Consider the following 40,399-nt stretch of genomic DNA (forward strand, 5'->3'; position numbering starts at 1 on the left):
TGTTCCTCTGTTCCTCTGTTCCTCTGTTCCTCTGTTCCTCTGTTCCTCTGTTCCTCTGTTCCTCTGTTCCTCTGTTCTCAAAAGCCCTTACAACAGCCGCTTCAGTTCCTCAGCGGCCTTGCGGGTCATGCCTGGCACGGCGGCCAACTCTTCGATACTGGCCTTGCGGATGCCCGCGAGTGAGCCGAAGACACGGAGCAGCGCCTTTTTGCGTTTGGGACCAATGCCGGGGATGGTTTCGAGGTTGGAACTGAAGCTGTTTTTGCTGCGTAGCTTGCGGTGGTAGGTGATGGCAAAGCGGTGCGCCTCTTCGTCTATGCGCTGGACGAGGTTCAAGGCGGGGCTGGTGCGTTCTAGCACAATTGCGTCGGGCTGGTTGGGGCGTACAAGATCGAAGCGGTTGCGGTCGGGGCCTTTGGCCACCCCCGCGATCGGAATGTGGCTGAAGCCAAGGGCTTGGAGCGCCGCAACAGCCGCATTGACCTGGGCGCGGCCCCCGTCCACCAGCAGCAGGTCGGGCATAACGGCCCAGGCTTCGCGGGCCTGCTGGCGCTTGGCCTCGGCTGCCTCCGGCTCGCGCTCCTCGGCGCTGGTACTTGCTACATCAGGAGCGACGGGTTGCTCTTCGCTGGCCAGCGCCTCGGCGGCACGCTTGAAGCGCCGGGTGAGCACTTCGTGCAGTGAGGCGACATCATTAGCCCCTTCCACCCCCTTGAGCTTGAAGCGTCGGTAGGCGCTGCTTTTGGGTTCGCCCTGTTCAAAGACCACCATGCTGGCGACGCTGTGTTGGCCTTGCAGGTTGGAGATGTCGTAGCACTCGATGCGCTGCGGCAAGCCGGGCAGTTCCAGATGATCGCGCAACTCGCTTAGGCCCGCAATGGCGCGTTGCTCGCTGTTGAGCCACTGCTGGCGTAGTTCGTCCAGTTTTTGACGGGCATTGTTGGTGGCCAATTGCACCAATTGCTGCTTCTCGCCGCGACGCGGTACGCTGATCTCGATACGCTGGCCCACTTTCTTTTCGAGCCAGGCCGCGATCATCAGCGGCTCTTCAACATGCTCGGCCAAGAGCAGGGTCGGCGGCACGTTGGGCGCTTGATCGTAAAATTGGGTAATAAAGGAAGTCAACAGCGCTTGGTCGCTCTCATCTTCGGTGCCTTGCAGTGTAAATGGCTCAGTATTGACCAGCTTACCGCCGCGTACAAAGAGTACCTGCACCACCGCGCTACCCTCCTCACGGGCAAAGGCAATCACGTCCTGATCTTCGTCTACACTACGCAACACCTGTTGGCGCTGCGAAATCTTCTCAATCGCCACAATCCGGTCACGCAGCAGCGCAGCCCGTTCAAAGTTCAGCTCATCGCTGGCCGCCTCCATCTCTTGGCGCAGCGAGCGCGTCACCTGTTCTGTCTTGCCCTCAAGGAAACGACAGACCGCCTCAATCGTAGCGCGATACTCCGCCTGGCTGACGAGGCCGGGCACACATGGGCCGAGGCAGCGCTTCATCTGGTGGTAGAGGCAAGGGCGACCCAGCCGCCGATAGCGCGTAAATTTGTCGTCTTTGCACTCGTAGGGCGGACGAAAGGCAAAGAGCCGATTGAGCAGATCGAGCGCCTTATAGACTGAGCCAGCACTAGCATAGGGGCCAAAATAGCGCGCCCCATCAGGCTGCACCTGGCGCGTCGAAAAGACGCGGGGCCACTCCTCTTGGAGCGTCACCTTGATATAAGGGTAGGATTTATCATCCTTGAGCAGAATGTTATAACGTGGGCGATGCTGCTTAATCAAATTCATCTCAAGCAACAGCGCCTCAAGCTCACTCTGGGTAATAATCGTATCAAAATCGGCAATATGGCTCACCAAACGGCGCGTCTTAGCACTCAAGCTCCGGGGCGAACCAAAGTAGGAGCGCATGCGTTCACGCAGCTTTTTACCCTTACCCACATAGAGCAGCGTCCCCTGGGCATCTTTCCAGAGATAGACCCCCGGCGTATCGGGCACACAGCGCAGACGCTCGGCAAAAGCTTCAGGATCGGGAATAGATGTGTGGGAAAAGTCTGGCATAAGAGCACAGCGCCGCTTGAGCTAACCCTGTTCCCCAAAGAGTACCTCAGTCGGTGTGGCCCACCCTGGAAGCACAGTGCTAGGAATAATCGCCTGGCCACGGTAGACATGTTCGGCGCGGTAGATATTGCCCTCCAAGGTCAGCAACTCAACACTATGGCTAGCGGGATCAGCGATCCAATACTCGCGCACCCCTGCTGCTGCGTAGCGATCACGCTTCTCACGGCGGTCGTAGCTTGCCGTGCTGGGCGAGGTAATCTCGACAATCAGGTCGGGCGGGCCGACGATGCGCTGTTCGGTGAGGCTTGCCGCGCCGTCGCGTAGCACCACCACAATGTCGGGCTGAACAATGGTTGCGCCATCGAGTTGCACATCAACCGGCGCAGCAAAGACGCGCCCTGTGCCGCTGAATTGTACCGCTTGGAGCAGATGGTAGAAGATAAGGCCACTCATCGTCTGATGGGCAAGGTTCGGGGCCGGAGTCATGCGGAGATCTCCATTGATCAACTCATAGCGCATGCCATCGTCGGGCAATTGCTCATAATCGGCAACTGTCCAGCATTCGTGCGCCGACGGAGTCATGTGGTACACAGAGCTCGTGACGAGGAGAATATCGTTTGACATAGGAGCCTCCTGATGGTTTAAGGAGGTAATACCATTTACGATTGTAGATTGTAGATTGTAGATTGTAGATTGTAGATTGTAGATTGTAGATTGTAGATTGTAGATTGTAGATTGTAGAACCATCCACATGTTGGGGCGACAGCCCCCAAAGCCTGTTTTTTGTTCCGTGTTGGCGGCTTCGCCGCCAACACGGAACAAAAAGCGTTTTTTTGGGGGCGGCGAAGCCGCTCCCAAAGCCCCGCCGAGGGCACTTGCTGCTTACCCGCGCCCCAAGCCCTTCAACTCATGCCCCGCCGCTATGCCCGCTGCGAGCGCACGTTCGTTGAGTTCCTTGAAGCGTGCCGGTACGCTCTTGATCGTGGAGGCGTGGATGGCCTCTTCCGAGACGACGCCGGTGATGGCCGTTACGGCACCGAGCATGACGATGTTGGCGACGACGGTGTTGCCCAGGTTCTCAGCAATGCGGGTGGCCGGAATGGGATAGGCCCGCTCCGGCAGATCGGGGATGACAACCAGATCAGGGTCAATGATGATCGTCCCGTCGGGTTTGACGTCACGTCCGTAGCGAGTGAAGGCTTCGATTGACATGGCGATCAGGATGTCGGCCACATGCACGCCGGGGCAGCCAATCGGCTTGTCGTCAATGATCACCTCGGCACGCGCCGCGCCGCCACGCGCCTCCGGGCCGTAGGATTGGCTCTGGCAGGCAATCAGGTTGTCGTAGACTGCCGCCGCTTTGCCGAGGATCACTGAGGCGGTGATCACGCCTTGCCCCCCAAAGCCGCAGATACGAATTTCTTGTCTCATAGTTTCACCTGCTCGACAAGCTTGGCCCAGCGCTCTTCAAAACTCTCGCGCTCAGTGTCCCGCAAGACGCCAACCTTGAGCTTGTGCTTGATCTCTTCCTGCTCTTCGAGCGTACCAAACTCCATAATGTGTTCAAAGTCATCGAGCAGGACGGTATTCTCACGGTACCACTGCCAAATCGCCTCAACCCCTTTGAGGCCATTTCTGCCGCCGTAGGCGGTCGGGCAGGGCACGAGCATCTCGATCAGGGCGAAGCCACGCTTGGCAATGCCTTGGGCAATGGACTTAATCGGCGGATAGGGCTGGTTGACGGTCCAGCGGGCGACGTAGGGCGCCTCAAGCGCCAACGCCAGCGCACAGATGTCCATCGGGTACTCGACGTTGCCGTAGGGCGTCGTGGTACTCAGGCCGCCAATCGGTGTTGTCGGCGCCGATTGGCCACCCGTCATCCCGTAGATATAGTTATTCACCAGAATGACCGTCATGTCCATGTTGCGCCGAATCGTGTGGAGCAGGTGATTGCCCCCAATCCCCGCGCCGTCACCGTCGCCGGTAAAGACGATCACCTTGAGGTTGGGGTTGGCGGCTTTGATGCCCGAAGCGAACGAGAGGGCGCGTCCATGGGTGGTGTGCATGCCATCGGCATTGACATAGCCCGAAAGGCGCGACGAGCAGCCGATGCCCGAAACAAAGACCACCTGATCGAGATCGACCTGAAGTTCGTCCAGCGCCCAGAGGGTATAGTTGAGTACATTGCCCAAGCCGCAGCCATCACAAAAGATCGTGGGCATCATCTCTTGGCGCAGGTAGACATCGCGCAATTCGGCGGCAGTCTTTGGTTTTAGCAGAGTTGACATTGAAGCTCCTCCAGGGCCGTTAGGATCTCAACCGGGGTGTGGATTTCGCCGCCGATGCGGAAGAGCGGCGCGACCTTGCAGCGTCCGGCGACCGCTTCGCGGATGGGGTGGATCATCTGGCCCAAGTTCATTTCGGGTACCAGAATGGCCTGCACGCACTCGGACCAACGGGCCACGGTGTCATCGGGGAAGGGCCAGATGGTGATCAGGCGCAACATGCCCACCTTGATGCCCTTGCTGCGCGCCTGTTCTACCACATCGCGACAGGTGCGGGCCGTAATACCATAGGTGATAATTGCGATGTCGCAGTCATCGGCGTAGAACTCTTCGTAGCGAATGATCTGGTCGCGGTGGTTGTTGATCTTATCGGCCAGTCGGCGCACCAGTTTATCGTGAATCTCGGCACTGGAGCTACGCGGCAAACCTTGCTCATTATGGGTCAGGCCGGTGACATAGGTGCGATGGCCGGAGCCAAAGGGGGCAAAGGTTGGCACCAAGCTCGCATCGGTAGCGAAGGGCAGATATTTGCCCTGGCCATTGAACATAGGCCGTTCGACCAACTCCAACTCGTCCTCATCAGGAATAACGAGGCGCTCGCGCATATGGCCCAATTCGCCATCAATAAAGAGCAAAACCGGCGTGCGGAACTGCTCAGAGAGATTGAAGGCCACAATAGTCAGATCGAGCGACTCCTGGATCGAGGCGGGGCAGAGCATAATAATCTCATGGTCACCGTGGGTACCCCAACGGGCCTGCATCATATCGCCATAGGCGCCCATGGTTGGCTGGCCGGTCGAGGGGCCGGAGCGCTGCACATTGACCACCACGCAGGGCGTTTCGGTCATAATGGCATAGCCCAAATTCTCCTGCATCAGTGAAAAGCCCGGGCCAGAGGTGGAGGTCATCGTCTTCGCGCCGGTCCAACTGGCACCCACCAGCGCACCCATACTCGCGATCTCGTCCTCCATCTGGATGTAGCAGCCGCCGACAAGAGGTAGGAGGATCGACATCTGCTCGGCCACTTCAGTTGCGGGCGTAATCGGATAGCCCGCAAAGAAATTGCAGCCCGCCAAAAGAGCCCCATAGGCACACGCATCATCGCCCTGAATAAACTGAACCTTATCGCCCAGGGCGCGGCGGATCAATGCTCTATCCATGCAGCGCCACCTCTTCCTCTTCAGTCACCGTAATCGCAAAATCGGGACAGAGCAACTCACAGAGCCGACAGCCGTTACAACGCGCCACCAACGCCAACTCAGGCGGATGGATACCACGCGGCGAAAAGCGCTCGGCAATGCGGAGCGCCTGCGTTGGGCAATGGATGTAGCAGAGTTTACACCCCTTGCACCAACGTTCATCTATCAGGATGTTGTATGTTTGTTCCATAGTTTTGCACTTTCGCCTAGCGGCGGGGGTTTTGTGGCGGCTGCGCCGCCCCCAAAAGCCTCGTTCTGTTCTATTGTGACGGCTGCGCCGTCACAATAGAACAGAACGAGGCTACAACGGAATATCCAAATACCGCTCCAATGCCTCTTTGCCGCGATAGTCTGGGAGGATGCGCGGGGCGGTACGGGTGGTCTTGATGCCGGCGTCGCGCATGTGGCGTTCGTAGGTGGCGACATGCTCAAGGCTGAGGCGTGTGGGCTGGGCCTGTTCGCGCACGTAGTTGGCCGCAGCGATGCCAGCCCGGCGCCCAAAGACGTTGAAGTCGAGCAGCGAGTTGCCCATGAGCCGGTTTTTGCCATGCACGCCGCCCATCACTTCGCCCGCTGCATAGAGCCCCGGCACGGTTGTGGCACCATCTGGGTTGGTGATAATGCCGCCATTCTGGTAGTGTAGCGTAGGGAAGACCAGAATGGGGTCGCGGGTCATGTCAATGCCGAAGCGCGTGTACATACGGAACATTGCGGGCAACGCCGAGCGAATCGTGCCCGGCCCGTGGATGATGTCCACCATGGGGGCATCGAGCCAGACACCTTGGATGCCGTGGGGCGTTGGGATGCCTAGTCCAAGGCTGCACTCGCGGATAAAGGCCGAAGCCTCAACATCACGCGGCTCTAGTGGGTAGACAAACTGTTCGCCTTTGCAATTCACCGGCTGGGCACCCATACCGCGTACCTTCTCGGTAATCAGCAGGCCCGCCATTTGTGCCGGGAAGGCCGCGCCGGTCGGGTGGTACTGGATAGCATCCAAATCTACCAACTCCGCCCCGGCCCGGTAGGCCAAAATCAGCCCATCAGCCGTCGCGCCGTAGTGGTTCGTGGTCGGGTACTGCTGCATATGCAAGCGCCCCAAGCCCCCCGTCGTGACAATCGTCGCCTTGGCGCGCACAATGTGGTAGCGTTTGGTCTCTAGGTTCACCAAGACGGCCCCCGCAACATGGCCACGCTCGTCGCAGAGCAGTTCAATCGCAGGCGAGAATTCAACCACAGGGATGTGCAGGTTGCGTGCCTCATCGCGCAGCACGCGCATAATCTCGAGGCCGGTATAGTCACGCGCCGAGTGCATGCGGTTGCGCGAGGTGCCACCGCCCGGATGCATCACAAAATTGCCCTGCTCGTCTTTGTCATACATCACACCCAACTGCTCGTGCCAATGGATAATCAGCGGTGCATCGCTCACCAGCGCCTCAACCAGTTCGGGGCGATTGGTAAAATGACCACCGCCCATCGCATCAAGAAAGTGCTGGGCAGGCGAATCATGGGGCCGGTCGGCGGACTGAATGCCGCCCTGGGCCATGGTTGAGTTGGAGTCACCATGGCGCAGCTTGGTGGCAATCAGTACGCGGCTGGGATCAAGCCCCGCCTGTACCGCCCAGATTGCCGCCACTGTCCCAGCCCCACCGCCACCAATGATCAAAAGGTCAACATCGCTATCAACATCGTTCAGATCAAGGCTGGCACTCACCAACGGGCGCGCCTCGAAGAGATCGGCCAACTCATGGTTGAGCAGCATGCCCTTATTCGGCCCAAAGAGCAACGGGCGCTTCGCGCCATCTTTATAGTCGGGGTGGTGACCAAGCAGCAACTCTCGCCGCTGCTCTGGCGTCATGGCCGGAAAGGTGCGCCCCAAGCGTGTGGGGCGCGTCTGCTCAACGAGGGCGATACTCTCGCGCATCGCAGCAGGGTAACCATCAATCAATTCCATAGAAGCTTTGCTCCCTATCTGGGGGGCTTGCGCCCCGGGTTGTGAACGTATGTGGCCTGCGGCCCCTGATACAAAATCCGATAGCCGATAGCCGATAGCTGAAAGCCGGACATGGCGTCTCAATGCGCTTGAATGTCATGGAGCGAAGAAAGCACTGTTTTTATCAACCTTTCGGCTATGGGATTTTCGGATTTTTATCACACTTCAATCTCATCCTTATAGTCCACCGGATCCATCGGCGAATTGTAGTGTTGGATGGCACTAAAGGGTTCCTTGTTTTCCTCCGAGGTCTCAAAGGTGCGCTGCTCATAGCGGGCGCGCAGTTCCTCTTGCGAGAGCGCCATGAGGGCGTTGAGGTCGGCAATCAGGTTGCCCGTCTGCAATTCTGCGACGCGTGCGGCCAGTTGGGGCGAGTCGGGGGTGACGTATTTGCCGTAGAGCCGCCGTGCTAACAGGCCCACCGCGTAGTGTTTGATGTCGGCAGGGCAGCGGCTGGAGCAGATACCACAGGCAATGCAGTCGAACGAGAGCATTGCGGCCCGTTCGATGTCGCCGCGCAAACTGGCTTGCACATAGTCCATCACCTGAAGCCCCTGCGGACAGGCGCGGGTACATGTGTTACAGGCGACACAACCGGCAATCTCTGGGAAGTGTTGGAGCAGCGTGTTGGGCTTGGCGGCAATTTGGTGCAGATCGTAGCGGCGGCTTACCACCGGCACAAACGGCATCTGTACGAGGCACATCCCATCTTCCACCAGGGTCTGACAGGCAAGCGCCGTAAAGATACGGTGGTTGTCGCTGCGCCGGTAGAGCGTTGGGCATGCACCGCAGAAGCCGCCGCGACACCCCGCGCCCCGCACGAGTTTGTAGCCTGCATATTCAATGGCGGCCATAATCGTCAGCCCAGTGGGCACTTGGTAGTTTTTGCCCATCAACTGCATGGTGATCATTCCGGTCTGCTCGCTCATGCTTTTGCTCCTTATGTGTTGGGCTTGCGCCCTTGTCGCATGGGGTTCGGGGGCCAGGCCCCCGAAAAATTCTTTTTCTTTCGTGTTGGCGGCGTAGCCGCCAACACGAAAGAAAAAAGCAGGTTTGGGGCGCAGCCCCACATCCCGGCGGACGGAGGGTGTTCACATGAACCTAGTTCACCTGAACACCCTCTGGTACCAATTCGTGCTCTAGCAGCACCGGCAATAAGGCGACACGATGGGCGTCGAGGCCCAGTTCTTCTGGTTCTAGGCCGAAGGCGATGCCCATCAGTTGGGTGTAGTAGAAGATCGGTAGGGCTGCGTGGTTGCTGCCCTGGAAGCTGTCGAAGTTGTAGTGGCAGAGTGGGCATGAGAGTACCAATGCCTCTGCGCCGCGCTCACGTGCCTCGTCGGTAGTCGCGGCGACCCGGTTGGTCACCAGTTGTTCGCGGTCAACGACGTGGTAACTGCCGCAACATTGGGTCTGCAATGGCCCTTCAGCCACCGTGGCTCCCAATGCCAGCATCAGATCGTGGAGTACCCGTGGGGTCTCGGGGTCGTCCATTGCCACCTCGGAGGGCCGCAAGAGCTTGCAGCCATAGTAGGGGTAGATGGTCAGGCCGCGCAACGGACGGCGCACCCGCGCCTTGATTGCCGCCAGGCCCACCCGGTCGCGCAGCAGTTGCAAGAGGTGCAGAATCTGCGCTCTGCCGTCGTAGTCCAACTCGCCGCCACTGGTTGAGTTGATCGCCCTGATGCGTTCGGGGCGCTCTTTGGCCCACGTATTGGCCTGGGCCAGTGTGTTGAAACACATATCACAGAGGGTGGTCATCTCATGTGCCCCCTGCTCCTCTAGGCGCGCAAACATCCGTATCGGGGCCATATGGCGGATGAGGTTGTCGTCGGTGAGCGAGTGCAACACGCCGCAACAGTTCCACTCAGGCAACTCACACAGTTCTATGTTCAAAGCACGCAACACCGCCAGCGCCGCCCGTTCATGGTGCTGCGCCGAGACTTTGATGGTGCATCCGGGATAGTAGGCTACTTGCATGTCTCTTCATTCCTTGAATGGAGGGTTGATGGGAGAACATGGTTCTCCCATCAACCCTCATTCCAGCGCTTTGCTGCTGGGGGTTGCGGGAACCAAGTTCCCGCGCCCTTCGGGGGTTGATGCGGGAACCAAGTTCCCGCGCCCTTCGGGGGTTGATGCGGGAACCAAGTTCCCGCAGACGACCCTAGCCAAACCTTCAACCGTTGCGCGAGCCATCCTCGCGTCCTCGCGTCCTCGCGTCCCCGCGTCCCCGCGTCCCCGCGTCCCCGCCTCCTCGCGTCCCCTACGACGTACTGCGCCGCATGCTTGCCACGAGTGCAATGGGGGGCAGTTCGCCCAATTGGGTGTCGGTGAGGTGCGCGAGGGCGGGTGGTTCGCTGCGTTCGCGTAGGTGAATCTGGCGGAGCGCCTCCATGATGCGGGCTACATCAATGCCGCGTGGACAGCGATCTACGCAGGTGTCGCAGCCTACACAGACCCAGAAGGTTTGTCGTTCCAGTACACCGGGTAGCCCAACGCTGAGATGGCGGATGAGCATGTCGGGTAGCAGATCCATTGCGCCTACAAGTGGGCAGCCGCCGCTACAGGTGCCGCACTGGTAGCAGTTGGCGAGCCGCTGAGCACTCAGGGCTTCGACCTTACGCAGCAGTTCGTCAGGGCCGCCATTGGCACGAATGTTCATACTCATTGTTGCCCCCGATCTAGCTCCAATTTTTCAGTGATCAAACTGAGCGGAATATCCTCAGGGCAGACGCGCTCACACTCGTCGCAGCCGGTGCAGCGTTCGGCCAAATGGTAAGCACGCATCATGTGGAAGGTGAAGATGCTCCCCATGTCGCGGGCCTGCCGCCGGGGATCGTCGCGCTCGAGGCTCAAGGCGCAACGCTTGCAGAAGCAGAGCGGGCAGACGGTCTGGCAGGCGTAACAGAGCGTGCAGTTGCTCAGTTGGGCTTGCCAAAAGGCGCGGCGCGTCGGCGCATCCATCGCCTCAAGTTTGCGTACATCGGTGATACGCGCATCCTCCACTGCTGCCGGGGCGCTCACCACCGTGCCCAACAACTCATCGTAGAGATCGGGCACCGGCTTGGGACAGGAGGCACACTTTTCGAGCAAGCGTTCCGGCCCCACCGTGGGACGCTCGCTGGCGGGATCCCACCAAGCAATGGGCGTCTCATCGCCCACCTCAACCAGTTCTGGGTCGGCCATGCCGTGGCAGACCACCCCGATCACATGCAGGTTCTCGCGTTTGACCTGGTTAAAGCGCAGCAGTTCAATCACACTGCGCGCATCACACATCTTGAGCGCAATCCCGACGCGCTGGTCGGCATACTTATGCAGTGCTCCTGCGAGGTTGGGCACACAAACGGCGTTCCAAACCAGGCGTTCCGCCTCAGAGGATGAGCGGGCTGCAAAGGGGGCCACCCGCAGCGCCCGCGAACCCTGGCGGTAGCCCAGAAAGAGATCAATGCTACCAGCGTCAAGCAGCGCCGTTGCTCGCTCACGTAGTTGCTGTTCAATCAAGCTTGACATTAGGATACCTTCATCTTGAGCGGCCCGAGCGCCCGCAACTCTTCGGTCATCTCGCTGACAATCGTCGCAAAACGGGCACCCTCAGCCCCAGAGACCCAATCGAGGCGGAAGCGGCGTTCATCAATCCCAAAGAAGTCGAGGATGCGCGCGAAGGTTGCAAAGCGATCTTGGGCGAAATGGTTGCCCGAAACATAATGGCAATCGCCCGGATGGCAACCAGCCACCAGCACCCCATCGGCCCCATGCTCAAAGGCGCGGGCCACAAAGATCGGATCGATGCGCCCGCTGCACATCACGCGCACAATGCGGATGTTGGCCGGATACTGGGCACGACTCACGCCCGCCGTATCGGCCCCAGTATAGGCGCACCAGCTACAGAGCAGTCCTAAAATGTTTGGCTCAAAACGCTCACTCATTGGTGGCCCCCTCCCAGGCCGTCTCAATCATCGCCAGCAACTGCGGATCGGTGAAGCCGCGCTGCTGCAACGCCCCGGAGGGGCATGCCGCCACGCAGGTGCCACAGCCTTTACACAGTACCTCTTCAATCAGCACCAGATTCTGGAGCGCATCCATGCTCATTGCGCCATACGCGCATGAGTCGAGGCAGAGCCCACAGCCCGAACAGAGTTCCGGTTGCACTTCGGCCACAATCGCTTCAACACTAACCTCGCCGCGCAGCAGTGGTATCGCCGCCCGCGAGGCCGCCCCCGCCGCTTGAGCCATCGTGTCGGCGATCGTGCGCGGATAGTGATCCGAGCCGCACAGGTAGATGCCTTCGGTGTTGAAATCGAGCGGGCGGATCTTGGCATGGGCCTCGTTGTAGAAGTCCTGGCCGTTGGCCGCCACCTTGAGCATCTGCTTCAAACGGCTCGTCTCGCTATCGCCACGCAGCGCCGCCGTCAGCACCACCAGATCGGCCTCCAGGGTGAGCTCATCGCGCAACAGCGTATCATAGACCGTCACCTCAAGCCCACTCTGCGTTGCCGCAACCGTCGGCGGACGCGCCGTATCATAGCGCACCCGCAGCGGCTCCACCTCACGCAGCATCTGGGTGAAATGCTCCTCCTGGCCCTTGCCATAGACGCGCAGATCATGGTAGAGCAGGCTCAACTTGGCGGTGGGCGCGGCCTCGCGCAGCCGCCGCAGGTTCTTCACCGCAATGCCACAACCAATGCGGCAGCAGTTGGGATTCTCAGCTTCAAGCGAACCAGCGCAGTTGATCATCACCACCGAACGGGGCTGGCCCAAGGTGCCTTCGCGCAGGTGGCGCTCCAACTCAAGCTGAGTGATCACCCGTGGCTCATTGCCATAGCCATAACGCCCGTGCAGATTGGCCTCACGGAAACCCGTGGCCACAATCATCGTCCCGACGCGCACCTCATTGATCTCGCCGCCAATGCCCTCATCGAGGGTCACGCGGAAATCACCGACGTGCCCACTGATCTCCCGCACCTCCGTGCCCAAAAAGAGCTTGATGCGCGGGCGCTGCTGCACCGCATGAACCATCTGTTCGCGCAGTTCACTTGCCGCAACATCCCCCGGCGCAAGGGTAGCCAAGGTATTGAGCTTACCGCCCAAGATCGGCTCGCGCTCCACCAGGTAGGTATTGATACCCATATCGGCCAGGGTCAACGCCGCATTCATTCCGGCCACCCCGCCGCCAATCACCAGACAATCGGGATGCACCGGCAACATCTGGGCAGTCAGCGGGCGCATCTGGTCGGCCCGCGCCACCGCCATGCGTACCAGATCAATTGACTTGGTTGTCGCCGCGCCCGGCGCGCCAGAGTGAACCCAGGAGCACTGATTCCGAATATTGGCCATCTCAAAGAGGCCCGCGTTCAAACCCACCTCAGCGCAGGTCTGTTGAAAGACCGGCCCGTGGGTAATGGGCGAACAGGCCGCGACAACGACCCGATTGAGCCCATTGGCATCAATCGCGGCACGGATGCGCCGCTGTGCATCCTCAGAGCAGGCGAAGGTCGAACTCTCGACAAAACTAACCCCGGGCAGCGTCTGAGCCGCCTCAGTCACCGCCGCAACATCCACAAAGCCACCAATATTCTTGCCGCAACTACAGACAAAGACGCCGGTGCGGGTTGGCTCATCGCTCACCTCACGCTCAGCGGGCGGCTCAGGCGGCTTAGCGCGCGTCCGCGTCGCCAGCGGAATGGCGGCACGCCCGGCGGCACCACAGGCCTGGGCCACACTATCAGGAATATCGTTGGGCCCCTGAGCCCCACCCGCCAAAAAGATCCCCTCGCGCGTCGCGTGCAACGGCTCCCGCAGGGGATCGCGGGGCACAAAAAAGCCGTGGTCGTCCACCGCAATATCGAGCGCCTGCGCCAAGCGCCGATTATCGGGCGAAGGCACCACCGCAGTTGAAAGCACCAGCATGTCGAAGCTTTCATGGTGCATCGTGCCAGTAAGCGTATCGGCATAGGTAAGCGTAACACTCTGATCGGAATTCTCACTCACCATTGCCGGGCGGCTACGGACATAGCGCACCCCATGTGCAGCGGCGCGCTCATAATACTGCTGGAAATCTTTCCCATAGGCGCGCAGATCCATATAAAAAATAGTCGCCTCAGTGTCTGGAGCGTGTTCCCGCGTAATCAACGCCTCCTTGGTCGCATACATACAGCAGATCTTCGAGCAATAGGGATAACCGCCCTGCTCGCTGCGCGAACCGACACACTGGATCCACGCGATACGCTGCGGCACCTTACCATCGGAGGGGCGGGTGATGTGGCCATCGCTCGGCCCAGAAGCGGAGAGAATACGCTCATACTGAAGCGCAGTCAACACATTGGCAAAACGCCCAAAGCCATACTCCTTGCGCAACTCCGTTGGTTCCAGCAACTCAAAGCCGGTCGCCACAATCACACTGGCCGCCGTCACCCGCAGCGGACGGGAGCGGCGCAGGAAAGAGATCGCCCGCGGGCCACAGGCGCGGTCACAAGCCCCACAGCCAGTACAATGGGCATAATCAATCGTATAGATCGCCGGCACCGCCTGGGGAAACTGCAAATAGATCGCCTTACGCTGCGAAAGGCGACCATTAAAGGTATCGTCAACATCCACAGGACAAGCGCGGGCACAATCGCCACAACCCGTACACAACTCCGGGTCAACATAGGTCGTTTGGCGCCAGATCGTCACCTCAAAATTACCCACCGAACCCTTAACTTGCTCAACGCGAGCGGAAGTAAGCAGCGTAATATTGGGATGGCGCGCCAACTCAACCATTTTTGGTGCAGCGATACAAATGGCACAATCGTTGGTTGGAAACGTCTTATCCAACTTAACCATCGTGCCACCAATACTCGCCTGGCGCTCAACCACCAAAACGCGGTAGCCCTTCTCAGCCAAATCGAGGGCCGCCTGCATGCCACTAATGCCAGCGCCAATCACAAGGGTATCGTAGCTTTGTGTTTGCATAGTAAGCCTTAGGGGTAGGGGATAGGAAATAGGGGATAGGGGATAGGAAATAGGTTTGCGGCATTAGGAAGGGCTGTATGCCTCCAAGTAGTAACGTGGACTGAAACCACTTTGCGCCGTAGGTAGTGCCGACTTTAGTCGGCTGCCCATCGTTGCCAAAGACCTCAGCCGACTAAAGTCGGCACTACGATGTCCGCGAACCATGGACTATTCAGCATGACAGGCTGCTGGGATACGTAGCAATTTCTGCTTGCCTTTACACAAAAAAAGACGCAAGGACACGACCTGCGTCATTGCGGCGTACACTTGCATCGTTGCAAGTACCAAAACAAAAACATATGCTAACTATCGGATACGGCTCACTGTACCACACAGCCCCTAGCTCTGTCTGTGGTAATTTCGCTACCTGAATTGGAGAGAAGTCAATACTTCGTGAAAAGAGGTGCTAGTACCATGTTCAGCAATCTGCAATCTACAATCTACAATCTACAATCGTAAATGGTATTACCCCTCAGCCGTGAGGCGCAAGAAGAGTTCTTCGAGGTTTTCGGCCTGGGGTCGGAATTCACTGATCACGAGCCCTGCGGCAATGAGGTGGCTAAGTAGTGCGGCCTGCTGCTCTTCGTCGGAGCTGTCAAACTCAACGATCAGAGCCTGGCTGTCACTATAGTCCGGGCGCACAAGCTGGGGGTGCGGCAGCCCATCAGTTGGATGTGCCGCCAGTTGCTGCAGCAGTTCCTGTGCCCGCTCAAGTTCGCGCAGCAGGCGGATGCGTAGCCGCGCTCCACCCTGCAATTGGCGGCGCACCGTGTCAACCGGGCCGCTCACAATCAGGGTGCCACTCTCGATGATCCCAATTTCGGTGCAGATCTCCGCCAATTCGCTCAGGATGTGCGAACTGAGCAGAATGGTTTTGCCCATTTCGCGCAGGGTGCGCAGCAGTTCGCGTAACTCCACCCGCGCCCGTGGGTCTAGCCCACTGGCCGGTTCGTCGAGCAGCAGCACCGGCGGATTATGCACCAACGCATGGGCGAGGCAGAGGCGCTGCTGCATGCCCCGTGAGAGCTGTTGAACATAGGCGTCGCGTTTGTGGCTCAGATCAACCAAGCTCAACAATTCGTCCACGGTGCGCTTACGCTGCTGCGCCTCAAGCCCATAGCAGCGCGCAAAAAAATCGAGATACTCCCAAACGCGCAGATCGTCATAGACCCCAAAGAAGTCGGGCATATACCCAACCATGCGTTGGCCCCCACCGGGCTGGAGCTTCTGGCCAAGCATGCGAATCTCGCCACTACTCGGCTCCAACAGACCCGCCAACAGCCGCAATGTCGTGGTCTTGCCCGCCCCATTTGGCCCAATGAAGCCATAGATGCTGCCCCGCTCGACCTGGAGGTTGAGCTGATCAAGCGCCACCATCCGCCCATAGCGGCGTGTCAGGTTGATGGTTTCAATCGCGTAAGCTTGTTCCATGATTTTACCTTATACTGGATATTGGATACAGTGGGGTTTGGAGCTACGCCCCAACATAACTAGCTATCGGCCATTGGGCATAGTATAAAGGACAACACATGGAACTTGGCATGATCGGCTTGGGGCGCATGGGGGCCAATATGGCCATTCGGCTCTTGCGCGGCGGACATCGGGTGGTGGTACACAATCGCAATGCCGCCAAGGCGCATGAGTTGGCAGCAACGCATGGGGCGGTAGCGGCGGAGCGCCTTGAGGCGTTGGTGGCGGCCCTTACGCCCCCACGGGTTGTCTGGCTGATGCTGCCCGCTGGGGCGGCTACGGCAGAGCATATTGCCCGGCTGAGCCCGCTGCTGCAAGCGGGCGATCTATTGATTGATGGTGCCAATAATAACTACAAGGTGAGCATTGCCCACGGCGAACAACTCGCGGCTCAGGGTATCAAGTTCATGGATGCCGGGGTGAGTGGCGGCGTCTGGGGGCTTGAGCTAGGCTACTGTACCATGGTTGGCGGCGAAGCCGAGAGCTTTGCACAGATTGAACCACTGCTGCAAACCCTGGCCCCCCCCGACGGCTACCTGCACTGCGGCCCTTGGGGGGCTGGTCATTTTGTCAAGATGATCCACAATGGCATCGAGTATGGCATGATGCAAGCCTATGCCGAAGGCTTCGAGATTCTGGCCAAATCGCGCTACGACTTCGATCTCCAGCAGATCAGCCACCTCTGGAACCAAGGCAGCGTCGTGCGCTCGTGGCTGCTCGAGTTGGCCGAACGGGCCTTCGCAGCCGACCAGGAGTTGGCCGGGTTGCGTGGCTATGTCGAAGATAGCGGCGAAGGACGTTGGACCGTGCAGGAGGCCATCGATCTTGATGTGCCCGCCCCTGTGATCACTTTAGCACTCCAGACCCGCTTCCGTTCACGGCAGGACGACAGCTTTGGGGCTAAGGTCTTGGCCGCGTTGCGCCAGCAGTTCGGGGGCCATGCGGTACGTACAATCGAGGAGTAGACAATGCCTTCTAGTTTGCTACTGGCTGGTTATTTTCCACTGTTCTTCCTTGTCATTGCGACCCTGATGAAGGCCACGGTCTTCTTCCAGTTGAAATGGGAGAGTTTCAAGCAATCGCTGCGCGACGCCGTCCTAGCCAATCTCGCCTCGGCCTTCGTGATCCTGCTATTGAGCCAACTGCTCTTGGGGCTTGGCAATGTCTTTACGACCCTCTTTGCAGCAATGGTGGTATCGGTGATTGTTGAGGGCTTTGTGCTCTTTATGCTGCGTAAGCGCAGCCTCAAGGTGAGCTACCGGGCGGCGCTGCTTGGCAACGCGGTAGCCTTCTTGTTTGCCTATTTCTATCTCTTCAGTTTTCTGACGATCTTCTAGTGCTTGCTGCGGGCTGGTGCCCGCAAGACCCGCTCTTGGGGCGTAGCCCATAGATAGTACGTTTAGGGCTGCCGCCCTAAAACCCGCTCTTGGGGCGTAGCCCCAAACCCTCTTTTTCGTTCGTGTTGGCGGCTTCGCCGCCAACACGAACGAAAAAGAACTGTTAGCGCGAAGAAGTTCTGGGCCGCGCCGCTTGGCTTCGACAGGCTGGTTTCGGCAGGCTCAACCACCGAGCCAGCGGCGCGGTGGTTGCTAGCCCAAGGCTTCTTCGCGCTAACAAAGAACTCTTCGGGGGAGGCTTTGCCTCCCCCGAACCCCCACCGGGAGGCTTAACGTAATGCGTATGTGCCGCCGTGCCCCTACCATATTCGCCACCAACGCACAAGTGAACATGTTCTACGAATCTGCAAGGCGATACTGGGTTTTGGGGCCTTTGCCCTGCTTGATGATCATGCCACGCTTGATGAGGGGTTGCAGTTCGCGCAGGGTTTGTTCTTTCGAGAGCCCTAAGAGTTGGGCGCACTCTTGGCTGGTGAGTGCGCCATAGGCTTGGAGGCCCGCAAGAATCTGTTGCGTGCGCGTGGTTAGATCGCTGCCCTGCAGCACGAGAAAGCGGGACGCTAGTTCTTGAAATGCGGCGCGATAACGTTCGCCCTCCAGGGTTTGCGTAAGCGCAATGCCCTCTTGGTAGTAGCGCCGCGCCTGCTCCCATAGCCCCAATTCGCTCCATGCCTCGGCGAGATCGTAACAGATGCCGGTGAGCCAGAGTTGGTTATGCATAGCGGCGAAGATGGCATAGGCTGCGGTGTAGTAATTGACCGCCTCTTGGTAGTCGCCGAGCCAGTAATAATATTCGCCGAGCCCCTTGTTGCAACGCCCCTCGCGGTTGCGGTCGCCCACGCGGACAGCAAGGGTACGCCCCTCTTGCAGGTAGCCCAACGCTTCGGGAAAGCGGCCTAGGGCGGCGTAGCATGTCCCTAGGTTGTAGACCACATTGAGTTGGAGTTCGACATCTTGCGACTCGAGGGCGGCCAAGCGCGCTTGAAGAAAGGCAGCGAGTGCAGCTTGATACTGTTGCTGAAGGTGGTGCCATTCGCCCTGTGCATTGTGCCATTTTGCCACCAGCACGGCATGGCTCTCTGGTAGATGGACTTCCGCTCGTTGTAGATGCTCTGCAGCCCGAGCAAAATCGCGGTAGTCCTCCATGTAGACCCACGCAGCATCCACGGAGGCCGCGACCAGTTGGGCATGCAGATGGGCGTCGGCTGAGAGTTGGATGCAGGTTTCGTAGTGGGCCAGCGCCTCAGCGACATTCCGCATCTTGAAGACGCGCCCACGTTTGTGGTAGGCCCGAGCCTTCAGTTGAAGGTCGGATGTCGCCAGTGCTTGAGCATACTCTGCGAGGGCACTATCCATATCTTGCAACGCCTCGGCCAGATCGCCGCTCAAGAGCTTGAGTTTGGCCCAGGTTGTTGGTTGCACCTCAGTTGGCCCAAATTGGCGCAACAGATCGCGCAGCGCCTCGCGGTGATGGGCTTGTAGCCATGCCTGTTGGGCAATCAGGGTAGTGGCGGCCCGTTCAAAGGCACCACCCTGGCGGAAGTGAAACGCAGCTTCAAGGTAATCGCCACACGTTTGGTAGTGCAGGCCAGCAGTATGGTGCCACTCACCGCGCTCGTGGGGATCGAGCAGGGTAAGCAGGTAAGGGCGCAGTTCGGGATGGGCCAAGAGGGTGGTATGTTCAGCATCGCCGAGCAACAAACGGGCAGCGAGCAGATTACCCCATGCGGTGGCAACCTCCAATTGGGTGAGGCGGTTCACCAAGGCCACGGGCACCGGCTGGCGAATCAGGCTTCCATCACGCTCATGATTAGTCAGACGTCGGGCAGTAGTGCCAATACCGACTATACCGCGATTCTGAGTAGTGAGCGTTTGGCGCGTACCTATGCTTCGCTGATGTTGACCCGCCCGATCCTGGAAGAGGTGATTGCGCGTTTGGAGTTGCCAACAACGCCGGAGGCCTTGGAAAAGCGGATTACCACCACACCGATGCGTGATACGCAGCTCATCACGGTGCAGGTGCAGGGGCATAATCCTGCTGAAGCGGCGGCAATTGCCAATACGTTGGTTGCGGTCTTTGCGGCTCACAATGAGCTGCGCCAGAGTGAACGCTTTGTGGCAACGCGCGAGAAGCTTGAGCGCGAGTTGGATGCGTTGCAGCAACAGATTGATGCGACCCAGGTGCAACTCGAAGCGGCGCAAGGCCCGGCTCAGGCGCGAGAACGCAATCGTTTAGCAGAACTTTTGGTGCTGTACCGCAATAGTACCGCTTCGTTGCTCAAAAGCAGCGAAGACCTGCGAATGACCGAGCTACAGCACACCAATAGCGTGCATACCGTTGAACAAGCGCTGATCCCAATGCATCCGGTGCGCCCAAACATTGCGCTCAACACCGCCGCTGCGCTGCTGTTGGGACTTGTTGTTATGGTCATTGCCGTCCTGCTGCTGGAGGTATTGAATGATCGCATCACTTCCAGCGAGCAAGCGGCGGAAGTCCTCAAGACCAATGTGCTTGCCGCGATCACAGAGATTGATGGGCAACGTCCCACAGATAGATTGGTCACCATGACCTCTGCGTATGCCAAAGCCTCTGAAGCCTACCAGATGCTGCGTGTGCGCCTTGAGGTTGCGCGCTATGGCCATGGATCCAAGACGATCCTGGTCACCAGTGGCAACCAAGGGGAGGGGAAGAGTCTCACGGCGGCCAATTTGGCGGTCGTGCTGGCCCGTGCCGGTAAGCGCGTCCTGCTGATTGATACCGACCTGCGCCGCCCCACGCTGCACACCTACTTTGGCCACCACAATCTGCGCGGCGTGACCACGGCGCTGATCCGGGAGGGCGCCACGCCAGTTGACTTCCATCTCCATTCCACCAAGTTGGATAATCTGTTGCTCATGGCTAGTGGCCCATTGCCCACCGATCCAACGGCGATCCTCAGTTTCACCCCAGTTTATGCAACTCATTGATGAGTTGAAGGCGCATGTTGATGTGCTGGTCTTTGACAGCCCACCGCTCTTGCAGGTGGCTGATGCCACCCTATTGACCCAACTCTGCGACACGGTGGTGCTGGTGGCAACCGATGGCAAGACGCGCACGAGCGCCCTGCGCCAATCAGCAAACCTGTTGGCACAGTCGGGGGTGGCGTTGGCTGGGGTCGTAGTCAATCGGGCACGCAAAAGCGGCCATGGCTATGGCTATGGCTATGGCTATGAACCCGAGCCAGAGCAACTGCGCTGGCATCAGCGGATCGGGCGCCTCTGGGCGCGCTGGCGAGGCCGTAACGCAAACGCCGCGCCCGCGCCCGCGCCCGCACCTGAGCCGATGAGTCGCAATGGGCATGTGGTGGTTGTTCATGGCACCAATGGCGGCACCTCGCCAACCCAGCCGCCCAGCAATGGGCTGCAAAAGTCCTCACGTTCCCGTAAGTAATGACGGGATACCAGTTATGTTTGAATTCGTCTTCTATTTTTCTGAGTTTTTATGTCATTACACACGACGTAACACGCGTTGGAGTGCCGGCTTTAGCCGGCTAAAGCCGGCACTCCAGCGTGTGCCCCCGGGCTTTTCAGACAACCTCTAACACCAAGGAGCAAACAATGCACACGCGCACCATGTGGCTTATTGGCGGCCTCCTGTTGATCATGCTCGCGTTCGTCGCGCTGATTGACATGCCTGTGGTTTATGGGCAGGATCGTGCTGTGTGCGAAGATGGTATGCCTGAACCTCCCATGGGATGTGCGGAAGATAGCCTCACTGCGATCTATATTCTACAATTCGATGGCTATATCACAAGTACCGTCTATTTAGATACCTACTACCACGAGACCATGCAAGCGCTTGTGGATGCGTCGCTGGGGCAGCCGGCGAAGAGCGCGATTCTCTTGGTCGATCGTAGTGGCACTACGCCCGATGCGATCTACAAGATCCAAGATGGCGTGCAGACCAATATTACCGCGCAATGGCCGGAGATGACGCCAGAGGTGGATGCGACCGATGGGGTCTTTTTGGGCAATTTTGTCTGGTGGGCGCGGACGCAGTTTCCCGCTACTCGCACTACCCTCTCGGTTGTAGGCCATGGCCTCTATGTCGCGCCAGAGATGGGCATCGTGCCGCCCTTCTTTGCCTCACCCTCTGCCCTTAGCGAGATGGTGGGAACGGGAACATCCGCCCAGGGTTTGTCGCCGCTCCCTTTGCGGATCGGGGGCAGCCCCGATTGGAGCGATGTCAACCCTGAGCCGAGTTTCTTCTCCATCCATGCAGCGAGCGAAATGGCGCGGATTGGCTCCGGGAATGGCGCGTATCCACTGGATGTGATTGACTTCTCGCAATGCTACGGCGCTTCGTTTGAGCAGTTCTATGCGCTACGCAACTATGTCCACATGCTCACTGGCGCACCCAACTATACCTTCTACGCGCCAGAGTTGCTGGGCGCGGGCCTAGCCGCGCTTGCACCGAGGCAGAGTCCGCCGGAGATGGCGGAAGCGCTGATTGACGCCTATCATACGACGCTGCCCGATGATGAGCATCCCCATGTGCTGGTGGCGGTGGAGACGCGCCACCTTACTGCGCTCAAGGCGCGCTTTGATCATTTGGCCTCGCTGTTGTACCAAGGCTTGAGCGATGCCGAGCGCACCAATACCTACCGGCAATTGATGCAGGCGGCGTATGCGGCCAGTCTGCACTACGATACGACCGCCTGCCCACCGCAAGATTGGGAACTCTGCCCGCCCGATGCGCTGGTTGATCTCGCCACCTTTCTACAGCAGCTCCAAGCGCACTTTGGAGCACATACCCCTGTCGGTGGCGCTGCCGAGGAGAGTATCGCGGCGCTGCAGGCGGCACTACATGCCAAACGCGAACAGCATGGCACGCCCTGGTTCGGTGATCACGCCTGGGACTTCAGCGCAGGCGCGGGCCTAAGCCTCTACGCCGATCTTGGCGCATGGAGCGACGCATCGGGTCAGGTTGTGCTCAACGGCATCGCCGACTGGTACACCAGCACAGTGAGCGTAGAGAACCCGCATCCCTATGCATTCATCAATCCGGCCCTGGCCAGTGATGGCATCACCTGGGCCGATGTGTTGCACACCTTCTGGGCCGATCGGGTAGACAGCACCGAACTCTGTATTCCTGCCTTCCCAAATACCCAACAGGTAGGGGATGTTGTGGCCATCGCTGTAGCAGACCCCTTGCCTGGAACAAGCCAACTCAACACGCTCATCACCCCCACCGTTGTCTTCAGCACCGCTGCCTCCATCCACAACCCCACCCTGCTGATCACCATCACCCAACACAGCGCGGTCGTCTTTAGCGAAACGATCTACCTGGGCTATCGTGAAGCAGGCACGCATACTGTTACGGCAACCCATGCCTGGCATCCTAGCCGCAGCGGGCCATTTGCGCTCACCTTCACATGTGGATGGCCGCAATCAGATTGTCGAGCAGAACAAAGAGGATAACCTCTTTACCCTAGCGGATGAGATTGTGCCGCCCATTGAGCCAGGGCTGGTTCAGATTGAGGCAGGGGGCAGTCACACCTGTGTGATCAACGCGGCGGGGCAGTTGTACTGTTGGGGAGCTTGGAGTACGGTACCGGATGATCTTGGGACTGTCATTCAAGTAAGTGCTAATAATACGAATACCTGTGTCCTTCTTGCGGATGGCAGTATACGCTGTTGGGGCAACTCGTATCACAATTTAAGAATACAACCACCAAGTCATCTCAATAGAGCCACCCAAATTAGCATGGGTTTTGATCACGCTTGTGCAGTTAACGAAGCTGGACGGGTGTATTGTTGGGGATTGCATACCGATGGACGGACAAATGTACCAGCTAATCTTGGGTCTGCTATTCAAGTTAGCGCTGGTGGTTTTCATACCTGTGCGCTCCTTGAAAATGGTCGCATACGCTGTTGGGGTTGGCTCTCGTCTCTGACAACTGATTTATTAAATAATCTCGACCAAGCTATCCAAATCAGTGCTGGCGGATCTCATACCTGTGCCCTTTTTGCGGATGATAGTGTACAGTGTTGGGGAGTAGGCGGTCAGATTGATCCTAACGTACCAGACGATCTTAGTCAGGTTATCCAGATCAGTGCTGGTGCAGGCCACACATGTGTCCTTCTTGCCGATGGCAGTATACGCTGTTGGGGTGCAAACGGATCCGGACAAACGAGCATACCAAATGATCTTGGTCATGTAACACAAGTCAGTGCCGGTTCAAGTCATACCTGTGTAGTTATTGAGAATAGCAGCTTGCGTTGTTGGGGATATAATTTGCACGGACAGATCGATGTACATGATAATATCGAACCCGTTTTCTATGTGAAAGCTTTTCTCGATCAAACATGCACTCTTGGTAAGTACGGTACTCTGCGTTGTTGGGGATGGAATGGATATAGAAATAACGACGTACCTGATGATCTTGGAGTTGTCACTCAATTCAGTATGCACCATGCTAATACCTGTGCGCTACGTGCAGATGGTAGCGTACGTTGTTGGGGATGGAATGAATGTGGACAGAGTACAGTACCCGATGACGTAAATCACGTTGTCCAAATTAGCACAGGAGCCGATTATACCTGTGCGCTGCGTGAGGACGGCAATGTACGCTGTTGGGGTGTGGATTCGAATGGACAGATCACAGTCCCCGATGACCTAAACCACGTTGCCCAAATTAGCACAGGAGCCTATCATACCTGTGCGCTGCGTGAGGACGGCAATGTACGCTGTTGGGGTGATAATTGGAGTGGACTGAGTACGGTACCCGATGATGTAAACCACGTTGTCCAAATTCAGATTAGCGCAGGAGGCAATTACAACTGTGCGCTGCGTGAAGACGGCAATGTACGCTGTTGGGGTGTTGATGGCGGGGTACTACAACATTTTCCAGACGATCTTGGATTTGTAACTCAGCTCAGTTTAGGTAGTCACGCATGTGCATTACGTGAAGACGGTAGCATACATTGTTGGGGTTCGGATACACATGGGCAGAGTTCTGTACCTGATGACCTAGATCGTGTAACCCAAATTAGTGTTGGTAGAAACCATACCTGCGCACTGCAAGAGGATGGGAGTGTGCGCTGTTGGGGCCAAGATTCTCATCTCTTTCGACAGCTTAACGTACCAAGCAATCTTGGTTATGTTACCCAAATTACCACAGGAAGCAATCACACCTGTGCATTGCAAGAGGATGGCAATGCGCGTTGTTGGGGGTCAAATCACGAAGGTCAGTCCACCGTCCCCCGCGATCCCCTCGCCATCCAGACGTCCACGATCCGTGGGCACGTCACCGACATGGCGGGCGCGCGCCTGGCCGGGGTGACGCTGGTGGCCCGTGGTCAGACGGCGCTCAGTGATGCGACTGGTGCCTATACGCTGACCAATGTGCCCCAGGGATCGGTGACGCTACGCGCCTTGTTGCCCGGCTATAACGCAGTACCAGAGCAGCACACGTTTGTCCTGAGGGGTGATGAGATCCTTGATCTCCCCATGCACTTCACTCCGCTGGAGGACGCCTCCATCCCAACGCTCAACTTCAGCCAAGCGAGCTACACGGTGGCCCAGGGTAGCAGCAGTATCACCGTGGAGGTGCAGTTGAGCACCGCCGCCAGCGGCCCGGTGACGGTGCAGTACCACGCTACGGGTGATCGTGCGATCGCGCTGGCTGGCAATCTGCACTTTGCTGCGGGCGAGACCCGTCAGTTGATCACTATTCCACTGAACGATGCCATATTCGCTGATCACGAGCGGAGCTTTTGGCTCACTTTGAGCTATGCGGTAGGGGCGCAGTTGGGTGATCAGGCATGCTCCATGATTACCATTGCAGCGCATGCTACCCCCACCGCCACCGTGACGCCCACCGCGACCCCGCTACCACCCACCGCCACGGTGATGCCGCCCACCGCCACCGTGACACCGACGGCGACCCCGCTGCCGCCCACCGCTACCGTGGCACCGACGGCGACCCCGCTGCCGCCCACCGCCACCGTGACACCGACGGCGACCCCGCTGCCGCCCACCGCCACCGTGACACCGACGGCGACCCCGCTGCCGCCCACCACCACCGTGACACCGACGGCGACCCCGCTGCCGCCCACCGCCACCGTGGCACCGACGGCGACCCCGCTGCCGCCCACTGCGACGGTGACCGAGATCCCGCTACCACCCACTGCCACCACCACGCCCGCCGCGATCTCACTGCCACCCACTGCTACGCCAGTGCCAGCGCATTACAGCATCTCCGGGCGCATCACCACCAGTGATGGCCATAGTCTCGCTGGGGTCACACTTTCCGACGAGACGCACAAGGTGGTAATACCAATTACCCTTGAACATGCCGCATTATCAAGAACGCGAAAGCCCATTGGGACGCCATGTTCTGCAATCTGCAATCTGCAATCTACAATCGTAAATGGTATAAGTGGGGCCGATGGCAACTACACGCTCACTGGCCTCACCTCTGGTCAGGTGCTCACCCTGACGCCTCAGTTAGCAGGCTTTAGCTTTACGCCAGCAACCCGCACGATCAGGCTCACGGGTGATCTGCGTGGCCAGGATTTTGTGGCGACTGCTACCCATGCCTTAAGCCTGCAAACGCCTCTGGAGGGTACCCGCAGCACCGTGAACCCGCCTACCTTCCAGGGCAGTGCCCCGCCACACGCCTTGATTCGCATCTCCATGCTGACTGATGCGCCCCCCACCCAACGCCAAACATTGGCCACTGCGGAGCAGTTGATCTGTCAAACCAGTGCAGCAGAGCAGACCGGAGCCTGGCGCTGCACCCCGGCAGAGCCCTTGCCCCACGGAGCGACCCGCATCCGCATTGTCGCTCAACACGCCGACGGAACCATCCTGGAGACCTATGAGCTCAATTTCACCATTGGTAGCGTGGTCTTTTTACCATTGGTGCAGCGTTGATCGGGAGGTACGGTAGGGGCACGGTGCGCTGTTGCAAATCTGTTTGGTTGCCCCACAGGGTACGCCTCATGTATAATGGCTGGTAGGAAGGTAAGCCCCCGCAAAACCTCTAGGGCTGCCGCCCTACAACCCGTGGTTGGGGCTACGCCTCAAATCCTCTTTTTTGTTGCGCTGTGGCCGCTTTGCGGCCACAGCGCAACAAAAAGGAGCTTTTTGAGTGAGGCGCAAGCCCCTACATAAGCTTGGATTACGCACTTCAGCGAACGGAGTTCGCAATGCTCAATTGGCTCAAAAAGCTGGTGGGCGATACCAACGATAAGGCGGTACGCCAGATTCAGCCTAAGGTTGACGCAATTAATGCGCTTGAAGCGGAGTATCAGGCGCTCAGTGATGCGGCCCTGGCCGCAAAGACGGAAACTTTCAAGGCGCGCCTCGCTGAGGGTGAGAGTCTCGATGACATCTTGCCCGAAGCGTTTGCAACGGTGCGCGAGACGGCCCGCCGCACGGTTGGTATGCGCCACTATGATGTGCAGCTTATCGGTGGGATTGTGCTCCACGAGGGCAAGATTGCCGAGATGAAGACGGGTGAAGGGAAGACGCTCGTGGCCACTTTGCCGCTCTACCTCAATGCCCTTGAGGGTAAGGGTGCCCATTTGGTGACGGTCAATGATTATCTGGCTAAGGTTGGTGCCGGTTGGATGGCTCCGATCTACCACTTCTTGGGGCTCCAAGTTGGCTTTATTGCCCACGACCAGAGTGCGGTCTTTGATCCGACCTATATTGATGAGAAGGCTAATCCCGAAGATCAACGCCTTGTCCATTGGCGTCCGGTGAAACGCCATGAGGCGTATGCCGCAGATATTACCTACGGAACCAACAATGAGTTTGGCTTCGATTATCTACGCGATAATATGGCCTACGAGAAGGCTCAAATGGCCCAGCGGCAACTCCATTTCGCCATTGTTGACGAGGTGGATAATATTCTGATTGATGAGGCTCGCACGCCTCTGATTATCTCTGGCCCGGCCCAGAAGTCCTCTGATCTCTATGGCCAAATGGCTGGCTTGGTCAAGGGGTTGCGCCGCTGTACGGTGACCCCGAAGCAGGTTAAGGACGAGGGGATTGAACCTGATGGCCACTTCTTTATCGAAGAACGTACCAAGAGTATTACCCTCACTGAGCAGGGCATTGAGGAGATGGAACGGCGCCTGCGTATTCCGCCAGGTGAGAGCCTCTATGATGCCGAACACTATGAAAAGACCCACTATGTAGAAAATGCGCTCAAGGCGCAGTTTATCTTTCAAAAAGATAAAGACTACATGATCTCAGATCAGGGTGAAATCGTTATTGTAGACGAATTCACTGGCCGCGCCATGCCCGGACGCCGTTGGTCCGATGGGTTGCATCAGGCGGTTGAGGCGAAAGAGGGTGTGCTGGTTAAGAATGAAAATGTGACCCTCGCAACGATCACGTTTCAAAATTATTTCCGCATGTACCAAAAGCTTTCGGGTATGACCGGCACGGCCTATACCGAGCGTGAGGAGTTTGCGAAGATCTACAACCTCGATGTGGTCATTATTCCTACCAACAAGCCTTCGGTACGCGAAGATCTGGTTGACCAGATCTATCGCAGTGAAGACGGGAAGTTTAATGCGGTGGTGCGCGAGGTTCAGGAGATGCACGAACTGGGCCGCCCGGTGCTGATTGGTACCACCTCGGTGGAAACCTCCGAGCGGGTCAGTACCCTCTTGAACCGTGCTGGTGTCAAGCACCACGTTCTCAATGCGAAGTTCCACGAACGCGAGGCGACGATTGTGGCCCAGGCCGGGCGCAAAGGTGCCGTGACGGTCGCCACCAACATGGCCGGTCGTGGTACCGACATTCTGCTCGGTGGCAACCCCGATGGCTTAGTTGATGATCTGCTGGCCGCGCAGAAGGTTAAGTTTGAAGAGGCTACCCCTGAGCAGATCGCTGCAGCTCGCGCCGAGGCGCTCCGCCTCACCGCGCAGGAGGGGGTTGATGTGCGTGACTTTGGTGGCTTGCACATCATTGGTACCGAGCGCCACGAGTCGCGCCGGATTGACAACCAGTTGCGTGGTCGTGCCGGACGCCAAGGCGATCCCGGTTCGTCGCGCTTTTTCATTTCGCTCGAAGATGAACTGATGCGCCGTTTCGGCCCGGTTGATAAGATCAAGGGGCTGATGGATCGTTTCTTGGACGATGATGTACCAATTGAGGCTAGTATCCTCGACCGTACCATCGAGAGTGCCCAGACGCGGGTTGAGGGCTATAACTTTGATCTGCGTAAGCATACCGTTGAGTTTGACGATGTGATGAACAAGCAGCGCCAGATTATCTATAAAGATCGGCGCGAAATTCTTGATGGTAAAGATGTCAACGAGCAGATCCGTGAGATGATCGGCGAGGAGATTGCTGCCCTTGTAGACGAAGAGTTGCCCGCTGAGGCTGATGCCTATGAGTGGAATCTAGATGAATTGCTGCGGCGCTACCGCCAGATCAACCCGAGCCTTGAGGCGAGCCACACCAGTGCCAGCCTAGAGGGCAAGAGCCGTGAGGCAATTGAGGATTGGTTGATCAGTGAGTTGGAACGAGTCTACGAAGAGCGCGAAGCGGCAATTACCCATGAGCAGATGCGCGAGTTTGAACGGCGGCTCATGCTGAGCGCGATTGACCGCCAGTGGATCGAGTATCTGACCGCAATGGACGAGTTGCGCCAGACGATTCTGCTGCAAGCGTATGCCCAGAAAGACCCGCTGGTTGAGTTCCGCCGCCAATCCTTTGGCATGTTTGAACAGTTGAAGGAGAACATCACCCGCGAGGTGGTCTACCAGTTCATTCCGCAATCCTTCGGCTACGAGCGCTATATCCGCCAGATGGAGGCGGAGCAGCAGGCCCGTTTGGCTTCAGCGCGGGCGATGGGTGGCAGTAGCGAAATGGCCAATCTTGCAGGCAAACCCCTGCGCCGTGTCATCAATCTGCCTGGCCGCAACGATCCCTGTCCATGCGGCAGTGGCAAGAAGTTCAAGAATTGCCACAGCAACGACATAGACGCCATCAGGCCGCTCCTATTGGCCCAAAGCAGCCCACAGGCTCAGGTCAATCCCGCCATTGCCGCCGAGGCAGCCAAAATTCGCCAAGCGGCCACCAGTAGCGCCGCTGCTGCCGGTGCAGGCGCTGCCGCTCCCGCCGTACCTCGCGGCAAGGTCAAGCACAACCAACCCGTACCCCGGGGGAAGAAGAAGTAGTGGGAAGGAAATGAGGAAGTAGCAAATAGGAAATAGGAACCCCATGCCAATCACGATTGCCCTCCAGCGTACTGCCAGTGACCGCGCCGCTGCCCGCTTGGGCGATCAACTCCTTGCTACTTTTGAGCCCGCTGCGCTCTTGGTGGACCAGCCGCTCCCTTCGCAACGCCCCGTGCCCGCCGATCCGGTCGCCTATGGCCAACGGCTCTTTGCTGCCCTCGGCGGGCCGGCTTTCTTTGCACTCCGCCCTCGCGGCGCTGCCCCGTGCGCCCCAACTGGCCAGCCTGCTCAGCCTCCAGAGCGCCGATCCGGAACTGGCCGCCATTCCCTGGGAGTATCTGCACGATGGTAGCGATTTCCTGATCTTCAACTATCTCGTTGTGCGTGAGGTGCCCAATGCGCCGCTGCCGGAGCCACCCGCGCCGAGTTTGCCCTGGCGGCTGGTGGCGATGGGCAGTGATCCGCTCGTTGCCGAGGTGCGCGACCCGCAGACGGGCCTCTTTAGCGGCTACCAGCCCTTGCCACCGCTCAAGGTGGTGCAGGAGCTAGATCTGCTGCGTGACGATCTGCTGCGCCAGCAGCCGCCTGCGCCCATCCGCTGGCAGCGCATCGCGCCGACGCGCCAGGCGCTGATTGACGACCTAGCGACCAGTGATCCGCTGCTCTTCCACTATACCGGCCACGGCGATGTGCTCAATGGCAAGCCGCTGCTCTGCTTCGATGACGGCACCGGCTGCATGGACGCCCGCCCGGTGGCCGACCTCGCCGCCGACCTGCGCGGCTTGACCGCCTTCGCCTTTCTCAATGCCTGCCGCACCGCCGACAGCCGCGAGCCGGAGGCGAATCTGGCCCTGGCCCTGGTGCAGCACGGCATCCCGGCGGTACTCGGCACGCAGTACCAGGTACTCGATGAAGCGGCGGCCCATTTCGCCCGTACCTTCTATCGCTTCCTGGCCGCCGGCCACCATCCGGCCCAGGCGCTCTACCGCGCACGGCTGCAACTCAAGAACCAGTTTCGCGGCACCGCGCAGGAGTGGGCCATCCCCGTGCTCTACCTCGCCCATGGCCATAGTTGGCAGGTGCAGCGCCCTACCCTGAGCGCACCGCTGCCGCCCCTAGAGCCGCCGCCGCCGCGCACGGCCCAACTGCGGGCGCCCGAGCAGTTGATTGGCCGCGACCGCGAACTGCTCGACCTAGCGCGCCTCTTTCTCATCGAACGGCAGCAGATCGTGACCATCCGTGGCCCAGGCGGCATGGGCAAGACCGCCCTGGTCAATGCGTTGGCCCAACGGCTGCGCTTCGCCTTCAGTGACGGCATCATCGCCCTCAGCCTCTTCCTCCCCGGCGAACACGCGCTGCTCAGTGCGGCAACGGTGCGCCGCACCCTGGCGGAACTGCTGGGCCTCCAGCACCCGGCCTTTGAGCAGCCCGAGGCTGCCGAGGCGCAGGAACTAGCCCTAGTCGAGGCGCTGCGCAGGCGTCCCCGCACCTTGCTGATCTGGGACAACTACGAGACCGTGCTCTGGCGGCTGGGGCGCAACGAGGCGGGCGCGCCCCACGAGGCCGCGTTTGACCAGGCGCAACAGCGCGAGGCTGCCGCCCTCCAGCGCCTCGTGCGCCTCTTAGCCGACCAGGGTGTCCACCTGCTCTTCACGACCCGCCAGGCACCAGTCGGGCTACCACACGAATACTTCTACCCATCCGCCGCGCAGGGCCACCAGTTGGGCGGGCTACAGCCTGATGATAGCGTGCGGCTGCTGCGCGGGCGGGTGGGCCAGCGCATCCCCAGCCAAGCCTTTCTCAAATCCAGGGCATTAGGCTAACGGTCGACGGCAGCCACGCACCGGCAGGCGTGATGAGCGCCTTTGGCTATAGGTATAGCACCACCGCTAAAAGTCGAGCCTAGCCAGGGCCACACCAGCGGCGTCAGTGCGCAAGGCACTGTTCGATTGCCTATTCTACCCAGTTATATTGGCTATTGACATCTTTGATATGATATTAGAGGCAAAGCTTGTCTTATAAAAGGGAGATTCACATGTCTAATAAGCAAAGAGCCCCTCGCGACCCTAAATTACCTAAACTCCCAAAACTATTAGACCGGAAAATTTACAAAACTGGTCAAACTCGCGGTGCCGATGATGATGAGATATTCCAAAACCGCGTAGCCCGAAATAGTACTGTATTGATTCCTTATGAATATTGGAAAAGCGCTTCGATTTATCCAGAAGGAGAAACTACATTTGAAAGAGGTTTTATCGCCCTTTTTTCGCCGGAAACATATTTTGAAACCCCCGATATTGAACAGAAGATGGCTGTAAATGGTTTGAAGTTAGGAGAAAACGCTCTAGTATTTTATGAAACTCGTTCAGACTGGCGTAATTACAATCCAGACAATTTAGGTTGGACTTATGCTAATCGTCGTTCTGCACCTCTTGACGGACAATATGTGGCGCGAGTGTCTGCAACCACAGCTATTGACGGAGGCGAAAAGATCATCAGAGGGTACACCTCTAAACCAACCAAGGGTGCTGGCATCCGAGTCTATGAATATGCAAGTTCGGTCATTATCAAGAAATGCAGATTACAGCTAGAGGCACTATTTTGGTTGTGCAAAGACGCCCTAGAGGTAGTAACTGCACAAGGAATGACCGTATCTGGTGCCACAAAGCGGAAAGAACACAACAAAAATGAGTGCATGAAGTCAACATTACTTGATATGAACCAGTTACAAGATAAGAGGCTTGTCAGTAAAAACGGTACAACTATGTGTCCATTGTGTTTGGAGGAAATCTCAGCCGATGGTTTTTTTAATCGAGTAGCGCAAGCTGAAGGCAGAACTGTGCATGATTTGACTATAACTCAATTAAATCTTTTTCATATAGATGAATTACGACTCGGAAGATATGGTCACAAGCCATATAATCTCGGATGGGGTCACCATCATTGCAATGTAGTTGTCAAAGACTCCGGAATCGATCAAACTTTAATTTGGATGGGACAGGTTATTGACCGAAATATTCAAGAGGGTTATACCCTTCCCAAGTAAGGATTAGTAGACTCCAGCTTCAAGTTCTAAAGGAACTTGCTTGACCTCTTCTTCTGGTATAACTGAAAGACTTCGAGTTGCGACTTTGATGTTCCAAGATATTTGTTTTGCCCATAAGGAGGAGATTTCAATTGCGACTGACCGGCGCCCAAGCCGGAGTGCTGCAAGTGCTGTACTCCCCGATCCAGCAAAGCAATCAAGAACAATGTCTCCTGGAAATGTTGTAGCTTCTATTGCATGCTCCAAAAGAGTAGCGGGTTTTTCAGCAGGATGTTTGCCTTTATATGGGCGAACAGATGGGAAATTCCATACATCGGTAAATTCTTTAGATGCATCAATATTAAAAGGACGGATTACATCTTCATACGCAGGCATAGTGTCAATTTTGCCTGTGGACAGAAGCGCATAGCAGATTTTCTGATACTGTTCACGACTAGGGATATTTCGACCGGTCTCCCAATTTGAGACTGCTCCACCATGATTTACTCGCCCGTATGCGCCAGTTAGCTTCGTGAGTTGATGACCGGTTAATTCTGCTTTTTGTCGAAATTCTCGCAACATGCTCCCGAAGTAGGATCTGTGCAAATTACCCTCAGTGGCAGGCTCTGCAAATATGATACGCTCGCTATGAGCGTACCACTGTCTTAAAGCTTCCTTTTTCATTTTTTGCTTCCAGCCATCAAAACCAGGATCATTCGGTTTAGTCCATACAACTTGTGCAAGGACGTTAAACTCACGGGTAAATACCAATTCTAACCTAGCAGCCATGTCTGAGGCACAAAAGCAAAATATTGAGCCATTTGGTCGCAATACCCGCTTCCATTCCCGTATATAATTTTCCATCCAACTCAAATAATCCTGATCTGTTCTGAAAGCCTTATCTCCTAGAATATTACTTTTCTTAGTCGAATGGTAAGGTGGATCTGTAAGAATTAGCGAAACACTACTCGTAGGCATGTTTCTAATAAGTGACAATGAGTCTCCTTCTGCTACAACGTAATCGGAAGATTCCAACACAACGTTGTCGATTAGCGCATTCTTGATATTCTGTAAATCTGTTGTGCGGCTCATATTACTCCTTACTGGAATGCGAGAACGTTGAAGCAAGATATTCCCTTACAGCCTCTCGAACAACCCAAGCTAGAGAGACGCGCTTGTCTACTGCGGCTTGCTCTAGTTTTTCATAATCCTCGATTGGAAAACTAATAGATGCCCGTACACTTTCTTTGTCAACTCTCTTTACAGCCTTTCTGGACTTACCTCTTGTTTTCATAGTACTCTCCTTATGTGTTACACCATCTTACACCACAATGGTGAATTATGCAAGCGTGTTCTAAAGCAACCGAACATGAAGTAGACGGCGATCTTGCCACCTACACCCCGATAATACGTGCTACTTGGCGATCATTACCCACCACCCCCCTGCTCTACGGATGCCCTGCCCGCCATGTTTAGCCAGGCGCTCCAGACCATGGAGCAGCAGATCAGCGGGCAGCCCGCCGCGCCCCCAACGCCCGCCCCCGCCCCCACAGCCGCCATGGTGGAAGCGATGCTCAGCCAGTTGAGCCCCGCGCAGCGGGCCGAGCTACAAATCATCTCCCAAGTGGCCCCGCTGCTGCAACAGGGCATCCAGTTGCTGCAACAGCCCGATCGCACCGCCGCCGAGCGCGGGTGGGCGGCGCAGGGCCTGGCGCAAGCCGCCGAGCAAGCGGCAGCGGGCGAGGCACCCGGCTCGCCCTGGTTGGCAGCGGCGGCGGCGCTGCGTCAGGTTAGCGCATGGCTGCAAGGCACCCCCGCAGATCTCAGCCAACTCGCTGAGCCCTACCAGAGCCTCATCGCCCAGATGTTGGAAGGAAGCAACAATGAGTGAGACCAACCCAAGTATCCAGTACACCTGCACCAAATGCGGCTACCCCAACGTCTGGCGGCGCGATGAGCTGCTCCAGCGCGGGCGTGAAGTCATCTACCGAGGCAACGACGAAGCGGTCTACAGCCTACGCTGCAAAAACCCCGTCGGCTGCGATGAGCGCATGCGTGTTGCGGTGAAGCGCTGATACGAGTGATGAGTGACGAGTGATGAGTGATACCAATTACCCTTGAACATGCCGCATTATCAAGAACGCGAAAGCCCATTGGAATGCCATGTTCGGCAATCTGCAATCTGCAATCTACAATCGTAAATGGTATGACGAGCACAGAACGGTTGCTTCTGTAGCGACCAATAGGGCTTTGGGATGCCCAGGATGGCCCTCACCCCCTACCCTTTCAGGTAGAGACTTTTTTGCTCCGCCGCGTTCTCACGCGGTTCATTGAGACCAGGCAGCACCTTTTGGTGTGTAAAGGGTTTTTGACGCGCTCCAATGAACCAAGCGCAGCGCACCTGACCTGGCAGGTGGGGCGCGTGCCGCCACCATGAGGGCGTCGTTGTACGGCCTCCTCTTTGCCGTCCTGGCGCTGAGCAACCAGCCCGCCTACCTACAGCAGCCTGTCGTGCGCTGGGCCGGCTCAATCGGCGTCTGCCTCTTCTTCGGCGCACTGCTGGCCGCAATGCTCGTCGTGCTGCCACAGCGCACCAGCTACCAACGAGACAACCTCAGCGAAATGGATCAAGCCTATCGCCGCCTCCTGCAACGCAAAGCCAACCTCCTCCGCACCGCACAGTTCTGCTTCGTAATCGGGATTGGCTGCCTGGTAGCGGTGATTCTGAGCATCCTGTGGGGGAGTTGAGCCTTGCGTACCATTGGAGATTGCAGATTGCAGATTGGAGATTGCAGATTATGGTGGGGCGGGCAATGCCCCTATCGTTCCGCACCGTTTATGGGCGGACAGAATGTTTGCTTCAGGGATAGAGTTTTTGAAGAGATGCAAAGAATTTCACCACAGAGACACAGAGAACACAGAGAAATTTGTAGCAAGGCAACCACCTGTTGGCATTACCTCCAGCTACAATACCTCTGTGCCCTCGGTGCCTCTGTGGTAAAAACCTCTCTCCCTCTACAACAACTCGGTCGAAAAATCTCCGTTTCCCAGCGAGCACTCCAGCTACAATACCTCTGTGCCCTCGGTGCCTCTGTGGTAAAAACCTCTCTCCCTCTACAACAACGTACTACGACACCTCAACCGCCACCCAGGCGCGGAGGTCTTGGTGCGCCTCTGGTTCGCTGAGGCGCAGTTGCTGCGGCTCGTGGGCCCGTTGCGTGCGCGCCGCAGCGGCTACGAAGTCGTGGAAGAGTGGGTGGGGCCGGTTGGGACGCGAGAGGAACTCCGGGTGGAATTGGCTGGCTACGAACCAGGGGTGGTCGCGCAGTTCGATGATCTCTACTAAGCGCCCGTCGGGCGAATGGCCACTAATCACAAACCCGGCAGCCTCGAGGGTGGTGCGATACTTGTTGTTAAACTCGAAGCGGTGGCGGTGGCGCTCTTCAACCTGGGTCACTCCATAGGCGGCATGGGCGCGCGTGCCCGGCACCAACACACATGGGTAACGTCCCAGCCGCATCGTCCCGCCCTTATCGGTGATGTCGCGCTGATCAGGCATGTAGTCAATCACCGGATGGGGCGTGTTGGGCACAAACTCGGTACTATGCACCTCGTTGGTGCCCAAGACCTGGCGCGCAAAGGCGATGGTGGCGCACTGCATACCCAGACACAGCCCTAAGTAGGGGATGTTGTTGCGGCGGGCATAGTCGGCGGCCATGATCTTGCCCTCAACCCCACGGTCGCCGAAGCCACCGGGCACAACGATCCCGTAGACCTTCGAGAGGAGCCGCTCGACGCCTTCGCGCTCGATCTGCTCCGACGAGACCCAATGGATGTCTATGTCATACTCTTGGTGCAGTCCGGCATGGCGCAGCGCCTCGACCACACTGATGTAGGCGTCTTTCAATTCGACATACTTGCCTACCAGGGCCAGCGGAATGACACGCTTGGGCCTTCGGATCAGTTTGACCAGATCGTGCCACGGGGTCAGGTCGGGCATGATGCGCTTCAACCCCAAACGGTCGCAGAGGTAATCGCCCAAACCGGCATCTTCCAAAACCAGCGGCACCTCATAGATCGACTCCACCGTCTGCACCGGAATAACCGCATGCGAATCAACATCGGCAAAAAAGGCCACCTTATCGCGGATCTCGTCGCTAATCGCATAATCGGCGCGACAGAGGATCACATCGGCGGTAATGCCCACATTGCGTAATGCCATCACCGAATGTTGGGTCGGCTTCGTCTTGAGTTCACCCGTCGAACCAATATGGGGCAAGAGCGTCACATGGATGTAGAGCACATGATCGCGCCCTACGTCCTTACGCATCTGGCGGATCGCCTCAAGGAAGGGCAGGCTCTCGATGTCGCCCACCGTACCACCAATCTCAACAATCACCACATCGGCATTACACTGCCGCCCAACTGCGGCAATCCGCGACTTAATCTCATTGGTAATATGGGGGATCACCTGAATCGTCCCGCCCAAATAGTCACCACGACGCTCTTTACTAATCACTGCCGAGTAGATCTGGCCCGTCGTCACATTGCTCAAGCGGGTAAGATTCTCGTCAATGAAACGTTCGTAATGGCCCAAATCCAGATCGGTCTCGGCGCCATCTTCCGTAACAAAGACCTCGCCGTGCTGGTAGGGCGACATCGTACCGGGATCAACGTTCAGGTAGGGGTCGAGCTTGAGGATTGACACACGCAGCCCCCGGCTCTTGAGTAGCCGCCCGATCGAGGCCACGCCGATGCCTTTGCCTACAGACGAGACCACCCCACCAGTAACAAAGATGTACCTGGCCATACCGGCTCTGCTCCTTACATAAAACATATGGGTCGGTCACCCAACGGTTAACCCCGACCCACACTGGTATCTGTTATCAATTGACTCCATCGCGTTCACATGCTGCTTGCTGATCGGGCAGTGCAGGGGTGCTGCCACTATGCTATTTGACACCCCCTCGTTCCATGTTGGGATTCATAGATACAAACGATGCTCGCACGTTTTTTGCGCTTGTAATCGTGTGGGTTGTGGGGGAAGTTTGGGTACCTACAGAGATAAAGAGGTTTTCACCACAGAGACACAGAGAGCACAGAGAGGTAGCACCTCACCAAAACCTCTGTGTCCTCGGTGCCTCTGTGGTGAAAATCTCTGTACCTCATATCGGTCATACACTCGATCGCATCACCACCAGACGGGTCTCTTCGCCTTCAGCGGGCAAATTGCTCGCATTGAGGCTCACCTTATCTTCTGGGCTCACCTCTTTGTGGCCCAATTCATTGATGAAGCGTTCGAGTGGCTCAAGGGGATAATCGAAGGAGAGTTGGGGGCTTGCGTAGTGCATAGGGATCACGACGCGCGGTTCAAGCTGACTGATCACATTCACCGCCTCAGCCGGGCCAATTGTCTCGCCGCCACCCACTGGGATGAAGAGAACATCCACATTGCCAATAGCCTCAAGCTGGCTCTGGCTCAACTCGTGGCCCAAGTCGCCCAAGTGGCAGAAGACGATCTCATCAAGGTGGATCACATAGACGATATTACGGCCCCGTTCGGCCCCTTTGAGCTTATCGTGGTAGGTGGTGACACCCCCAATCATGATACCACCGACTTCATACTCGCCCGGCCCTTCGACCACAAAGAGCCGTTCGCGCATCGGGCGCACCTGGGCGACATTATTGTGGTCGGGATGATCATGGCTAACGGTCACAATATGGGCGGTAGGCCGCCCCATGTCTATACCAATAGTACGGTTGTAGGGATCACACAACACAATCCCGTCACGCCCGCGTAGGCGAAAGCAGGCGTGGCCGAGGTATTGAATATCAGGCATGTAAGGGCTTCCTTAGGTTACGCCTTGCGGCGGGCGGGTTGAGAGCGGCTGTGCCGCTTAAGGATATAGAAACGAGAAAATAGAAAATAGGTTTGCGGCATCAGGATGCACACGAAGTCCTAGATCGCGCCGCCTAGTTTCCACAGGCTGGTTTCGACGAAAGAGCAAAGAGCGTGTAGGGCGCAGCCCCACCTAAATGTCTGCATCATCCTCATGGTCTTGCAGTTCTGCCCAAAGTATACCAAGAATCGGACTAATCACTGCAAGACTAAAGCCACGGCGTTGCAGCAGGCCGCCCAAGCGCCGTTGGAACGTAGCCTTGTCGCGGCTCGTGGCATAGCGCGGCAGCAGATGGCGCGCCAACGCTTCCGCACGCTCCGCCTCGGCCTCTGGGTCGGACGCATCACTCTGGGCGAGGGTCTGCTCAATCGTGGCGCGGTCAACACCTTTACGCCGCAGTTCGTCACGCAGCGCATGGATGCCCCGCGAACGCTGGCGCTGGCGCTGTTCAACCCAAAGCTGGCTAAAGGCCGCATCATCAAGCAGACCCAACTCAGTTAGGCGCACCAGTGCCTGCTCAATACTTGCAGGCGTAGCACCCTTTTGGCGCAAACGCTGCCGCACCTCAGCAGCAGCGTGGGGGCGTCTATCAAGCATGCGCAGCGCGATGCGCAGCGCCTGTTCCGCCTGCGCCGCCGCCTCTAGGCGCATCCACGCCGCCTCATCAAGCTCCATGCCCACCCACAAGCCCTCGTTGGCCAGCGTGTTGAGCCCAATCCCCAACGCAAACTCGCCGTCAATAAAAATATTGACGCGCTGCGGGTCATTCACCTGGGCTTTGATGGCAGTAATCGTACCAGTAGGCATAATACCAATTACCCTTGAACATGCCGCATTATCAAGAACGCGAAAGCCCATTGGGACGCTATGTTCGGCAATCTGCAATCTGCAATCTACAATCGTAAATGGTATAAGGCAATCTCTCAAAGAATCTTGAAGATGAGCAATTGTACCACCCGACCGTATCTTTTGGCCCACTCGAACGGTATAAAGGGTGGTATGGTATGTAGGTAGAACCGGGGCGGAGGACGTTGGCTGAGCGTGTCGAAGCCAACGTCACGGGGAACCAATGCAAACTTCCATTTACCTTGCCACCTCGCTCGATGGCTTCATTGCTCGTGCGGATGGAGCTATCGATTGGCTGCCAAGCGGAGATGATCCAGGCGAAGATTATGGTTACCAAGCCTTCTTCGCCTCAGTTGATGTGCTGGTAATGGGGCGTGCTACCTACGATCTGGTGCGAGGCTTTGCCACATGGCCCTATGACGACAAACCCGTGGTGGTACTCACGCAACGCCCGCTCACCATCCCGGCGGAGCTTGCACATAGCGTTACGGTGATGGCAGGCGCACCACAGGAACTCGTTGAGCGCCTCGCAGCACGCGGCTTGCGCCATGCCTACATTGATGGTGGGCAGACCATCCAGCGCTTTCTTGCAGCAGGGCTCATTCAGCGCATGATTCTCACACGTGTGCCGGTGCTGCTTGGGCATGGCCTCCCCCTCTTTGGCTCCTTGCCCGCAGAACGCTGGTGGCAGCATGTGGCTACGCGCAGCTACGCCAATGGGCTAGTGCAGAGTGAGTATGTTGCGACTGTTGCAAGTGGCAATTTGTGACGCCATTGTTCGGCAATCGGCAATCTACAATCTGCAATCTGCAATCTGCAATCTGCAATCTGCAATCGTAAATGGTATAAGGTTTGACAGATGCCCCTGCGCTTGGGTACAATCGGTAGCATATGTAGTTTAGTTTGTTCTTTGTTCTCCTGTTCTCTGTTCTCCTGTTCTCCTGTTCTCCTGTTCTCCTGTTCTCCTGTTCTCCTGTTCTCCTGTTCTCTGTTCTCCTGTTCTCCTGTTCTCCTGTTCTCTGTTCTCCTGTTCTCCTGTTCTCCTGTTCT

At 57.5% G+C, this 40,399-nt stretch carries 33 protein-coding genes; 14 read left to right on the forward strand and 19 right to left on the reverse strand.

All coding sequences use genetic code 11. From position 1 onward, the window contains the following. Window positions 1–87: 87 nt before the first annotated feature. The 14 genes from uvrC to CJ255_RS10760 all read right to left on the reverse strand — a co-directional run bounded on the left by uvrC (window position 88) and on the right by CJ255_RS10760 (window position 15,956). Window positions 88–2,061, reverse strand: a complete 1,974-nt coding sequence (gene uvrC / locus CJ255_RS10695; RefSeq protein WP_097644093.1) for an excinuclease ABC subunit UvrC — start codon at window positions 2,059–2,061, stop codon at window positions 88–90. A gap of 21 nt (window positions 2,062–2,082) precedes the next feature. After that, window positions 2,083–2,685, reverse strand: coding sequence for a Uma2 family endonuclease (locus CJ255_RS10700; RefSeq protein ID WP_097644094.1), 603 nt, complete (start codon window positions 2,683–2,685; stop codon window positions 2,083–2,085). Between the two features lie 258 nt (window positions 2,686–2,943). After that, on the reverse strand, window positions 2,944–3,492 hold the full coding sequence (locus tag CJ255_RS10705; protein ID WP_097644095.1) for a 2-oxoacid:acceptor oxidoreductase family protein: 549 nt from the start codon (window positions 3,490–3,492) through the stop codon (window positions 2,944–2,946). Continuing rightward, entirely contained in the window at window positions 3,489–4,349 is an 861-nt protein-coding gene (locus CJ255_RS10710) for a thiamine pyrophosphate-dependent enzyme (protein WP_097644096.1), read from the reverse strand. Before CJ255_RS10710 ends, CJ255_RS10705 begins: the two co-directional genes overlap by 4 nt. Beyond that, a complete protein-coding gene (locus CJ255_RS10715; RefSeq protein WP_097644097.1) occupies window positions 4,334–5,506 on the reverse strand; it encodes a 2-oxoacid:acceptor oxidoreductase subunit alpha in 1,173 nt (390 codons plus the stop codon). The genes CJ255_RS10710 and CJ255_RS10715 overlap by 16 nt, the downstream gene beginning before the upstream one ends. Further along, window positions 5,499–5,735, reverse strand: coding sequence for a 4Fe-4S dicluster domain-containing protein (locus CJ255_RS10720; protein WP_097644098.1), 237 nt, complete (start codon window positions 5,733–5,735; stop codon window positions 5,499–5,501). Before CJ255_RS10720 ends, CJ255_RS10715 begins: the two co-directional genes overlap by 8 nt. A gap of 111 nt (window positions 5,736–5,846) precedes the next feature. Then, window positions 5,847–7,496, reverse strand: a complete 1,650-nt coding sequence (locus tag CJ255_RS10725) for an FAD-binding protein (RefSeq protein WP_097644099.1) — start codon at window positions 7,494–7,496, stop codon at window positions 5,847–5,849. Window positions 7,497–7,693: 197 nt separating this feature from the next. Next, window positions 7,694–8,464, reverse strand: a complete 771-nt coding sequence (locus tag CJ255_RS10730; RefSeq protein ID WP_097644100.1) for a 4Fe-4S dicluster domain-containing protein — start codon at window positions 8,462–8,464, stop codon at window positions 7,694–7,696. A 172-nt stretch (window positions 8,465–8,636) separates the two neighbouring features. Next, window positions 8,637–9,515: a CoB--CoM heterodisulfide reductase iron-sulfur subunit B family protein gene (locus CJ255_RS10735; protein WP_097644101.1), complete on the reverse strand. Its 879-nt coding sequence runs from the start codon at window positions 9,513–9,515 to the stop codon at window positions 8,637–8,639. 283 nt (window positions 9,516–9,798) lie between these two features. After that, the gene (locus tag CJ255_RS10740) at window positions 9,799–10,203 is read right to left on the reverse strand and encodes a 4Fe-4S dicluster domain-containing protein (RefSeq protein ID WP_097644102.1); all 405 of its coding nucleotides are present in this window, start codon (window positions 10,201–10,203) and stop codon (window positions 9,799–9,801) included. Continuing rightward, window positions 10,200–11,045 carry a 4Fe-4S dicluster domain-containing protein gene (locus CJ255_RS10745; RefSeq protein ID WP_097644103.1) on the reverse strand — a complete coding sequence of 282 codons (846 nt, stop codon included), beginning with the start codon at window positions 11,043–11,045 and terminating at the stop codon, window positions 10,200–10,202. Before CJ255_RS10745 ends, CJ255_RS10740 begins: the two co-directional genes overlap by 4 nt. Further along, complete coding sequence (locus CJ255_RS10750) at window positions 11,045–11,461, reverse strand: hydrogenase iron-sulfur subunit (protein ID WP_097644104.1); 417 nt, start codon at window positions 11,459–11,461, stop codon at window positions 11,045–11,047. The genes CJ255_RS10745 and CJ255_RS10750 overlap by 1 nt, the downstream gene beginning before the upstream one ends. After that, entirely contained in the window at window positions 11,454–14,486 is a 3,033-nt protein-coding gene (locus tag CJ255_RS10755; RefSeq protein ID WP_097644105.1) for an FAD-dependent oxidoreductase, read from the reverse strand. The genes CJ255_RS10750 and CJ255_RS10755 overlap by 8 nt, the downstream gene beginning before the upstream one ends. A gap of 504 nt (window positions 14,487–14,990) precedes the next feature. Beyond that, window positions 14,991–15,956: an ABC transporter ATP-binding protein gene (locus CJ255_RS10760; RefSeq protein WP_097644106.1), complete on the reverse strand. Its 966-nt coding sequence runs from the start codon at window positions 15,954–15,956 to the stop codon at window positions 14,991–14,993. Window positions 15,957–16,054: 98 nt separating this feature from the next. Here CJ255_RS10760 and gnd point away from each other — a divergent pair, with 98 nt between their 5' ends. Both gnd and CJ255_RS10770 read left to right on the forward strand, forming a co-directional pair. Then, window positions 16,055–16,960 carry a phosphogluconate dehydrogenase (NAD(+)-dependent, decarboxylating) gene (gene gnd, locus CJ255_RS10765; protein ID WP_097644107.1) on the forward strand — a complete coding sequence of 302 codons (906 nt, stop codon included), beginning with the start codon at window positions 16,055–16,057 and terminating at the stop codon, window positions 16,958–16,960. 3 nt (window positions 16,961–16,963) lie between these two features. Beyond that, window positions 16,964–17,332: a hypothetical protein gene (locus tag CJ255_RS10770; RefSeq protein ID WP_097644108.1), complete on the forward strand. Its 369-nt coding sequence runs from the start codon at window positions 16,964–16,966 to the stop codon at window positions 17,330–17,332. A 396-nt stretch (window positions 17,333–17,728) separates the two neighbouring features. On the opposite strand, the gene CJ255_RS10775 is transcribed toward CJ255_RS10770, so the two are convergent. Beyond that, the gene (locus tag CJ255_RS10775) at window positions 17,729–19,153 is read right to left on the reverse strand and encodes a tetratricopeptide repeat protein (RefSeq protein ID WP_165774663.1); all 1,425 of its coding nucleotides are present in this window, start codon (window positions 19,151–19,153) and stop codon (window positions 17,729–17,731) included. On the opposite strand from CJ255_RS10775, the gene CJ255_RS10780 reads away from it, so the two are divergent. The 8 genes from CJ255_RS10780 (at window position 19,070) to CJ255_RS10810 (ending at window position 32,624) form a co-directional block, all read left to right on the forward strand. Beyond that, window positions 19,070–20,359, forward strand: a complete 1,290-nt coding sequence (locus CJ255_RS10780) for a nucleotide-binding protein (protein WP_165774664.1) — start codon at window positions 19,070–19,072, stop codon at window positions 20,357–20,359. The two genes, CJ255_RS10775 and CJ255_RS10780, sit on opposite strands and share 84 nt — an antisense overlap. Further along, on the forward strand, window positions 20,346–20,822 hold the full coding sequence (locus CJ255_RS10785; RefSeq protein WP_097644111.1) for a tyrosine-protein kinase family protein: 477 nt from the start codon (window positions 20,346–20,348) through the stop codon (window positions 20,820–20,822). Before CJ255_RS10780 ends, CJ255_RS10785 begins: the two co-directional genes overlap by 14 nt. Window positions 20,823–20,989: 167 nt before the next feature. Further along, window positions 20,990–22,852, forward strand: coding sequence for a hypothetical protein (locus CJ255_RS10790; protein ID WP_097644112.1), 1,863 nt, complete (start codon window positions 20,990–20,992; stop codon window positions 22,850–22,852). Continuing rightward, on the forward strand, window positions 22,761–26,312 hold the full coding sequence (locus tag CJ255_RS24430) for a carboxypeptidase regulatory-like domain-containing protein (RefSeq protein ID WP_097644113.1): 3,552 nt from the start codon (window positions 22,761–22,763) through the stop codon (window positions 26,310–26,312). Before CJ255_RS10790 ends, CJ255_RS24430 begins: the two co-directional genes overlap by 92 nt. A 275-nt stretch (window positions 26,313–26,587) precedes the next feature. Beyond that, the gene (gene secA / locus CJ255_RS10800) at window positions 26,588–29,578 is read left to right on the forward strand and encodes a preprotein translocase subunit SecA (protein ID WP_097644114.1); all 2,991 of its coding nucleotides are present in this window, start codon (window positions 26,588–26,590) and stop codon (window positions 29,576–29,578) included. A gap of 43 nt (window positions 29,579–29,621) precedes the next feature. Beyond that, a complete protein-coding gene (locus CJ255_RS24435) occupies window positions 29,622–29,930 on the forward strand; it encodes a hypothetical protein (protein ID WP_245863321.1) in 309 nt (102 codons plus the stop codon). Beyond that, window positions 29,815–31,401, forward strand: coding sequence for a CHAT domain-containing protein (locus tag CJ255_RS10805; RefSeq protein ID WP_245863322.1), 1,587 nt, complete (start codon window positions 29,815–29,817; stop codon window positions 31,399–31,401). Before CJ255_RS24435 ends, CJ255_RS10805 begins: the two co-directional genes overlap by 116 nt. Window positions 31,402–31,613: 212 nt before the next feature. Next, window positions 31,614–32,624: a BstXI family restriction endonuclease gene (locus CJ255_RS10810; RefSeq protein WP_097644115.1), complete on the forward strand. Its 1,011-nt coding sequence runs from the start codon at window positions 31,614–31,616 to the stop codon at window positions 32,622–32,624. Window positions 32,625–32,627: 3 nt separating this feature from the next. On the opposite strand, the gene CJ255_RS10815 is transcribed toward CJ255_RS10810, so the two are convergent. Beyond that, window positions 32,628–33,695, reverse strand: a complete 1,068-nt coding sequence (locus CJ255_RS10815; protein ID WP_097644116.1) for a DNA-methyltransferase — start codon at window positions 33,693–33,695, stop codon at window positions 32,628–32,630. Window positions 33,696–34,071: 376 nt separating this feature from the next. On the opposite strand from CJ255_RS10815, the gene CJ255_RS10825 reads away from it, so the two are divergent. The 3 genes from CJ255_RS10825 (at window position 34,072) to CJ255_RS10835 (ending at window position 35,351) form a co-directional block, all read left to right on the forward strand. After that, window positions 34,072–34,494, forward strand: coding sequence for a hypothetical protein (locus tag CJ255_RS10825; RefSeq protein WP_097644118.1), 423 nt, complete (start codon window positions 34,072–34,074; stop codon window positions 34,492–34,494). Next, window positions 34,487–34,678, forward strand: a complete 192-nt coding sequence (locus CJ255_RS10830) for a hypothetical protein (protein ID WP_097644119.1) — start codon at window positions 34,487–34,489, stop codon at window positions 34,676–34,678. Before CJ255_RS10825 ends, CJ255_RS10830 begins: the two co-directional genes overlap by 8 nt. 358 nt (window positions 34,679–35,036) lie before the next feature. Continuing rightward, window positions 35,037–35,351, forward strand: coding sequence for a hypothetical protein (locus tag CJ255_RS10835; protein ID WP_174714065.1), 315 nt, complete (start codon window positions 35,037–35,039; stop codon window positions 35,349–35,351). 379 nt (window positions 35,352–35,730) lie between these two features. Here CJ255_RS10835 and pyrG read toward each other — a convergent pair whose 3' ends face one another. From pyrG to CJ255_RS10850, 3 genes are all read right to left on the reverse strand, one after another. Next, on the reverse strand, window positions 35,731–37,413 hold the full coding sequence (gene pyrG / locus CJ255_RS10840; protein WP_097644120.1) for a CTP synthase: 1,683 nt from the start codon (window positions 37,411–37,413) through the stop codon (window positions 35,731–35,733). Between the two features lie 364 nt (window positions 37,414–37,777). Beyond that, window positions 37,778–38,443, reverse strand: a complete 666-nt coding sequence (locus CJ255_RS10845; protein WP_097644121.1) for an MBL fold metallo-hydrolase — start codon at window positions 38,441–38,443, stop codon at window positions 37,778–37,780. A 192-nt stretch (window positions 38,444–38,635) separates the two neighbouring features. Beyond that, the gene (locus CJ255_RS10850) at window positions 38,636–39,361 is read right to left on the reverse strand and encodes a regulatory protein RecX (RefSeq protein ID WP_245863323.1); all 726 of its coding nucleotides are present in this window, start codon (window positions 39,359–39,361) and stop codon (window positions 38,636–38,638) included. A 211-nt stretch (window positions 39,362–39,572) separates the two neighbouring features. Between CJ255_RS10850 and CJ255_RS10855 the strand changes: the two genes are divergently transcribed. Continuing rightward, window positions 39,573–40,118 carry a dihydrofolate reductase family protein gene (locus CJ255_RS10855; RefSeq protein WP_097644123.1) on the forward strand — a complete coding sequence of 182 codons (546 nt, stop codon included), beginning with the start codon at window positions 39,573–39,575 and terminating at the stop codon, window positions 40,116–40,118. The last annotated feature ends 281 nt before the right edge of the window (window positions 40,119–40,399 follow it).

The organism is Candidatus Viridilinea mediisalina (assembly GCF_002532535.1).
Lineage (GTDB): Bacteria > Chloroflexota > Chloroflexia > Chloroflexales > Chloroflexaceae > Viridilinea > Viridilinea mediisalina.

Bases quoted from the DNA above. Each gene is read 5' to 3' on its own strand.
- uvrC (WP_097644093.1), bottom strand. From the start codon at position 2,061: ATGCCAGACTTTTCCCACACATCTATTCCCGATCCTGAAGCTTTTGCC.
- CJ255_RS10700 (WP_097644094.1), bottom strand. From the start codon at position 2,685: ATGTCAAACGATATTCTCCTCGTCACGAGCTCTGTGTACCACATGACT.
- CJ255_RS10705 (WP_097644095.1), bottom strand. From the start codon at position 3,492: ATGAGACAAGAAATTCGTATCTGCGGCTTTGGGGGGCAAGGCGTGATC.
- CJ255_RS10710 (WP_097644096.1), bottom strand. From the start codon at position 4,349: ATGTCAACTCTGCTAAAACCAAAGACTGCCGCCGAATTGCGCGATGTC.
- CJ255_RS10715 (WP_097644097.1), bottom strand. From the start codon at position 5,506: ATGGATAGAGCATTGATCCGCCGCGCCCTGGGCGATAAGGTTCAGTTT.
- CJ255_RS10720 (WP_097644098.1), bottom strand. From the start codon at position 5,735: ATGGAACAAACATACAACATCCTGATAGATGAACGTTGGTGCAAGGGG.
- CJ255_RS10725 (WP_097644099.1), bottom strand. From the start codon at position 7,496: ATGGAATTGATTGATGGTTACCCTGCTGCGATGCGCGAGAGTATCGCC.
- CJ255_RS10730 (WP_097644100.1), bottom strand. From the start codon at position 8,464: ATGAGCGAGCAGACCGGAATGATCACCATGCAGTTGATGGGCAAAAAC.
- CJ255_RS10735 (WP_097644101.1), bottom strand. From the start codon at position 9,515: ATGCAAGTAGCCTACTATCCCGGATGCACCATCAAAGTCTCGGCGCAG.
- CJ255_RS10740 (WP_097644102.1), bottom strand. From the start codon at position 10,203: ATGAGTATGAACATTCGTGCCAATGGCGGCCCTGACGAACTGCTGCGT.
- CJ255_RS10745 (WP_097644103.1), bottom strand. From the start codon at position 11,045: ATGTCAAGCTTGATTGAACAGCAACTACGTGAGCGAGCAACGGCGCTG.
- CJ255_RS10750 (WP_097644104.1), bottom strand. From the start codon at position 11,461: ATGAGTGAGCGTTTTGAGCCAAACATTTTAGGACTGCTCTGTAGCTGG.
- CJ255_RS10755 (WP_097644105.1), bottom strand. From the start codon at position 14,486: ATGCAAACACAAAGCTACGATACCCTTGTGATTGGCGCTGGCATTAGT.
- CJ255_RS10760 (WP_097644106.1), bottom strand. From the start codon at position 15,956: ATGGAACAAGCTTACGCGATTGAAACCATCAACCTGACACGCCGCTAT.
- gnd (WP_097644107.1), top strand. From the start codon at position 16,055: ATGGAACTTGGCATGATCGGCTTGGGGCGCATGGGGGCCAATATGGCC.
- CJ255_RS10770 (WP_097644108.1), top strand. From the start codon at position 16,964: ATGCCTTCTAGTTTGCTACTGGCTGGTTATTTTCCACTGTTCTTCCTT.
- CJ255_RS10780 (WP_165774664.1), top strand. From the start codon at position 19,070: ATGTTCAGCATCGCCGAGCAACAAACGGGCAGCGAGCAGATTACCCCA.
- CJ255_RS10785 (WP_097644111.1), top strand. From the start codon at position 20,346: ATGCAACTCATTGATGAGTTGAAGGCGCATGTTGATGTGCTGGTCTTT.
- CJ255_RS10790 (WP_097644112.1), top strand. From the start codon at position 20,990: ATGCACACGCGCACCATGTGGCTTATTGGCGGCCTCCTGTTGATCATG.
- CJ255_RS24430 (WP_097644113.1), top strand. From the start codon at position 22,761: ATGCCTGGCATCCTAGCCGCAGCGGGCCATTTGCGCTCACCTTCACAT.
- secA (WP_097644114.1), top strand. From the start codon at position 26,588: ATGCTCAATTGGCTCAAAAAGCTGGTGGGCGATACCAACGATAAGGCG.
- CJ255_RS24435 (WP_245863321.1), top strand. From the start codon at position 29,622: ATGCCAATCACGATTGCCCTCCAGCGTACTGCCAGTGACCGCGCCGCT.
- CJ255_RS10810 (WP_097644115.1), top strand. From the start codon at position 31,614: ATGTCTAATAAGCAAAGAGCCCCTCGCGACCCTAAATTACCTAAACTC.
- CJ255_RS10815 (WP_097644116.1), bottom strand. From the start codon at position 33,695: ATGAGCCGCACAACAGATTTACAGAATATCAAGAATGCGCTAATCGAC.
- CJ255_RS10825 (WP_097644118.1), top strand. From the start codon at position 34,072: ATGTTTAGCCAGGCGCTCCAGACCATGGAGCAGCAGATCAGCGGGCAG.
- CJ255_RS10830 (WP_097644119.1), top strand. From the start codon at position 34,487: ATGAGTGAGACCAACCCAAGTATCCAGTACACCTGCACCAAATGCGGC.
- CJ255_RS10835 (WP_174714065.1), top strand. From the start codon at position 35,037: ATGAGGGCGTCGTTGTACGGCCTCCTCTTTGCCGTCCTGGCGCTGAGC.
- pyrG (WP_097644120.1), bottom strand. From the start codon at position 37,413: ATGGCCAGGTACATCTTTGTTACTGGTGGGGTGGTCTCGTCTGTAGGC.
- CJ255_RS10845 (WP_097644121.1), bottom strand. From the start codon at position 38,443: ATGCCTGATATTCAATACCTCGGCCACGCCTGCTTTCGCCTACGCGGG.
- CJ255_RS10850 (WP_245863323.1), bottom strand. From the start codon at position 39,361: ATGGGCTTTCGCGTTCTTGATAATGCGGCATGTTCAAGGGTAATTGGT.
- CJ255_RS10855 (WP_097644123.1), top strand. From the start codon at position 39,573: ATGCAAACTTCCATTTACCTTGCCACCTCGCTCGATGGCTTCATTGCT.